This is a genomic window from uncultured Ruthenibacterium sp. (assembly GCF_963558415.1).
Taxonomy (GTDB): Bacteria; Bacillota; Clostridia; order Oscillospirales; family Ruminococcaceae; genus Ruthenibacterium.
On record NZ_CAUWGY010000002.1, the window covers coordinates 1 to 57,671 of the forward strand.

54 protein-coding genes (1 of these 54 running past the window's edge) are annotated in these 57,671 nt (G+C 48.3%); 17 read left to right on the top strand and 37 right to left on the bottom strand.

From position 1 onward, the window contains the following. From AB5H98_RS00470 to AB5H98_RS00490, 5 genes are all read right to left on the bottom strand, one after another. Window positions 1-684, bottom strand: a 684-nt coding sequence (locus AB5H98_RS00470; RefSeq protein ID WP_367923942.1) for a 2-hydroxyacyl-CoA dehydratase family protein, incomplete at its 3' end; no start/stop codon positions are given. 24 nt (window positions 685-708) lie between these two features. Continuing rightward, window positions 709-1,470: an AAA family ATPase gene (locus tag AB5H98_RS00475; protein ID WP_367923943.1), complete on the bottom strand. Its 762-nt coding sequence runs from the start codon at window positions 1,468-1,470 to the stop codon at window positions 709-711. Window positions 1,471-1,555: 85 nt separating this feature from the next. After that, window positions 1,556-2,203, bottom strand: a complete 648-nt coding sequence (locus AB5H98_RS00480; protein ID WP_367923944.1) for a TetR/AcrR family transcriptional regulator — start codon at window positions 2,201-2,203, stop codon at window positions 1,556-1,558. A gap of 237 nt (window positions 2,204-2,440) precedes the next feature. Continuing rightward, window positions 2,441-3,319 carry a carbon-nitrogen hydrolase family protein gene (locus AB5H98_RS00485; protein ID WP_367923945.1) on the bottom strand — a complete coding sequence of 293 codons (879 nt, stop codon included), beginning with the start codon at window positions 3,317-3,319 and terminating at the stop codon, window positions 2,441-2,443. 59 nt (window positions 3,320-3,378) lie between these two features. Beyond that, window positions 3,379-4,011, bottom strand: a complete 633-nt coding sequence (locus tag AB5H98_RS00490; protein WP_367923946.1) for a YitT family protein — start codon at window positions 4,009-4,011, stop codon at window positions 3,379-3,381. 86 nt (window positions 4,012-4,097) lie between these two features. On the opposite strand from AB5H98_RS00490, the gene AB5H98_RS00495 reads away from it, so the two are divergent. Both AB5H98_RS00495 and AB5H98_RS00500 read left to right on the top strand, forming a co-directional pair. Continuing rightward, window positions 4,098-4,556 (top strand): GNAT family N-acetyltransferase, encoded by a 459-nt coding sequence (locus AB5H98_RS00495; protein WP_367923947.1) that lies wholly within the window; start codon window positions 4,098-4,100, stop codon window positions 4,554-4,556. Window positions 4,557-4,619: 63 nt separating this feature from the next. Beyond that, a complete protein-coding gene (locus AB5H98_RS00500) occupies window positions 4,620-5,417 on the top strand; it encodes a ZIP family metal transporter (RefSeq protein WP_367923948.1) in 798 nt (265 codons plus the stop codon). 108 nt (window positions 5,418-5,525) lie between these two features. On the opposite strand, the gene AB5H98_RS00505 is transcribed toward AB5H98_RS00500, so the two are convergent. From AB5H98_RS00505 to AB5H98_RS00585, 17 genes are read right to left on the bottom strand one after another with little or no spacing between them, the layout of a single operon-like run. After that, window positions 5,526-5,972 (bottom strand): threonine/serine exporter family protein, encoded by a 447-nt coding sequence (locus AB5H98_RS00505; protein ID WP_367923949.1) that lies wholly within the window; start codon window positions 5,970-5,972, stop codon window positions 5,526-5,528. Beyond that, window positions 5,969-6,754, bottom strand: a complete 786-nt coding sequence (locus AB5H98_RS00510) for a threonine/serine exporter family protein (protein WP_367923950.1) — start codon at window positions 6,752-6,754, stop codon at window positions 5,969-5,971. The genes AB5H98_RS00505 and AB5H98_RS00510 overlap by 4 nt, the downstream gene beginning before the upstream one ends. Before the next feature lie 12 nt (window positions 6,755-6,766). After that, a complete protein-coding gene (locus tag AB5H98_RS00515; protein ID WP_367923951.1) occupies window positions 6,767-7,372 on the bottom strand; it encodes a hypothetical protein in 606 nt (201 codons plus the stop codon). Continuing rightward, the gene (locus tag AB5H98_RS00520; protein ID WP_367923952.1) at window positions 7,373-8,131 is read right to left on the bottom strand and encodes a GNAT family N-acetyltransferase; all 759 of its coding nucleotides are present in this window, start codon (window positions 8,129-8,131) and stop codon (window positions 7,373-7,375) included. Beyond that, the gene (locus AB5H98_RS00525) at window positions 8,128-8,898 is read right to left on the bottom strand and encodes an acylneuraminate cytidylyltransferase family protein (protein ID WP_367923953.1); all 771 of its coding nucleotides are present in this window, start codon (window positions 8,896-8,898) and stop codon (window positions 8,128-8,130) included. Before AB5H98_RS00525 ends, AB5H98_RS00520 begins: the two co-directional genes overlap by 4 nt. Before the next feature lies 1 nt (window position 8,899). Beyond that, a complete protein-coding gene (locus AB5H98_RS00530) occupies window positions 8,900-9,826 on the bottom strand; it encodes a Gfo/Idh/MocA family protein (protein ID WP_367923954.1) in 927 nt (308 codons plus the stop codon). Window positions 9,827-9,838: 12 nt separating this feature from the next. Further along, window positions 9,839-10,816, bottom strand: a complete 978-nt coding sequence (locus tag AB5H98_RS00535; protein ID WP_367923955.1) for a Gfo/Idh/MocA family protein — start codon at window positions 10,814-10,816, stop codon at window positions 9,839-9,841. 25 nt (window positions 10,817-10,841) lie between these two features. Then, entirely contained in the window at window positions 10,842-11,468 is a 627-nt protein-coding gene (locus tag AB5H98_RS00540) for a hypothetical protein (protein ID WP_367923956.1), read from the bottom strand. 3 nt (window positions 11,469-11,471) lie between these two features. Next, the gene (gene neuC, locus AB5H98_RS00545) at window positions 11,472-12,638 is read right to left on the bottom strand and encodes a UDP-N-acetylglucosamine 2-epimerase (RefSeq protein ID WP_367923957.1); all 1,167 of its coding nucleotides are present in this window, start codon (window positions 12,636-12,638) and stop codon (window positions 11,472-11,474) included. A 10-nt stretch (window positions 12,639-12,648) separates the two neighbouring features. Continuing rightward, entirely contained in the window at window positions 12,649-13,644 is a 996-nt protein-coding gene (neuB, locus tag AB5H98_RS00550; RefSeq protein ID WP_367923958.1) for an N-acetylneuraminate synthase, read from the bottom strand. Between the two features lie 13 nt (window positions 13,645-13,657). Further along, on the bottom strand, window positions 13,658-16,186 hold the full coding sequence (locus tag AB5H98_RS00555; protein WP_367923959.1) for a YfhO family protein: 2,529 nt from the start codon (window positions 16,184-16,186) through the stop codon (window positions 13,658-13,660). A gap of 45 nt (window positions 16,187-16,231) precedes the next feature. After that, the gene (locus AB5H98_RS00560) at window positions 16,232-17,275 is read right to left on the bottom strand and encodes a sugar phosphate nucleotidyltransferase (RefSeq protein WP_367923960.1); all 1,044 of its coding nucleotides are present in this window, start codon (window positions 17,273-17,275) and stop codon (window positions 16,232-16,234) included. Window positions 17,276-17,298: 23 nt separating this feature from the next. Further along, complete coding sequence (locus AB5H98_RS00565; protein ID WP_367923961.1) at window positions 17,299-18,471, bottom strand: LegC family aminotransferase; 1,173 nt, start codon at window positions 18,469-18,471, stop codon at window positions 17,299-17,301. Between the two features lie 2 nt (window positions 18,472-18,473). Next, on the bottom strand, window positions 18,474-19,133 hold the full coding sequence (locus AB5H98_RS00570; protein ID WP_367923962.1) for a hypothetical protein: 660 nt from the start codon (window positions 19,131-19,133) through the stop codon (window positions 18,474-18,476). Further along, window positions 19,130-21,178, bottom strand: coding sequence for a hypothetical protein (locus AB5H98_RS00575; protein WP_367923963.1), 2,049 nt, complete (start codon window positions 21,176-21,178; stop codon window positions 19,130-19,132). Before AB5H98_RS00575 ends, AB5H98_RS00570 begins: the two co-directional genes overlap by 4 nt. Window positions 21,179-21,208: 30 nt before the next feature. Continuing rightward, window positions 21,209-22,870, bottom strand: coding sequence for a DUF2142 domain-containing protein (locus tag AB5H98_RS00580; protein ID WP_367923964.1), 1,662 nt, complete (start codon window positions 22,868-22,870; stop codon window positions 21,209-21,211). A 34-nt stretch (window positions 22,871-22,904) separates the two neighbouring features. Further along, complete coding sequence (locus AB5H98_RS00585) at window positions 22,905-23,888, bottom strand: NAD-dependent 4,6-dehydratase LegB (protein WP_367923965.1); 984 nt, start codon at window positions 23,886-23,888, stop codon at window positions 22,905-22,907. 190 nt (window positions 23,889-24,078) lie between these two features. Here AB5H98_RS00585 and AB5H98_RS00590 point away from each other — a divergent pair, with 190 nt between their 5' ends. From AB5H98_RS00590 to AB5H98_RS00615, 6 genes are all read left to right on the top strand, one after another. Further along, window positions 24,079-25,644: an MBOAT family protein gene (locus AB5H98_RS00590; protein ID WP_367923966.1), complete on the top strand. Its 1,566-nt coding sequence runs from the start codon at window positions 24,079-24,081 to the stop codon at window positions 25,642-25,644. A gap of 12 nt (window positions 25,645-25,656) precedes the next feature. After that, complete coding sequence (locus tag AB5H98_RS00595) at window positions 25,657-26,703, top strand: hypothetical protein (RefSeq protein WP_367923967.1); 1,047 nt, start codon at window positions 25,657-25,659, stop codon at window positions 26,701-26,703. Window positions 26,704-26,724: 21 nt separating this feature from the next. After that, a complete protein-coding gene (locus AB5H98_RS00600) occupies window positions 26,725-28,053 on the top strand; it encodes a surface carbohydrate biosynthesis protein (RefSeq protein ID WP_367923968.1) in 1,329 nt (442 codons plus the stop codon). A 90-nt stretch (window positions 28,054-28,143) separates the two neighbouring features. Further along, window positions 28,144-29,259 (top strand): N-acetyl sugar amidotransferase, encoded by a 1,116-nt coding sequence (locus AB5H98_RS00605; protein ID WP_367923969.1) that lies wholly within the window; start codon window positions 28,144-28,146, stop codon window positions 29,257-29,259. A gap of 89 nt (window positions 29,260-29,348) precedes the next feature. Then, window positions 29,349-29,696 (top strand): DUF4234 domain-containing protein, encoded by a 348-nt coding sequence (locus tag AB5H98_RS00610; protein ID WP_367923970.1) that lies wholly within the window; start codon window positions 29,349-29,351, stop codon window positions 29,694-29,696. Continuing rightward, window positions 29,693-30,094, top strand: coding sequence for a DUF2752 domain-containing protein (locus AB5H98_RS00615; protein WP_367923971.1), 402 nt, complete (start codon window positions 29,693-29,695; stop codon window positions 30,092-30,094). The genes AB5H98_RS00610 and AB5H98_RS00615 overlap by 4 nt, the downstream gene beginning before the upstream one ends. Before the next feature lie 35 nt (window positions 30,095-30,129). On the opposite strand, the gene AB5H98_RS00620 is transcribed toward AB5H98_RS00615, so the two are convergent. The 3 genes from AB5H98_RS00620 to AB5H98_RS00630 are packed head-to-tail and all read right to left on the bottom strand — an operon-like array spanning window position 30,130 to window position 33,369. Further along, window positions 30,130-30,702, bottom strand: a complete 573-nt coding sequence (locus tag AB5H98_RS00620; protein ID WP_367923972.1) for a hypothetical protein — start codon at window positions 30,700-30,702, stop codon at window positions 30,130-30,132. Window positions 30,703-30,715: 13 nt separating this feature from the next. Continuing rightward, window positions 30,716-33,130, bottom strand: coding sequence for a transglycosylase domain-containing protein (locus AB5H98_RS00625; protein WP_367923973.1), 2,415 nt, complete (start codon window positions 33,128-33,130; stop codon window positions 30,716-30,718). A 35-nt stretch (window positions 33,131-33,165) separates the two neighbouring features. Continuing rightward, window positions 33,166-33,369, bottom strand: a complete 204-nt coding sequence (locus AB5H98_RS00630) for a DUF896 domain-containing protein (RefSeq protein ID WP_367923974.1) — start codon at window positions 33,367-33,369, stop codon at window positions 33,166-33,168. 522 nt (window positions 33,370-33,891) lie between these two features. On the opposite strand from AB5H98_RS00630, the gene AB5H98_RS00635 reads away from it, so the two are divergent. From AB5H98_RS00635 to AB5H98_RS00645, 3 genes are all read left to right on the top strand, one after another. Next, a complete protein-coding gene (locus AB5H98_RS00635) occupies window positions 33,892-34,527 on the top strand; it encodes an epoxyqueuosine reductase QueH (protein ID WP_367923975.1) in 636 nt (211 codons plus the stop codon). Continuing rightward, complete coding sequence (locus tag AB5H98_RS00640; protein WP_367923976.1) at window positions 34,524-35,471, top strand: 2-hydroxyacid dehydrogenase; 948 nt, start codon at window positions 34,524-34,526, stop codon at window positions 35,469-35,471. Before AB5H98_RS00635 ends, AB5H98_RS00640 begins: the two co-directional genes overlap by 4 nt. Window positions 35,472-35,606: 135 nt before the next feature. Next, the gene (locus AB5H98_RS00645; protein ID WP_367923977.1) at window positions 35,607-37,142 is read left to right on the top strand and encodes a nitrite/sulfite reductase; all 1,536 of its coding nucleotides are present in this window, start codon (window positions 35,607-35,609) and stop codon (window positions 37,140-37,142) included. A gap of 43 nt (window positions 37,143-37,185) precedes the next feature. Here AB5H98_RS00645 and fucO read toward each other — a convergent pair whose 3' ends face one another. Beyond that, the gene (fucO, locus tag AB5H98_RS00650; RefSeq protein WP_367923978.1) at window positions 37,186-38,334 is read right to left on the bottom strand and encodes a lactaldehyde reductase; all 1,149 of its coding nucleotides are present in this window, start codon (window positions 38,332-38,334) and stop codon (window positions 37,186-37,188) included. 151 nt (window positions 38,335-38,485) lie between these two features. Here fucO and AB5H98_RS00655 point away from each other — a divergent pair, with 151 nt between their 5' ends. Next, window positions 38,486-39,307 carry a TrmH family RNA methyltransferase gene (locus AB5H98_RS00655; protein ID WP_367923979.1) on the top strand — a complete coding sequence of 274 codons (822 nt, stop codon included), beginning with the start codon at window positions 38,486-38,488 and terminating at the stop codon, window positions 39,305-39,307. A 33-nt stretch (window positions 39,308-39,340) separates the two neighbouring features. On the opposite strand, the gene bilS is transcribed toward AB5H98_RS00655, so the two are convergent. The 4 genes from bilS to bsh all read right to left on the bottom strand — a co-directional run bounded on the left by bilS (window position 39,341) and on the right by bsh (window position 42,498). Further along, entirely contained in the window at window positions 39,341-39,835 is a 495-nt protein-coding gene (gene bilS / locus AB5H98_RS00660; RefSeq protein WP_367923980.1) for a flavodoxin family protein BilS, read from the bottom strand. Next, window positions 39,832-40,950 carry a bilirubin reductase gene (bilR, locus tag AB5H98_RS00665; protein WP_367923981.1) on the bottom strand — a complete coding sequence of 373 codons (1,119 nt, stop codon included), beginning with the start codon at window positions 40,948-40,950 and terminating at the stop codon, window positions 39,832-39,834. Before bilR ends, bilS begins: the two co-directional genes overlap by 4 nt. Then, complete coding sequence (bilQ, locus tag AB5H98_RS00670) at window positions 40,947-41,360, bottom strand: bilirubin utilization transcriptional regulator BilQ (RefSeq protein WP_367923982.1); 414 nt, start codon at window positions 41,358-41,360, stop codon at window positions 40,947-40,949. The genes bilR and bilQ overlap by 4 nt, the downstream gene beginning before the upstream one ends. 142 nt (window positions 41,361-41,502) lie before the next feature. Continuing rightward, window positions 41,503-42,498, bottom strand: coding sequence for a choloylglycine hydrolase (bsh, locus tag AB5H98_RS00675; protein WP_367923983.1), 996 nt, complete (start codon window positions 42,496-42,498; stop codon window positions 41,503-41,505). A 138-nt stretch (window positions 42,499-42,636) separates the two neighbouring features. Here bsh and AB5H98_RS00680 point away from each other — a divergent pair, with 138 nt between their 5' ends. Next, window positions 42,637-43,488: a tocopherol cyclase family protein gene (locus AB5H98_RS00680; RefSeq protein WP_367923984.1), complete on the top strand. Its 852-nt coding sequence runs from the start codon at window positions 42,637-42,639 to the stop codon at window positions 43,486-43,488. 27 nt (window positions 43,489-43,515) lie between these two features. Here the strand turns inward: AB5H98_RS00680 and AB5H98_RS00685 are convergent, their stop codons facing one another. Both AB5H98_RS00685 and AB5H98_RS00690 read right to left on the bottom strand, forming a co-directional pair. Then, window positions 43,516-44,199: a Crp/Fnr family transcriptional regulator gene (locus tag AB5H98_RS00685; RefSeq protein ID WP_367923985.1), complete on the bottom strand. Its 684-nt coding sequence runs from the start codon at window positions 44,197-44,199 to the stop codon at window positions 43,516-43,518. Between the two features lie 70 nt (window positions 44,200-44,269). Further along, window positions 44,270-44,743 carry a TspO/MBR family protein gene (locus AB5H98_RS00690; RefSeq protein ID WP_367923986.1) on the bottom strand — a complete coding sequence of 158 codons (474 nt, stop codon included), beginning with the start codon at window positions 44,741-44,743 and terminating at the stop codon, window positions 44,270-44,272. Window positions 44,744-44,945: 202 nt separating this feature from the next. Here AB5H98_RS00690 and AB5H98_RS00695 point away from each other — a divergent pair, with 202 nt between their 5' ends. From AB5H98_RS00695 to AB5H98_RS00710, 4 genes are read left to right on the top strand one after another with little or no spacing between them, the layout of a single operon-like run. Continuing rightward, the gene (locus AB5H98_RS00695) at window positions 44,946-45,524 is read left to right on the top strand and encodes a TetR/AcrR family transcriptional regulator (RefSeq protein ID WP_367923987.1); all 579 of its coding nucleotides are present in this window, start codon (window positions 44,946-44,948) and stop codon (window positions 45,522-45,524) included. After that, a complete protein-coding gene (locus AB5H98_RS00700) occupies window positions 45,521-47,899 on the top strand; it encodes a glycoside hydrolase family 2 TIM barrel-domain containing protein (RefSeq protein ID WP_367923988.1) in 2,379 nt (792 codons plus the stop codon). The genes AB5H98_RS00695 and AB5H98_RS00700 overlap by 4 nt, the downstream gene beginning before the upstream one ends. After that, entirely contained in the window at window positions 47,896-49,248 is a 1,353-nt protein-coding gene (locus tag AB5H98_RS00705) for a glycoside-pentoside-hexuronide (GPH):cation symporter (RefSeq protein ID WP_367923989.1), read from the top strand. The genes AB5H98_RS00700 and AB5H98_RS00705 overlap by 4 nt, the downstream gene beginning before the upstream one ends. Then, window positions 49,245-51,578 (top strand): alpha-galactosidase, encoded by a 2,334-nt coding sequence (locus AB5H98_RS00710; RefSeq protein WP_367923990.1) that lies wholly within the window; start codon window positions 49,245-49,247, stop codon window positions 51,576-51,578. Before AB5H98_RS00705 ends, AB5H98_RS00710 begins: the two co-directional genes overlap by 4 nt. Window positions 51,579-51,635: 57 nt before the next feature. Here the strand turns inward: AB5H98_RS00710 and AB5H98_RS00715 are convergent, their stop codons facing one another. The 5 genes in view from AB5H98_RS00715 to AB5H98_RS00735 are tightly spaced (at most 58 nt apart) and all read right to left on the bottom strand, a layout consistent with a single transcriptional unit that may run on beyond the window. After that, a complete protein-coding gene (locus tag AB5H98_RS00715; RefSeq protein WP_367923991.1) occupies window positions 51,636-52,556 on the bottom strand; it encodes a sugar phosphate isomerase/epimerase family protein in 921 nt (306 codons plus the stop codon). A 27-nt stretch (window positions 52,557-52,583) separates the two neighbouring features. After that, window positions 52,584-53,420, bottom strand: coding sequence for a carbohydrate ABC transporter permease (locus tag AB5H98_RS00720; protein ID WP_367923992.1), 837 nt, complete (start codon window positions 53,418-53,420; stop codon window positions 52,584-52,586). 12 nt (window positions 53,421-53,432) lie between these two features. Then, a complete protein-coding gene (locus tag AB5H98_RS00725) occupies window positions 53,433-54,356 on the bottom strand; it encodes a carbohydrate ABC transporter permease (RefSeq protein WP_367923993.1) in 924 nt (307 codons plus the stop codon). A 58-nt stretch (window positions 54,357-54,414) separates the two neighbouring features. Beyond that, the gene (locus AB5H98_RS00730; protein WP_367923994.1) at window positions 54,415-55,725 is read right to left on the bottom strand and encodes an ABC transporter substrate-binding protein; all 1,311 of its coding nucleotides are present in this window, start codon (window positions 55,723-55,725) and stop codon (window positions 54,415-54,417) included. Between the two features lie 14 nt (window positions 55,726-55,739). Next, window positions 55,740-57,671, bottom strand: the 3' portion of a protein-coding gene (locus AB5H98_RS00735) for an alpha/beta hydrolase family protein (protein WP_367923995.1). The gene runs 102 nt beyond the window's last position; the window shows 1,932 of its 2,034 coding nt (coding positions 103-2,034); its start codon lies beyond the right edge, outside the window — the gene reads right to left on this strand; the stop codon is at window positions 55,740-55,742.

Here is a 57,671-nt window from a genome sequence, read left to right on the forward strand (position 1 = left end):
CAATTCCTCCAATGTTTCACGCAGCTTCTCTACCACCAAATCTTTCGGACAAACATAAGTGGCCAACGTCAAGATATGAAATTCATATCCGGTGATGGTGGGATTGTCCAGTTTGCGGAAATTTCCGATTTCAGTAATTAAGCGGCAGATCTCATTGTGCCTTTCCACCGCTTTCCGGATGGCTGCATCCGACACATCAATGCCGTAATTTTCGTGCAGCGGTTTTAAAATCTTACGTGACAACTGCTCGCGAAGATGCGCTACACAGTCCTCGTCGTCGGAACAGGGAGAGTCCAGATTGCACCAGAAAAAGCCTTTCTTGGCGGGATCACTCACCCCTAAAAGTTCCATGTTTTCCATGCCTCGGTTCATGCATTCGCATACGTCCACACCCGCCATGGCATCCAAAAACTTGTAGCCACCTTCAAGGCCACGCTCTAGCAGCGCTCTGGCATATTCGCAGGTAGCATTGGACATGTAATATGTAGCAATTTCCATGGAACCGGTTCTCGGTGCACGCAGCCGCACGGAAAAGCAACCATCCAGGTTCAAAAGAACCTCCGGCATATGGTAACAGGTATAACCCAACGCCAGACGTCCTTCGGACTTGGCCTGACGCACCAAATCGTTGTTTGCATCTTCCAATAATTTTTCAAAATAATACAGATGTTTCAGGTCCTTCATATCGCACCTTCTTTCCTGTTCCGCTTATTGGATTCCCATCGCGTTCAGCGCCTGCTGTACGCCACGTACCAGATTGGAATCATCGGGTAGTTCCATCACACTTTGGCCTTGCACATCGCACATGGCCAGGCTTGAATCGTCCCCAATGCGTGCCAGCACTGGAACCTCACCTGTGTCCACAAATTGTTCCAATGCCGGGTCATTCAATCGATTGATGATAACACCAATCTCTTTGTACATCACCAGTTCATCGGCCACTTGCTTAATTGTACGAATGACTTGCGTACCCTTTCGACTGGGATCTGTAACCAGAATCAGATGTGTTACATTTTCCATCACCCGGCGGTTCACCTGCTCGATGCCTGCCTCTCCATCAATCACCACATAGTCAAACTCACCCGACACCATACTGATGACTGCCTTTAAATAGGAGTTGATACTGCAATAACAGCCGGCTGCCTCCGGGCGTCCTACGGCAAGAAATACAAACCCGTCTTTTTCCACCATTGCATCAAAAATGCGGAATTTGGATTCGCCCAAAAGCTCAATGGCCTTTTTCTTTGTCTTATCCTCTTCTCCGGACGCAGTGATCGCTTTGCGGATGTCGTCGATGGTCTGGTTCACCTGTACGTCCAATGCTGTGGCCAAACCAACTGCCGGATCCGCGTCAATGGCCAGAATACGAGCCTGCGGATGATCACGGACAAGCTGGCGCACAATGGCTGCAGAAATGGATGTTTTTCCAACACCGCCCTTCCCCGCGACCGTAATAATCACATTCTCCATAAGCTTCCTCCTTTATGCCGGATTGTTCCGGTTCTCTAAATGTCAGTCTCTATGACATTTAAGATTACAAAAAAAACACGGCGGATTATTTCCTACCGTTTTCCTGGAAATTGCCTCGAAATGCAGCGACGAAAATTTCGCACAACTGATTCATTCGAGCGCATGCATCTTGTGGCAGACTGCGCCGCTCGTAGCTCATTTTCTGCATCACACCCAGAATCGAATCGTAAGCGTTATAATACAAAGACGCCACGTCTACCTCTTGGCTCACGCTCCCGTCCGCCAAGCCTTTGCGAATGGCACGCACTAAAGGACTGTTGGAAATTTCGAACTGCTCAGGAGGCCAATTCACATCTTCTTTATCCCGGCCCGCCGTGCTCAACGCCATCTCTGCATCGGCACAAAATCGAATCTGTGCCGGGTACTCCAAATACATATGCGAATAGAAGGTTAAAATTTGCCGGATCTGTTCAATCCCAGGCAAATCGCTGACACACACCTCTTGTGCGCGACGATTCGCCTCTTCGGTCATACGATCATAATACAAATATGCAGCAGCCTGCACCAAGTCCAGCTTTGTTTTATAATAGCGATAGACGGACCGCTCGGTCAGCCCGGCCGCTCGTGCAATGTCCGCCACCGTGGTGTTCGCGATTCCTTGGCGCACAAATACATCCAGTGCTGCCTGCACCACTCGCTGTTTGTTTTGTTCCCGAATTTCTTCCAATGACATACAGTCTCTTCCCCTCTCCTTCATTGAAGCACAGTTTCCAGAGAAAGGCAATTTGTTTTTTCGAAAAAGTTATTTTTTTGTCAAAGTGCATCTGAAAATTCTTTATTTTTTGTATATCTTTTCGCCTAAAAGAACTCTTGCCCTAAAAAAAAGAGAATCGAAGAGGCTTACCTTTCATGCTATACGGCAAGGAATAGTCAAAATAAAAAAGCGGCACGGCATATGCCGTGCTGCTTTTTAAGGACGCCGATCCTGCCGTACAAAGGGAGGATCGATGCGCAAATCCACCAAAGCAGAATATCGTTCCGGACGGCGGTAAGCGTTTCCATGCACCTCGCATGCCCGATAACGCCGCATACATTCCAAATCAAAATCCGCGAAAAAAATCCCCTCTTCTTCTCCGGCTTCCAAAAGGCAGGTGTCGCGGGATGTTTCTTCTTCGGCAAGCCAAGCTACCCCGTCAAATGCACTGGAATGGCCATTACAATCCGGATGACCTGCCGGATAATTGCAGGTTGCGATTCCCAACATGTTTTCGAATGCACGAGCCCGCAATTGAGTCAGACGATTGATCTCCATCGGACAGGCATTGGGTACCAAAATCAGTTCCGCTCCCTGCAACATCAAGATACGCGCACTCTCAGGAAACTCTCGATCGTAGCAAATCATGGCCCCCACTTTTACTTTTCCGACGGCTGTGTCCAATTCCACAGTTGAAAAATCTTTTCCCGCCTCAAGGCAGCGTTCTTCTCCAAAATCGCAAGTGTGCACCTTCGCGTATCTCAACACTCGATTCCCATAACGGTCAAACAAAACCAAAGTATTGTACGCGGCTTCGCCCCGGCGTTCCAAGAGTGTAAGACCGATCGCCATATTCAACTCTGCGGCTTTTTTTGCAAAACAGGAACAGAACGCACCATCCAATGGTACAGCAAGCTCCAAACGTTCTGATTTTTTTTGCGGGATATGATATCCGCTGCTCCACATCTCCGGAAACAGCGCGATATCTGCACCGCCCTCTTTTGCCTTCTGGCAGGCCGCTATTCCTTTTTCCATATTTTGCGAGAGGTTGTCTGTCGGTCGAATCTGAAGCAGTGCTACACGAAGTGTTTTCACCTTTCTTCACTCCTTTGACAAATTTTGGAAACCATGCTATCCTCAAAATCGGGTGGCCATCACATAACTGGAATAGGAAGCACACGCCGATAAAATTTTACGATCATGCCCACCAAAACAGCGGACACAACAGTCCCGATACCAATACCCCTTAAGCCTTGAAAAAACGAAAAGGAAAGCAGGCCTGCCAAAGCCACCGTGGTTACGTCAAAACACACTTTGACTGTTCCAAAATCCCGTTGTAGCACCTGTGCAATGGCCTTGACCACTCCTTCGCCGGGTACCAAAAGTACGTTTGCAGCTACTTCCAATGTGATACCCAGTGCCAAAATTGCACATCCTGTCACTAAGGACACTGTTTTTTGTACCATTGTTTCAGGCTGCATGAACTGCAAAAGCAGCATACTTACATCAATGGCTCCACTAAATACAATGTTCACCAAAATTTGCAAATACTGAATTTTAGGAAACGCTTTGCCAAGCAAAATTGCTTGTGCCAAGATAAAAAGGCAATTCATCAAAAAGGTAAACTGTCCTAAAGTCGGCGAAAATTTTAAACTTGCCACATAAGGCAAGCTGGAGATGGGCGATGTCCCCAGCGCCGCTTTTGTGATAAAACTGATGCCAAAGGAGTTGATAATCAGCCCTAAAACAAATAGGCTGTACTGTTTGGCTAACCGCGTTTTCTTCATGAAAAAATCGATCTCTTTTCTTTTCTAAATTACACAACATTCTCATTTTATCGCTTTTTTTGTTACAACACAAGGAGGAGTTCCCCATGCAGCTTTCACTACAAGCGGTCACATCAAAAAACCGAGACGAGCTTACCGCATTGCGCACAGCCCCTGGACAGGAAGGATATATTGAATCTGTTGAACAATGTCTCGCGGAGGCAGACTGCCGTTCGGAGTGGCGTCCGGTAGGTATCTATGATTCCGGCCTTCTGGTCGGATTTGCAATGTATGGTTATTTTCAAGAATACAAGCCTTCCGGAAGATTGTGGTTGGATCGGCTTTTGATCGATGCTCACTTCCAAGGAAAAGGATATGGAAGCGCAGCTTTGGCATTGTTGGTACAAACATTGCGCCAAGAATATCCCGGGCGTGATATCTATTTAAGTGTTTATCCGGAAAATGTCGTTGCAAGAGGAATGTACCAGCGTTTTGGATTTTTGCCTACGTCCGAAAAGGACACCAAGGGCGAAGACGTATTTGTTTTTCCAATCCCGCAGGCTTGACAAAATACAACTAAAATAGTATAGTTTAAGCAATCTCTGTTATCAGTAAAGGAGTTTGTTTATATGCAGACTGCACTTCTCTATGCGGCTGCCGGAACAGGTTTTACTTTTTTAATGACCAGTTTAGGCTCTTCGCTTGTTTTCTTCTTTCGCAAGGCTGCCAGCCAAAGCATTCAGCGTATCTTTTTAGGATTTGCGGCTGGCGTAATGATTGCCGCCAGTGTATGGAGTCTGCTGATGCCCGCCATTGAGCAGGCTGAAGAGGCCGGAATGCCCGGCTGGTTGCCTGCGGCCGGTGGCCTGGCATTGGGCGTTGCCTTTTTGATGCTGATGGACACGCTTTTACCGCATCTTCATCCTGGCTCTGCAGAACCGGAGGGTGCTCCTTCTTCTTGGAAGCGCACTACGCTGATGGTTCTTGCAGTTACATTGCACAACATTCCCGAAGGCATGGCGGTAGGTCTTTCCTTTGCCTTAGCTGCTCAACATCCGGATGGCGGCACTGCTGCCTTATCTGCCGCCGCAGCTCTGGCGCTTGGCATTGGCATTCAAAATTTCCCTGAAGGTGCTGCCATTTCTCTTCCTCTTCGCCAGGAAGGAGTCGGTGCATGGCGCGCTTTTACATACGGAAGCCTCTCCGGAATCGTGGAACCTATTTTTGGTATTCTCATTGTTCTAATTGCTGGGTCGGTGCAGCCTCTGATGCCTTGGATGCTAAGCTTTGCTGCTGGCGCTATGTTGTATGTGGTAGTAGAAGAGCTGATTCCCGAAGCACATTTGGGCGAGCATTCCAACACTGGCACATTGGGTGTAATGGCTGGTTTTCTGATTATGATGATTCTGGATGTAGCTTTGGGCTGATACACAGTTTGAAAAAACGGCATGACCTTATGGTCATGCCGTTTTTATTTTCATCTTCCCTTGCTTATCAACGGAAAACATCGCATATCAAATCCGTTTATGAGATTCTTAAGCTTTCTTAGCCAAAACTCGAAACAATGTACCAGGAAGCGCCAAAACCAATACAATTCCAATGGCAATCGCCGCTGCGATCTTCAGTGTTTCTATCCCTTTCGCGAGACATAGAAGTTCTTGTCCCATAATAAAATAATACACAGTGTAATAAATTCCTGCCCCAGGCACCAAAGGGAAAATACCACCAGTTATAAATATTGTCATTGGACAACAACGAACCACCGCCAACACGCGAGACAAAAGGGCCAAAACGACGGCCGCTACAAGAGAGGCAGTAGCCAGACTCTGATCCATCTGAACCAGAATCCAGTAGGCAGCCCAACCAGCCATCCCTGTCAGTCCGCACCACACCCATTCCTGCCGCGGCGCATGGAACAAAATTGCAAAGGCAACAACGGATACAAAAGAAACGATACACTGCATCAAAAAAGCACCGATCATAAGGTCACCCCCGGAATCAATGCACAAAGTTTTAACACAAGACCAACGCCCAAAGCGATGGATGCAGCAATGAGGAGAGCTTCTGCCGCACGTATGGTGCCCGAAACATAGTCACTGTTGGCCACATCCCGAATCGCGTTGGTAAGCGCAATTCCGGGGACAAGCGGAATAATGCCGCCAATGATAATTTTATCCAGACTGCACTCGATGCCTAACACAGACAGAGCTTGTACCGCTAGCACACTGGCCACGGCCACCAAAACGGCACATAATGTATTGGAAATAAATTGGTCTGCCTTATGCCGACCAAGGAAAAGGACCAGAGGCTGAAGCAGGATTCCTACCCAGAAGGCCGCAAAGGCGTCCCATCCATTGCCACCAAACAAATATGCAAAGCATGCGGTGCCGGCACCGCATGCCAAAATCTGAAGCCAAGGTGCACTGGGGGGCAACATGCGCACTCTTTCCAATTCACATCTGGCCTGCTCCAAGGACACTTTGCCTTTAGCGATTCGCCGAGACAAATCGTTGACCGCGCTGACACGGGTCAAGTGCATACTTCGCGAACGAACATAACGCACTTCGCTCACATTGCCGCCTTCCGAACCATCCAAAGATACAAATACTGCATTGGTCAGCACGTAAGCGTTGATTTGCGGCGCCCCATAGGCTGCTCCAATATGTTCAATGGTCTGTTGAGCACGATAAATTTCTCCGCCATTTGCCAACAAAAGTTGTGCCGCATCCGCAGCCAAACGGGCTACTTGTTCCTGTTGTGTCAACCCCATCTCTCCTTAAAAGAGGGAAAAGCCAAATGGCTTGTCCCGTTTGCCTTCTCTGCTGACAAAGACCCGCCGCAAACCAGGTGTGATGGTCAGCACTTTTAAGTTCGGGAACAACCGGTGGTAGTCCAAAGGATTCCCGTCTTTTACCTTGCGGCACCCCAAATCCAACGTGCGCAATTCAGACAAAGCGCACAGAGGTAAAAGACTCTTCAATTGCACATTGTCCCATGTACGATTTTCCAGCAGTAAATGTTCCAGTTTTCTGGCCCCTGCCAAAGCGGAAAGATCCGTCACTTGTTTACAGCCGGTGAATGCAATGCCACGTACCAGTGGCGTAGCGGTAGTCTGCCAAAGTGTGGATAGATTCGGGCATCGCCACACACCCACCCATTGCAATTCTTTCAACATGGCCAGAGGAACCAATGTTTGAAGTTGTGGGCAATCCCGCACCACTATGCACACCGTATCCATGTGCTCACGCACCAGATCCTCCAGCATCTGATCGTCCGCTTTTTCTACCACCAAAACCGGACTTACCGGCGCGATTCCGTCCATCGCAAAAGGATAGAACTCCGGAAACCGCTGCATCAATGCCGGTTCTACATACAATCCCATTTACTTTTTCTCCTTTCCCGCAGGAAGGTAAGCCTTCCAAAGCTTTCGTTTTCCACCGCGAAAACCGGCCTTTTCCAAAAGGCGCAGAGCTTGTTCCTCCTGCACATAGAGAAAAATGTCCTCATATCCCCGATCCGGTTTAGCCGCAAACTCCACTGCCGCCAACAAAGCCGCTGCCCCGTATCCTTTTTTGCGTTGATTAGGCGCTGTATAAAGCCCCCAAAGGCGAAATGCACTTCCGTATCCCATTCCAAAACAACAACTGACCGGAATCTCCGCGCGATTCAACGCAAAAAAGGCACGCGCTCCTGCCTTGATTTGGCGATTGGCCAACGCCAGGCCATCCGAGCCTGCATACTCCTTCACAAGTACTGCCAAATTGCCATCCAACGCCGAAGTGACCGTCCGGACCTGACATTTGCGCTGTACAAAAAACGGGCTGGGCTCGAGACACTGCGTCAAACGCCAACACTCTTGTTGTTCTATAACATAACCACGCCGCTGCAAAAGTGCTTGGCACTCCTCCAGAGGAATACTGTCCGGCGCGCTGTAAATACGACATACAGCACCAGCCTGCTTCAGCCGTGCCTCAATGGAATCAAGACTTTTATCCATGCCATTCGCTTGTTTTAAAACGCCCCAATTCGCCTTGCCGCAACCACAGGCATCTTCGGCCCAAAACACACGGTATTCATCTTTTTCCTCGTAGGAAAGATATTTTTTGGGGCAATGGATCTCATACCGTTCTCCGTCTGTCATGGTTTATCCTCTCTGATATTGGTCTGTACCGTTCCAAAAGATGGATAGGCTCCATACAGATAGTGAGCAATGGCCTCCATCAGACGGTAATCCTCCTCGGAATCAATATCAATGATACCCGTATCAAACATCTCATACATGCCGATTTTTCCATCCCACAAAAAACCGGTCTCGTTTTCTAGTAAAAACTTACGCCCAAACACATAAATGGATGCGTTTAAATCAAACACCGGCGGTGTTTGCTGACGGGCCGTAAAATGATGATCGATCACACGTTTGGCATAGCCATTTTCCAATTTTGCCATATTAAAATACGGAGTGCGGCGAGACGGACAAACACTGAACACAAGGTCCAATTCCGGGCGGCTTTTCTTTAACGCATAAGCTCCCGACACATCCTGCTCCTGACGCAATGGACTTGTAATATCCAAATCAATCAGATTTTCATACTGCTTACCTTTGAGCGCCTCCATCTGCCGCAAACTGTGCTGATAGACCATCATCTTCGGCACCAAATCTCCGCACAACTCTTCCGGGCGATGCAAAACAGTCACTTCCGGATAGCATTTAGTGACCACATCAATCAACAAATCGCTGTCCGTATTCAGGCACAAATCCACATTCAGCTCCGGATGCTGTTTCATAAATATCTGTGCCGCAGAAAGGCTGTAATAGCTCAGAGGATGTCCATCAAAAATTTTCAAATTTTTGTTTTTAAAGCCCTTGCTTCCAGCCCGACCACAAATGGTGATGAGTACATTTTCCATGTCAAATCTCCCCCAACGTCAATTTCAAAACGTCCAGCGCCGTGTCTGGTGTGTTCACGCTTTCGCCAATACCGCTCTGGGCGTAATCCAGAAAATAGTCCATCTCTCGCAGATAACGTTGGTTTACCGGTTCATCCCAATGTTCCACAGTGCCATCTGCCAGTGTCAGCGTTCCCTTTCCGAAATCGGCGGTCACCGTACCATCTTTGCAGAAAAGCTCCAAACTGCGACGGTATTCTCGTCCAAAATAATCCAAATGGACCTCTACCAGCATAGAAGGATAGCGAGCAATATAAACCGATAAATCGTCCGAATCAATTTCAAGATCACTGTATGTGCCTTTGAAATTGTACATTTCCAGCGGTTTTCCGAACAACTCCACCAGATAGTCCCATTCATGGATCAAATCAATGGTCACGCCGCCCCCCATATCGCGATGAGCAGAATATACAGTCCGATAATCTACCCCGGGGCGCCAATCCGGCAAGTAAGACGAACAAATGACCCGAGCCGAATAGGGTTTTAAGGACGCGAGCCGACGTTTCAGTGCCAGCATCACGCCACACCAGCGCATAGGCGCCGCCACGTAAGCTTTTTGACCCGGTGCAATGCATTCTGATAGAGTGACATCTGTCCGGTCAAAAATAGGTTTTTCAATAAAGAGACTTTCCACCTTTCCACGCAACATACCCAGCGTAGAAAAGTGCAAACTGGTGGGATTGGTGATAAACGCTGCATCAAAACGATCTTCCTCTTTCAGCGTGCGTACTTCCCCTGCCAGCAAGGATCGAACATCCTCGGGCAAAGGCCGGTCAGAAGATCGCAGCGCCCAGGACTCCACCTGCAAACCTTTTTCCTGAGCGATTGTATTCAAATTTTTTAAATGCCTTGTTCCAATAGAACCAAGACCTACAAACAAAACTTTCATCCTTTGCCTCTTTTACGCGTTTTCGATCCGCTCAATCAACTCCAGAACCGCTTTATCCTTTTCAAAGCTCCAGCGAGGTTGCTGCGTGCCGTTCAATACACCGAAAAAGTTTACGATTTCATCGCCATAAGCATTCTCCACAATGTTGTCCGAATAACGTGCATCATGCTCAAAGCTTTCATATGTTTGCACGGATACTTTATCTTTGGTCGCAACGTCATACTTTGCCAATGTTTTGGGATTTCCTTCCCAGAACAAATGCAGTCCCTCGCCAAATACTTCAAAATTGCGCACCGCTTTGGGGCTGACCACGTCCACTGCCAAAATCCCCTTGACACCGCTCTCATGCCGCAATGTCACAAAATACGTATCCGGGTAATCGATTTCCAGATTGCTGAGCTTATCCTTTTCCACGTACACATGTTTGACTGGTCCAAATGCGTCCAGCAGCCAAGGCAAATCAATCGCAAAGATTTCTCGAACACCGCCAGTGCGCTTATCGCCTACAAAAAAGTTTTTGTAGTTTTCCCAAGGATGCCAATCCGGCAAGTATTGGCCAATGTGATAAATATAGTTCACTGGTTTTCCAAAGTCCTGCACTTGCTTTTTAATATACTGCGTTTCCGCACGATACAACATAGTAGAAGACAAAAACAGAGGAACACCTTTTTCAGCCGCTTTGGCAATAAGAGCATCGTACCCGTCGTCTACCAAGTTCAATTCGGTAAAAATAGGCAATCCTGCATCCAGAAGCTCATCAATGATTCTCGCATGGGTAATGGGCGCAGTACATACAAATGCACAGTCTGGCTTTCCAGCATTCAGCGCCGCACCAATGCTCTCATAAGCCTGTATTCCCAATTCACCGGCCTCTTTGCGGCGAGATTCCGCCAAGTCCACACCCCAAACTTCCACGTCCGGTTGAACGCTCCGCAGAATCCGCGCTCTGCGTTTTCCCATGCTTCCCAGTCCAACGATCAAAACTTTCATCTTTGCTCCCTGCTTTCCCGTGATATCAAAGGGCGCTCAGCGCCTCATAAAAGCTTCCATACCCTGCAATGCTATAAATCAATCCCTCATCCGTCTGCGTATAGACACATCCAGTATCAGGTGCAGCCAGAATACGCACTACACCGGATTCCGTAGTCAATGTGATTCGGAAAGTTTGCCCGTACCCCGCATAGGGAAGTTCTCTGCGCCAACTTGGAATACAGACAGTGTTTTGCAAAAGTTCTACAAGTTTTTGAGTCTGGTCGGTGGTCAATGTCACCGGCTTCTCCTTTTTTCCGGGGACACGACTGGACAAAGTGATACTTTCCACCTGGTCGGATTCTGCCAACGGAGTAGGCCAATAAGCCCACACACATAACCCCAACACCACTGCCAAGGCACAGGCCAGGCTCACACTTCTGCGAAAAAACACCTTTTTTTTCTTTGGGTCTTTGTTACATTTGCGTCGAATCAGTTCCAAAATCAGAGTGACCATTAAAACCACTGCTAAGCCTACCAAGGCAATGAGGCAAAGACGCAGTGCAATTGTGATCATACCGTCAAAAAACTCCGGTGCCTCCAACTCCTGGCGCCGCAAAATCTTCCAGACCATGTTCCATATTTCTTCACATTTTGCAAAAAACGCACCCATGGGTCATTCTCCGTCGTAAAAAATTTTGGGTTTCCCACAGCGCGGGCCGGTCAAAAAGCGCTCCATTCCGCGCACCATTCGCCCACTTGTATCTCCGCCGTTGTACGGGCTGACCGTAGCTTTTGCCTGCTGTACAAAAGCGGGCGTCAAAGCTTTTTCAACAGCAGTCTGAATGGAAGCTGCATCTGCATCACAACAAATCACGTTTTGACATAAAATACGCCCCTCCTGCCTACGACCAATGTTCACAGCAGGTATTCCCAGCGTCGGTGTCTCCACCACACCTGAAGAAGAGTTTCCAACGACAGCCGCACAATATTTCATGGCAGACAAATAACGCAATACGCCCAAACTGGTAAACGCAATATATTTATCCGGATGAATCGCACAAATCTCATCGATGCACCGATTGATTTCTGCGCCGCCTGCGTCGGCATTTGATTTTGTAAAAATGACATGTACAGAGAGTTTCTCCAATGCGGTCAAAAGTTGCTGGAACTGCCCTACCGCAGATGCACCACCCGCGGTCTCTGGATGATAGGTAACAAGAACATACGGTTTTTCCAAAGAAAAACCAATGCTCTTCTCCAATTCAGCCTTACTCATTAAGTGCATATTCCGCAGATTTTGATCGCCCAAACCACCCACATTTTCTACCGTGGCGGGATCCTCTCCCATGCGGATGACTCGCTTTGCATACTCTTCACAAGCCGGAAAATGCAGACTGGCCATTTTGGTCAGGCAATGGCGGAAATAATCATCCGCCGCTCCATGTGTCACATCGCCTCCGCTGATGTGAATCAGCGGAATCTCCAAAAGTGCAGCCGCCTGGCCTACTGCAAAAATCTCGTACCGATCGCCCAACAAAAGAACTGCATCGGGCCGATGTGTGGAAAAGTAGTCCACAAACTGATCCAGGGTATAGGCCACCGTCTTGGCAGTGGCCAGTGCGCTTCCTGTGCCAAATTTTAAGATATCAATGCGCGCTTTTATCGGCGCCCCATCCGCTTCAACCTCGGATACTGTAGAACCGAACTCCGAGCTTAAATGTGCGCCGGTCACTACTACCTGCGGGCACAGGATGTCGCTTTTTTCCATTGCTTTTACAACGCCTCGCAGAAGTCCCCACTCGGCGCGGGTTCCTGTCACCACACAGACTGTTTTCTTCATGGTGCTCTCCTCACAGTTCAATTTTCTCATCCTCGGCAAAATCGCGTTTGGCTGTCATGCCCAATACTTGATGCCACCGCATAGGACTGATGCCGTCACCTGGACGTTTGGTGGTGATATTCTGCTCGGTAAACACCTCGCCCTTGCGAATCGGCTTCGCAGCTACGATGCTTTTGCGGGCAATGGCTTTGTTCTTTGCCTCGCTCAGGCTAACATGTTTTTTTCCGTCTCCCAATGCCTTTTCCACATTGCGCACAGCACGGATCATAGCAGCCAGCTCATCCGGTTCCAAGCTGGCTTTATGGTCTGGACCTTCCATGTTGCGATCCAGCGTAAAATGTTTTTCAATCACACAGGCACCCAACGCAGCCGCTGCAATATCCGCCTCATATCCGGTGGTGTGATCCGAGTAACCCACGGGAAGACCGAACTGCTCGCGCAGATCGTCCATCGCCGTCAGATTTGCATCCTCAAAAGGTGTAGGATATTCGGTATTGCAATGCAACAGCGTAATTTGTTCTACCCCACCGTCTTCTAACACACTCAGCGCATCTTCAATTTCGCTCAGAGTGCTCATGCCCGTAGAAAGAATCACCGGCTTTTTGGTGGCCGCAATCCTTTCTAGGTACGGAAGATTTGTGATTTCACCCGACGGAATCTTCCATACGGACAGGTTCAGCGTATTCAAAAAGTCAATGCTCGGCAAATCAAACGGCGTGGAAAGGTATTCGATGCCAATTTCATCGCAATAATTTTTCAATTCTGCATGGCCGTCAAATCCAAAGTGAATGCGCCGACACATATCAAGCTGGCTCTCACCTGCACCCGTCTGCTCCTTCTGATACTCTGCCTTCTCCGCAAACTTGCTGATAACAAGCTCCGGAATGGCTGTCTGGAACTTTACAATATCTGCACCGGCCTGCTTAGCCGCCAATGCCATTTTCTTTGCCAGTTCCAAATTTCCGTTATGGTTTACACCCGCTTCTGCGATGATGCAGATGGACATAATCTTCTCCTCCTTACAATGGATCACGCTTTGTTTTTTTCCATAAAACTTGAGCCGTTAACAGCATCGCCGCTCCCAACAAGGAAACGACTATGCCCGCCGCCATTCCTGGGACCGCATAACGAAGTTCCACGCTATGAGTTCCTTGTTCCAATTGGACTGCACACAATCCGTCTGCCAAAGGCGTTATGGACGTGTTTTTTCCATCCACCGTACAACGAAGCGAGGAAGACCAAGGAATACTCATAAGATACAGATGCTCCCCATCGGCTTCCACCTGCGCACGAAAACGCCCGTTTTCAAGACTTGTCCATTCAATTCCATCCGACGCCGAAGAGGAGAACTGAGCCAACATTTCCGTATTGAATACACACATACGAACATCGGTGAGCTCCATCTGATCGTACACCGGACAAACCTCTGCTGTCACTTGGTCGCCTGCTTCATAAGCGCCCAAGCACAAAACGCCCCAAGAATACCACTGTTCTGGGTTTTTATCCGTTACACTCTCTATCTGAACAGGCTTTGTTTTTTCTCCTGCCCATACAGCGTATACAATCCCATCCTTGGGTACCTGCGCGGTAAAAGTTTGCTGTCCCTGCAAAGTTCCCAATGGTCCGGCTACATCCAACTCTTCAAAAAGCGAAACATCCGTTTGACCGCTGATCGCAGCAAACAGGGCGTTTTGAACATCAAAGAGATCGATGGGCTCCTCATAAGCAGGAATGTGAGCTTCCGCTGCGTATGAATCTGCAAAAAACCCTACAGGCAACGCATATGGATTCTCCCAAACCAAAAGATCGGATTCACCTGCCTGTCCGACCAATTGGTAATGCGTTTGCACCCCATCCGCTTGTCCTGCAATCAAATAACGTATTCCACACAGAGATTCTCCAAAGGCCGTACCACCGAAACGATACCCATTTACGTCGGAAAATCCCATCGCTCTCAGCCAATCGGTATTGGCGGAATCCTGTGTAGAACCGAAATGAGAAACACCATGATAACCCAAAAGCATCGGATCATTGTAACTGCGCTGAAATGTTTTTTCCATGCGCGCCCCTTTATCCAAAGCAGTCACATACGAAACCGCAGCAGATGTTTCATCGTAATAATCCAGATAATCCTGCCGGGGATACTGTTCAAATCGGCTCAGTACATCCGCTGCGTTTGCTGTCAATTCCAAAACGCATAGCGCTGCACAAACAACCAACGCACCCGCTCGCAAAATGCGCCGACGAGCGCCCAAACACAGCACACAACCAAACCCTACGGCGCATAGGAGTGCCCCAACAAAAAACAATGTAGCCGTATACCACTCATTTCTTACAAAGAAACATACGGCCAGAAACGCAAGTCCTATCCCGCCTGCGCACAAAACGCGCCAAACGGTGAGCAACGGCGCCGCCAAAGCGCGAGCCGCCAAAAGACACATCCAAAAGGAAAATAAAAAGGAATTCCGATATGGGAACCACACCGGTGGTTTCAGGCCATGAAACACGAGCATCAAATCCCGGCTGTACATGGAAAGGAATAAAACCACCAAAACAATGCCGGACCCCAACTTTTCCCGAAAAGGAATCCCCTTGGCCAAAAAATAAATGACTACCAAAACCACTACAAATGTTCCGCAGTACACATTTGGCAGGCCGGCCTCCACATTGCTCCAGTCAAAGTTGCCTGGCATCAGCCGATAAAAAAATTCACTCGCTTTAAAACTGGCCTCTCCCGTCAAGCCAAAATGTTCGGCCAATCCTTTATTTTGTCCAATGTCCAGCAAAGCGGGAATCAGCAAAAATGACGGCAAAGCCCCTGCGCACAAGGCTCCAAATCCAAATTGAAGACAACGGACAAATTTTTGTCCCGCATGGATACTGCGTGCAGCACACATCTCCCAAAAGAAGTACAGCACACAAAAAATGCATACCATATAGGCAATGTAAAAATTAGAAAAAATGGCCAAAGCCAAACTAAGTGCAAACACAAAAGGACGGCCTGTACAGCACAACTTCCAGATTCCATAACAAACCAAGGGCAATAAGAAAACCACGTCATGCCACATGATGTTCTGAGAATACACAAACACGTAAGCGCAAAAAGCGTAACACAACGCCGGAACAATCGCTCGATGCCGCAGGGACGAAAAACGACGCTCCAGAAAAAAGGCCATCGCGGTACCGCCCGCAGTTACCTTACAGAGCAACACCAGTGCGGCAAGCTCTGTATAATAACGGGGATCAAACAAAAGATACAGTACATTGAATAAACTAGAACAGTAATAGGCCAGAATGCCCATCAGATTTCCGCCCAGGCCTTTTTCAAAACTGTATCCCCAACCAGAAAATCCTTCCAGCAAAGACCGGCGCATATGCGCAAAATAATTCAAGTACTGGCCGCCCAAATCTCCAGTCACCACTGTATTAGGGCCAAAAGGCCAAACGCCAAGAGCAATATATATAACCACCATCATAGCCGCACACAACAGTGCGGTTACAACAAGGATCTTTCTTTCGCTCAAAGCCTTTTTACCAATTGCATGCATTGCAAAAATCTTCTCCTTACGCCGGCCCCATGTACACAACCGATGTTACTGCTGTTCCAGACGGCGGCGCATATTATCCAGCTCTTCCAACTGGCCCATATCCATCCAACTCTGTTCGCTCACCGGATATACTCCAACGCGCCCGCCATCTTCACGCACCCGATCAATCAAATCGGTGAAAGGCGTAGGTGTATCCGGCTCAATCATGTCAATGACCTGAGGCTCCACCACATATACACCGGTGTTGGTCAAAAAATTCATCTCCGGCTTTTCGCGAATATTTTCAATCGCGCCATCTGCGCCTAGCTCTACCACACCATAAGGAATGGTGAAATGTTTGACCGCACATACCATTGTGATGGCATTGCCGCCCTCTTTATGGAACTTATAAATGTCTCCGAAATCGGCATCCACCAAAATGTCGCAGTTGGTCAGGAAAAATGTAGAATCAATATGCCCGCGCAAAAGGCTCAGCCCGCCGCCTGTTCCCAAGGGCTTATCCTCATCGACGTACTCCACTTCGTAGTCTTTTTCCAAATCGTTGAAGTAGGATTTGATCATATTTTTCTTATAATTGACCACCAGATAAAAATGGCTGCACCCCACATCCGTGAAGCGATGGATAATATGCTCTGCAATGGGCAATTCTCCCACGGGAATCAGCGGTTTTGGCAAAATCTTCGTATAAGGATACAGGCGGGTACCCAATCCGCCGGCCATCATCACCACTGGTACATCGGTGCGCTCCGGCGTTTCGATGTCCAATCCATCGGCAAACATTACGTCCTGGATGCGGCCAGCCCGGTCCAAAAGAGGAAGTGCGCCAATGGATTCCTCTTTCAAAATCTGACGCGCCCGACTCCGCTGTTCCATGGGCAACGCTTTGGGGTGGTAATTCGCCATTCCACTCACTGGCGCCTCCAGCTTTCCGCTGGCCAAAATATATCGGCGCACATCGCCATCGGTCAAAGACGCTTGCAACACTCCATTTTCGGCTACAAACAAAACACGCAGACCGGTTTCATCCAATCTCCGCATAGCATCCAACACACTAATGGAACCGTCGATGAGAATGTCATCCAGTTTCATAAAAAATCCCCCGTGTAATTAACTCAGGCCTCAGACAAATTCAAAAGCACATCCACCACTCGCTGAGCTTGCTCTTTCGTCAGGTTCGTAGAACATGGCAGATTCACAATGCGATCCAGATAGTGACGCGCCAAATCATCCCCATAGTGCTCATTGCGCGGATAATCCGCCTGATCCTGGATCAGACCCCAGATGGGACGAGTCTGAATCTTCTCTTGTGCCAAACGGCGAATGATTTCATCCCGGCGCAGCGGATGCTCATCGTACACATACAAGCTATAAAACCACTTATTGGAACGCACGCCATCCCGGAAAGGCATGATTCCGTAATGTCCTTTTCCGTTCAACGCTTCAAAATAGAAATCATACATTTCGTTTTTATGTTGGATAAAATCTTCCAACTGCTCCATCTGCGCCAAGCCCAATGCCGCCTGCAGATTGGTCAGACGATAATTGTATCCCACCTCATCGTGTTTATAATTCAGTTCGTCTGACTTTGCCTGTGTAGACAAATGTTTTGCATGTGCAAGCCACTCCGGATGATTGGACACAACCATTCTACCAGATCCAGTGGTAATGATTTTATTGCCATTGAAGCTGTAAACACCAACATCTCCCATCGTGCCGGCGTACTTGCCTTTAAAAGGACCATCGGTGTAATAGGTTCCCAACGCCTCGGTAGCATCCTCAATCACAATCAAATTGTGATCGTGAGCTACTTTTAACAAGCCCGGCATATTGGCCATATTACCGAACACATGTACTACTACCATGGCTTTGATGTGAGCACCTGTACGTTTGTTGATGCAACGGCCATCCCGCATCTCTGAATTGGCTTCCAGATACTGCTCGACCAAGGTGGGACAAATGCACAAGCTGTCACCGCATCCGATAAAAATCGGCTGTGCGCCTGCGTATCGAATCGGATTTACGGCTGCAATAAAAGTCAAGGTTGGAGCAATGACTTCATCGCCAGGACCAACGCCTGCCATCATCATAGCCAGATGGAGTCCCGACGTTCCTGAGTTGCATGCACAAGCGCCGGGCATTCCTACATAATCTGCCACAACCTGTTCGAACTGCGGCACCTTACTTCCGCCAGTAGACACCCACTCGCTGACGACTGCATCGTTCACGTATTCCTTTTCGCGCCCACCAAAATTTGGAACGGACAAGGGAATAAAATTCGGTTCCATTTTCATTTTCCTCCCTTTTGCCGGACGGCGCACTGCAAACGCAGGACCAGGGCGGCTGCATATTTCAAAATAACGGCACTCAATGCGGGTACTATCAAAAGGCTCAACATCCATACACGAGTCGGGGCAAACCAGCTCCAAAAACTACGCGGTTCGTTGAATGTGATGCTTTCCACGTCAAACCGAAGCCCATAATAGATGCCCGGATCAATGCGCAAGCCATAAATATCTCCATAAGGAAGCGTAAAAGTATAACTGCCATCCTCTTCCTCATGGGCCCAAACTCGGCAACGAGCATCGAAATCTTCCATGCCCGGCCGCGGTTTATAAAACAGACAAAACTCACCTGGTTCCATATTGGTAAAGTCAAATTTTACGGTCACTGTACGCACCGTCTTGGGTGAGTCTTTCATAACCATGCGCGGGTCCACACTGATGCTCACATAACTGTCCGGCCCGGTTTGCTCCAAATCCGTCAATTCAAAATCACTCATGGACACTTCCATGGGTTCCAGATTTCCCATCGCACGCTGCACTCGATCTTCAGCGTAACCCAAAAGCGGCAACACCAAGCTGCCGGCCAAGAATACTGCGTAGCAAAAAGCCAACAGTTTTCGGTCATTTAGGAACAGGGCCGTTATCCATTGTCTTAATTTTTTCAATCGCGGTATCCTCCTCCCTCAACTGGCTCAAAACGCATATCCGCACCTGTACCGACAATTCGGTACAACCTTGCTTCGCTTTCAAGCCCATCGGTAAACAGATCCGCATACGTCTCTATAAATACCTCGTCGATGTCATCCAAATACAATGCCGTGCAGCCAGTGGCCTCAAGATACTGGCACAGCACATCGGGCGTCAGCGTCTTACCTATAAATGGCTGTCGGTCCTCAACAGGATAATCGGAGGAAAACGCCCCTTCCCGAATTTCAAAATTCGATGACAATTGACCGCCGCCAAAACTGTAATCCAACTGCACGTCCGGATAAAACTCATAATAATGAACGAACCAATTCTTTCCGTCGTCACTCTGACTGACGTAAAATACTCGATCCTCCGATGTCAAAAATGTTTTGGCTTGCTCGACCATGGAAATATCTCTCTTGCGTCCGGCAAAATACCCGTCCGAATAATCCACCACCGACAACTGCGGCTGCACAAAGCTGGTAACTCTCCAGCCGCAGCCCAACGTCAGCGCCAGCAAAAAGCCCACGCCCACACTGGCTGGTTTCGCACGCTTGAGACTGCGCAATAAGAATGCAAGCGCAGCAATAAACCAACCGATGTAATAGGGATAAATATACCGGTTGTAGCTGCTCAACGCAGCGGCCTCGGCCTCTTTGAACACATACACATAGGTAAAGCCCGTAAAAATGTAAAACGCAGCAAAGCCCAGCACACTCCACAGTGTAAACCAGCCTACCGCCTTACGGCCCCGCTTATCTTCGTAAACAAAAGCAACTGCCAGAATCACCAGAATGACCAAGGTAACGATCAAGCCGGAACCATTCAGGTAACGACCCACTGTCCCTTCTTGGGAGCCCACGCTGAACATGGTGAGTTTTGTGGAATAAAAGGCCTGGAACATGTTGCCCATTACTTGCACAAACTTCTCGCTTTTGTTCGGGCTGACAAGCTCTACTGCGCCAGTGACCACCATTTGCACCATACCCATGTTCTGCTCGCCGCCGATTTCAAATCGGTTGGCGCCGGTGACCGCTCCCATATGAGCAGCCCATCCGAAAAAGGCCGCCACCGGTGCAGCTACCATGGATACGATCCAACACCATTTGGCACGAACACCCCGCAGCCGGGCAAACCGCACCTCGCCTTTTTCCAAAAACAGGAGATCAAAACAGATCAAAGCCGCCGCAATCAGGCACAAAGCAAACCCCATGTCCTTGGAAATACACTCTACCGTTACACCCATTACCGCACACAGCAACACCATGGGCGACTTCTCTTTTGCCAGGAAATACACCACCAATGGCGCGCCGAACAACAATCCCATGGGAATATCCGCATAGCTGCACATATAAATGGGCGATACATTGATATCCCTCTGGTACATCGTCATCAGATAAGGCACCATACACAGCAAAAGTGCTGTTGGGACCGCCAAATTCCAGCGCCGGCGTTCCAGTGTATAAATTCCTGCCGCAAAAATAGCAAACATGAGAATGTCATAAGCTGCGAATACTTTCCAAGGTGCAAAAGAAGCGCCCAAAAACTGGAAGGCCTCATCTAGCATCACAAGGCCCGGCACATAGCTGGTAACCCGCAAACCTTGAGGATTATAAGTGTATAACTGTCCAGTGGACTTGACTACTTTGGGCGCAATTCCCCAAAAACTAAACTCATCCCACTCCATGAACAGCGGCTGACGAATAGCAAATACGACAATGACCGCAACGCTTGCCACCACAAAAAAAACAGTAGAGGGTGTAACAAGTTCTTTCCAGTGGATTTCACGACGTTTGCGTATCAGCCACACCAACGCCAGCGCCGCTGAGGCAAACCACAAAATACCTGCCCAAAACAACAGATTTACACTGGCTAAAACACTGTACCAAAGAATGGTTGCATACAGCACGAACAGCGGGCTGATGCCCGCCGGAACGTTCCATTTTTTCGTGCAAAAAACACATAGACAAATCAACGCCAAAAAGGTGACCATACACCCGGCACCCTGCAAAAAAGCCTCCAAAAAAGCAACTCTCCTTCTCTTCAATGCCCATCAAGGCACAATGCACACCGGGCCGATGAAATAATGCTGCGCCAAAAGCACCGCGCTGAAAACAGCAAAAAAAGCGCACACTCCAAGCCCCAGGTGAAAAGCCTTTTTCCCACCGGCACGGGTCGTTTCGAACACATGACTCAAAAGCGCTGCTAGCAATATAAACAACATCAGGAATGCAGGCAACAAATAGCGGGCCTGTACCCCCAACACGCGCACCATAGCCACAGGCGTATAAGTGATATACTGTGCAGCCAGCACGCCGCCGGTGTACAATACCGCCAAACCAAACAGTCCCAGAGACGGACACAACGTCAAACTACTTTTTTCGTGAACGGAAAGAGCCGATGCAAAAGCCAACACCACAGGTGACAACATAGAAATAATTCCAATGTTGAGATCCATTGCGCCAAAACTGCCCAAAAGTCCCAAAAACAAGTTGTTTTCATACAGCGTTCCCAAAAAGACCATAGCCGTACGAGGCAGATTGTGCAGCACAAAGCGCAATTGTTCACCCATATTTACGCTTTCGCCCAACATACGTACTTCTTCATAATTCACACGGAATGCCTGCCCGTACCATTCCACACCGATGGTCACCAGCACAGCACATACAAGCACCGCTGCGGCCACCTGCCATTTTTTCCATCGTGCTTTCCACACGTGCGCGGGCAAAATCAGCGGAATGACCACCCACAAAAGATTGATCCACGGCTTCACCGCATTCATCAAAACAAAAGCCGTCAAAAATACCGCCAAATCTTTGTTTCGAATCTCGTCCACACAAAAATAACTGGCCGTCAAATAATAGCATCCCAGCATCAATGCATCGTAGTTACAGGATGCACCAATGTACAGGCTCAACGGCAATAACATTACCGCCAAGAACACCGGTTTATACCTTCTGCAGTTTCGCAGTGCCAACCAACACAAAAATGCATAAATCGCCAAATTGGCCAAACGACCTGCATAAAAACAGCCCAGCGCCCCAAAACCGATCATTCGTGCCAGCAGCATTGCCAACGCCTGGGGCAAATACGGCAACACTTGCTTGATCTGCGACTCTTTGACCACCGGAGCTCCGCCTTCGGTCTTCATTTGCTCATATCGCGCAAAATGATCCGCCAGGCTCACGGTTTGCCCATTTTGCTGCTTGATCGCATAGTTCTCACTGGACCCGCCACCGTTCACGTTACCCGAAGCGTCGTACTCCAGCCAATAAGTGGTGTTTCCGTTGGTCCACGCACCAGGGAAGGCCGCCAAAAGCGCATCCACATCGGAACTGAACGTTCTCTCGCCGTCGAAATTCAAACGGCCCAAACTTACAGCATAAGCCCTCAGAAAATGCTCGCTCTCATCCGGTGCCTGCATAGGCGGATTGGCAAAGCAAAAACACAATCCGCACAAAAACACCGCCAACGCAGCCCGTGCGTCAAAATTTTTAACAAATCGGATTACCAGCCACGCCGCCAGCACCACCGCCAGCGCCCCGGCGCACACGACCAAAGTCATGGGGAGGGGCGCCACCGCGTTGAACCCATAAAAAACTCGCCAATAATACACCACGCCAATGCCGCAAAGGACAGCAGCCAGCGCTGCCAAACACCATCCCAATGCTCCATTCAGGCGCAGTTTATTCGGTTTCGCACCGTTTTGTCTCATCTAAATCTCCAAATAGTATTTATTTTGTTAATAATTACAAACTGTAAACACCGGTGCGGAAGGCATCCATATGCTCGCGAATCCAAGCGATTGTTTCGGCCAGACCCTCTTCAAAGGTGTAAGCCGGTTTCCAACCGGTCATCTGACGCAGCTTGGTGGAATCGCCCAAAAGGCGGTTGACTTCGCTCTTCTCCGGACGCAGACGCTCAGATTCGCACACAATCTTTGCCTCGGGATTGATTTGGCGAATCAACTCATTGGCCAGATCTCCAATGGAAATTTCCTTACCTGTTGCAATGTTGATCTCCTGGCCAACAGCAGCCTCACAGTCGGCAATCGCCATAAACCCTGCGGCCGTATCCTTCACATAGTTAAAGTCACGAGTGGGAGTCAGACTTCCCAACTTCAGCTCTTTCGCTCCGGACAAAAGCTGGGTAATGATGGTGGGAATGACCGCACGACCAGACTGACGAGGGCCATAGGTATTGAAGGGACGCACAATGGTGACCGGTAGTTCAAAAGAGCGGTAGAAGCTCTCGGCCAACCGGTCCGCACCAATCTTGGTGGCAGAGTACGGACTCTGTCCCTGGAAGGGATGATGCTCATCAATGGGCACGTACTGAGCGGTTCCATACACCTCACTGGTAGAAGTGACCAGCAAACGGCTTGTCCCCACGTCCCGAGCAGCATTCAGTACGTTCAATGTACCTTTGATGTTGGTATCTACATAGCTGTCCGGAGAATGATAGCTGAAGGGAATGGCAATCAATGCCGCCAGATGATAGACGATCTCCTGCCCTTTCATTGCCGTGCGAACCCCGTTGGGATCGCGAATATCGCCCATAAACACTTCGATCTCATTTTTGATTTCCGGTGCCAGCGTGTCCAGCCAACCCCAAGTGCCGAAGGAATTATAATAACAAAAGGCTTTTACCTTTTCGCCTTTACGAACCAGTTCTTCCGTCAGATGGCTGCCGATGAATCCGTCGGCGCCCGTCACCATTACGGTATGTGCCATACTACCTCTCCTTATCGTGCATGGTTCAACATGCAATACTCGGTTATTAGTATACTATAAATGAGGCGGCAATTCAATAAAAGTTCACCTGTCCACCCCAACTCAACGTCCTTTGCTTTACAAACAAGCTCTTTACATCTATAATAATAAATTGGCCTTGTGTGGCCAAACCAGACAAAGGAGAGCTTTCATGACCTTGACAAGCGTGGGCTACGCGCTGTTTTTCGCGTTGGTAGCCATTCTCTATTTTGCCCTGCCCAAACGGTTTCAAAACAGCGTTCTGCTGGTGGCCAGTGTAGTATTTTATTGCTTTAATTTGCCTGGCGCTCAGCAGGCGGACGGAACTGTACGTCCGCTTTGGATGCGCCTGTTGCCACTGGCAGTGCTTTTCTTCAACACAGTGTTTACCTTTTTCATGGCCCGCTCCATCGCGGCGGCCGAAAACTCCCGCCGCAAACGGCTTTTGGCCCTAGGTGTGTGCGTAAGCGTGGCGGTACTTTGTTTCTTCAAATACTGCAATTTCTTTCTGCCTACGATTTTCGGATGGACGGCGGTTTCTTTCCCCTTGCCTCTTGGCATCAGCTTTTATACCTTTGCCATTATCAGCTATCTGGTGGACGTATATTATAAGGCCGCGGAGCCCGAAACCAACTTTCTCAACTGGGCCTTGTTCGTGTCCTTTTTTGCCACCATTACCTCCGGCCCCATCTGCCGGGCGCAAAAAGTGCTTCCTCAGTTGCGTGCCCCTCGCCGTTTTGACGCACAGCGCACCTGCGATGCTTTTCGGCTGATTCTGGCCGGACTGTTCAAACAAATCGCTGTGGCCAATGTGCTGGGGCTGTTTGTGAATCAGGTGTTTGAAAACAGCGCGGATTACTCCGGTTTGATCTTGCCTTTGGCCGCCGGACTGTATGTGATTCAGCTCTACTTCGAATTCTCCGGTTATTCGGACATTGCGCGAGGCTGTGCTCTGCTGCTGGGAATCGATATTCCTGTAAACTTCAAAACACCTTTGTTCTCTACCAACTTTTCCACCCTGTGGAAACGCTGGCATATCAGCCTTTCCAGTTGGCTTCAAGACTACCTGTTCACGCCCATCGTATGGAGCCGCTGGGGCGATCACCTGCCTCGCGTTACCCAGAAAAACGGTAAAAAAGAGGCCAAGCCTTTTGTAGCCACTGTGGGAATCGTGTTCTTTATCAGTGGATTCTGGCACGGAAATACATGGCCCTTTGTCATTTGGGGTCTTTTACAGGGAATGTACCGTGTGGGTGAGGATTTGCTTCACAGTTGGTACCGAAAGCCTCCCAAGCATCCCTCGCTTCCTGTTCGCGCAGGTAAAACCGGAGTGGTATTTATTTTGTGGGCATTCAGTCATGTGTTCTTCCGCATTGGACTTGTCTCCGGCGGCACTGTGGGCGACTGTCTTGCCTATTTTGCCAACAGCTTCACGAATCTGTCCCTTTCGCATTTTGTGGAGAGCTTTGTCACGGCCGTGGAAAACGGTTTTTACACGCGCCCAATCATGGTGGCGGGCTGGTGCGCATACATGGTTATGGTTTTGGCGATTGGAATCTATGCAGACTGGCGGCAGTGCTTTAAAATGAAGGACGCGCACTGGTCTACTGGCCTTGCCAAACTTCCCACGGTGGCGCGCTGGCTGTGCTACTACGTGCTCATTGGATGTATTTTGGTGGGCTTCATTATGCAGAGCGGCGGATTTGGAACGGTCAGTTTTGCCTATGCAAACTTTTAAGGAGGAGCGCCTGTGAAAAAAATCATTTTCAAACTGGCGCTGGCACTGGCGCCTATTGTCCTATACCTTGCAGTGTTTGTAGCTTTTGAACCCAACAATTATTTTGGCTTGCGGGAAACTGGCAGTGACAACAGCCCTATCTCTCGCATTCGTGCCTTTGAGAAGGAACCTCACGAAAACATTCTTCTTGGAGATTCCCGCATGGCCCACTTTGACATGGATCTGGTGGACCAGGTCTCCGGCGTTCAATGGTCAAATTTGGCTTATGGCGGAGCCAGTCTTGAGGAGAGCATCGACGAATTTTATTACGTCTATGAACAGCATCCGGAGATTGAGCGTGTACTGATGAGCATTTCCTTCTACACTCTAAACGCCAACTACCGCACAGCAAACCGAATGGCAACAGTGGAAACACAACTGGCCAACCCGGTTGCGTATATCTCCAATCTTGAATACAACATCAACACTCTGACTGTCATCGGAGATAAGATACGCGGTTTGCCCGACGCAGAAGAAACCGCGGAACATACCCCGGACGACTATTTGCCCAACGGACAGCGCAAGGATCTGGTGGCCTATGCGGCTATTCTGTATCAAAACTGCGCCAAAGCTGGCACTCTTCCCATGGCCGAGGGTTATTCCAGTACTCAGAGCATGGTGGATGCCATGGATTCGGGCGAATTGGACGGCGAAGCGCTGGCTGCGGCAATGGAAAGCTGTACCGAAGCGGATTCCAAATACGCCATTAACGAACCAGCACTTGAGCGACTTTTGGAACTGGTGGAATTTTGCAAAGACAACGGCGTAGAATTAACGCTATTGGTGCCGCCCATGGACGACAGTCTTTATCGCTATGTGTGTGAGCCCTTGGGCATCGATGACGCTATGCGCGGCGCTTTGGACACCATTCGTTCCAGTGGTGCCCGCGTACTAGACTACGAATGGACCGAAATGCCCCACTGGGACGACACGGCCTATTTTGACGGATTCCATTTGGACACCCGTCACGGACTTCCCCAATTTACCCAAGAGTTGTTCACCCGGGTGATGGAAGATTGATCTTTAAAAAGGAGTTTTTCCATGTCTTTGGATTTTCTGATTTTGTATGAGCATGTGGTTCGAGAATACGAAAGCTTGCTTTTGCTGAAGCTGGAACTGGAGCGCCGGGGTTATTCGGTGGCGATTCATCAGCTCTTGGACCGCAAAAAACTGAAGTATTTCACCTGGAAAAAGCCCAAGGTGCTGGTGTCCAGTTGCATGTATGATGACGAGGCCATCAACAGTCATGTGTACAACAACGTGGGCGTGTGCCGTAAGGTAGTAAATTTGCACTGGGAACAAATGCTGTCCGATACCCAAGAAGCGGCTCCCTGGTTTAATTTCAATGGAAATGCCAAAAAATGCGTGCAGACCTGCTGGGGAGAATTGACACGCCAGCGCCTGCTGGCCCACGACGTGCCCTCGCAGAACTGCCCGGTGACCGGGGCTGTGATGATGGATTTTCTGCGGCCGGAATTTGAGGGTTACTTCAAAAACAAAGAGCAGCTCTGCAAAGAGTTCGGCTTGGACCCTGACAAGAAGCTGATGCTGTATATCTCCTCCTTCGGCTACGGCAGCATGAGCGAGCAGGAAGTGCAGGAGCTGAGCAAAATGGCTGGCGAAGATTTCACTCAATTTGCTCGTACCAACCGAGAAAGCATGGCCGAGACCCTGCGCTGGTTTGACCTTTATCTTGCCGACCATCCGGAAGTGGAACTGGTGTACCGCAGACATCCTTCCGAGTGGAACAGCCCTGCACTGGACGCTTTGCAGAAAAAACGCCCCAACTTTCACGTGATTTTTGCGGACAGTGTCAAGCAATGGATCGTGGCCGCAGATCAAATTTTCATTTGGATGAGCACCGCCATTGCAGAGGTGTATTTCGCGGGCAAAAGTTGCCATATTTTGCGGCCTCAGCCCATTGAGCACGAATACGATCCTGTCATTTATAAAGGTGGTCGCTATGTGGAGACATACGAAGAATTCTGCCAAGCGGCAGGACAGGAAGATGCTCCTTTCCCCATCGACAAAGCCATGATCGAAGGTTATTTTGACAAGAGTGAAACCCCTAGTTATATTCGAATGGCAAACCTTTTGGAAGATGTTTATAAAAACCCACCGCGGGACGATCCCTTTGCGCCGCCTTTCAAGCCGCATTTCAATCTTTTGAAGTTCTGTGCGCTGGTGGGCATTCATATGATGTATGCCGTGCATCTGAATCCGAAGGTATTCCGTCGTATCTGCCCGCCTTTTGCAGATTTTGCAGGGCGCATTTACGGTTATGTAGACAAGGCCCATATTTCTCGACAGGAAGTGGCTCGCATGGAAGCCAAAATTCGCCCGTTTGTGGAAGGTTCACATAAAATGTGAATGCGGACTTGTTTTTCCGACCATAAGAAAGGTATAATAAAGCAGGAGTTGCCGATTGGGGCAGCTCACGGGAAAGCGAGGTTTTCAACAATGAAGTATTGTAAACGATGCACCATGCCTGACACCCGTCCCGGCATCACCTTCGATGAAGAAGGCGTATGCAGCGCGTGCCGGCATTATGAACACCGCAAAGAAGTGGACTGGGACGCACGCTGGAAAGAATTTGAGGCTATGTGCGATAAGTATCGCGGCATGAACGGCCCTGGCGGCTACGACTGTGCCGTGGCAGTATCCGGCGGAAAGGATAGCCATTTCCAGGTGTATATCCTAAAAGAAGTAATGCACATGAACCCCATCCTGTTCAGTGTAGAAGACAATTTCCCCATGACAGAGGCAGGACAGCACAATCTGAAAAATATTTCCGAAGAATTTGGCTGCACCATCATCAGTTGCAAACCCAACATCAAGGCACAGAAAAAACTGATGCGCGCTTTCTTTGAAAAATACGGCAAGCCCACTTGGTATGTAGACCGGCTTATTTACACGTTCCCGCTGCATATGGCTGCTAAGTTCAACACTCCGTTTTTGTGCTACGGTGAAAATGTAAGTTTTGAGTATGGCGGCAATGCGGACGAAGAGACTTACTCGGCCAAAGGGCAGATTGAAAACGGCGTAGCTGTGGGATTCCCCAAAGAAGAGCTGCTCAGCTACGGCGTGACCGAGAACGACCTGATTCTAACCGAGGCGCCCAGCGCCGAGGAACTGGCCAAGTTGGATCCGTTCTATATGAGTTATTTCTTGCCCTGGAACAGTTATAAAAACTATCAGATTGCCAAAGCTCACGGATTCCACGACTTGACCCATGAGTGGAAGCGCACTCACCACGCTGAGGACTTTGACCAGGTGGATTCCCGCGCTTATCTGGTACACTCCTGGCTGAAATATCCGAAATTTGGCCACGCCACTGCTACGGACTACACCGCCCGCTACATCCGTTATGGCATGATGACCCGGGACGAGGCCATCAAAATCGTAAAAGAGAGGGACGGAAACCTGGATCCTCTGTGTGTGCGGGATTTCTGTCAGTTCTGCGGCTACAGCGAAAGTGAATTCTGGGCCATTATGGACAAATTCTACAACCGGGATTTGTTCCGTAAGGATGAATTCGACCGCTGGGTTCTGAAACATCCCATCTGGGAAGAATAATTTCAAAAGCCATGGCATTCATCGCCATGGCTTTTTTATTGACAAATTTCGTGCCCCTTGTTATTGTAATGACGAAGGGGGATGAAAAAATGATTCAAAGAAAAAGTATTGCACTCTGTATTGTTTTAACTCTGGTTACTTGCGGGTTGTACGGTATCTACTGGATCATTACGTTGGTCAATGATTTGAACACATTGACGGAGGATGCGCAAGCGGCATCTGGCGGCGTAGTATTTCTTCTGTCCCTAATCACCTGTGACATCTATTGGCTCTACTGGGTTTATAAGGCCGGCGGAAAGGTAGACGTGATGCGCCAGCGCCGTGGAATTATCAGTTCCAACACCGGCATTTTGTATCTGATTCTCTCGTTTATCGGACTGGGAATCATTGCGCTTGCTCTGTTGCAAAACGAGATCAACGAATCTGTGCAACCGTGAATGACCGGCAAATCATGCGCCGGCGGCGCGTTCTCTTTGGGTTCGTAGCAGTCTGTATCCTCTACGGTGGCTGGGTGCTGTACACCGGCAAAGGGATTCCTTGTATTTTTCACTCAATTACGGGACTTTTTTGCCCTGGTTGCGGCATTACTCGCAGTCTGACGGCATTGGTATGTCTTGACTTAAAGACTGCATTGCATTCGAACGCTGCCGTTGTGCTTTTGCTGCCTTTTTGGGTGTGGCTTGTTTGGAAAATGGCGACCGGCTATTTGAGAGGAACTGGATTTTCGCTTTCTCGGGCACAAAACCGGCTGGTGTGGGGCGTTTTGCTCTTTGTGTTGGCATTTGGCATTGCGCGGAACATTCCCTGCCTATGGTTTCTTCGTCCAATTGAATAAAAATGCGGTCCGGCTGAAAACCGGACCGCATTTTTTTATTTGTCAGGATCCTCGCACCAAAGACGTACCCAACGAGTGTATCTTGCTGTTCCCAAAAGCTCCGTATAAATGGCTTTGAGCTTATCGATCAGTCGTTCACCCTCCAATTCACGAGGCAAATGAAAGGCGATGATTCGATACTCCACTTCATACAGACAACACTTTACACAGGTCTGAACAAAGCGATTGCGTTCATAAAACGCAAGCCGACGCCGACGTATCTCGTCTTCCGGGCCTTTGTCTGGCGCTTCCACTTCTCCCAAAATGACCGCTTGGGCAAAAGGACCGTCTAAAAGCTCTTTCAAAAAACGGCTTCCCCATCCACCGCCACGGCTTTGCGGAACCGTCATGAGATAGTCCATTAAATAAACTCCGCCTGCTCGGATAAAAAACGCGCAGCATTGTACAGAACCGTCGTCTGTATAGCCGCCATAACACACATAGCGGCCCTGCCGTATCATGGCCAGAATATTTCTCCAGGGCCGTAGTTCGGCCGGCGGAAACGCCTCGGGGAAATTTTTGCGATACACTTCATACGCCTGTTCGGCCGTCATCTCTCGAATTTGCAAATGCTCTCTCCTTTTATGCTGCGTGTTCTGTACACATACCTGGAATTTGGTCTGCCTTGTAATAGCCTGTGGCCGTGCGTGGACAATTTGCAGTCGCAATTCCACCACTGGATAGACAATAGGTTTCTTCGACTACAGTGGAATCGACCGGGAACTCCTTTGTTTCCAACGAGCTCTGTGCTTTTCGCATCACATAGCGCCATGCACTGGTCGGCGCATGAGTACCCGCCGAGGTATTCAATGCAAACCCGGAATCATAACCATACCAAGTGGCAGTAACATAATAGGGCGTTAGGCCCACGAACCAATAGTCACGGTTGTCTGAACTGGTACCGGTTTTGCCTACACTGTCCATGGAACCGCCCACGCTATATCCCGCTGCAGTGCCATTTCCCTCCATTACACCTCGCAAAAGCCGATTCATCACGTAGGCCGTGTCGCTGTCCAGAACTTGCTTTGTCTCTAGTTCCGGAGTAAGGATCTCCCGTCCATACCCGGTTTGCACGCTTTCATAACTATGAAGCGTGGTAAAGCTGCCTCCGTTGCCAAACATCATATATGCGCCCGCAAGTTCATAAGGTGTCACACCGTAAGTGGAGGACCCCAGAATCATCGGTCCGGAATCCTTATCCTCTTGCGTAAAGCTGGTGATTTCCAATTGTTCGGTCACAAACTTGTAAATATTGTCTACGCCCGCCAGTTCGCCTACACGCACTGCTACGGTGTTGATGCTTTGGGCAAGTGCATCCGCAACCAGCATATTCTTCTCGCTGTAAGTTTTGGAGAAGTTTGCCGGCCAATCCTTCATTTCGCCGGTGTTCTCATCTTCGATTTGACGCACCGGAGCGTCCAGAAAAGGTGTGGACCATGTGATCTGATCCTGCTCAAGTGCCAAAGCATAGGCACCGATAGGCTTCATCGTACTGCCAACTTGCCGCAGTGCATCCGTGCCTCTGTTGAATCCGCGGCTGACTTCTTTCTCGCCCAAGCCGCCCACTACTGCGCACAACCGACCCTCATAATCCACGCTGACCATCGCTGCCTGCGGATATTCGATAATTTCTTGTGTAACGGGGTTTCCGTTTTCATCCAAAACACGATTTCCAGCATCGTCGTATACATACGCAGTGGTCTTGACTCCCAAACCGCTCTGCGGGAAGAAATTTCCATACAACATGGCATTCTCCATTTGCTCCTGTAATTGGGGGTCCACCGTGGTATAAATTCTCAAACCGCCATTGTAAAGCAAATTGGTCGTTTCGGTACCATTGAGTCCGTACTCCTCCCGCAATGCAGCAGAAATATCACTGAGCACCTTATCTGTAAAATAACTTGTGACAGGGGTCTCATTCACCGGAAGATTTCCCGGGGAAAGCCCAATTGGCTCTGCTGACGCAGAATTGTATTCCTCTTCGGAAATATACCCTTGCTGCCACATTTCATACAAAATATAATTGCGCCGTGATAAATGCGTATCCGGATTTGTCACCGGATCATAGCGCGTAGGATTTTTTGTAATGGCTGCGATCGAAGCACACTGAGCCAAATCCAGCTCACTGGCCGATTTTCCAAAAAGCTTAATGCTCTCAGCCTCTACTCCTGCCGTGTTTCCAGTAAAACTGATTACATTCAGATATGCTTCTAAAATCTGGTCTTTGTCATACGTTGCATCCAGCCAAAGGGCACGCCAAATCTCACGGACCTTACGGAAATAGCCATCCAGTCCGCCACTCTCTTCGTCCCTGGTCAGATTTTTTACAAGCTGCTGTGTGATGGTAGAAGCCCCTTGTTTGATTCCATCCTCACCGCCAAAGTAGGTCCCGGTGAGCATTTTTTTCATTTCGTTCAACACTGCAAAGGCCGTTCGTTTCCAGCTCACGCCATGATGCTTGTAGAAATCTCGGTCCTCAATTGCAACAAATGCATTTTGCATATCTTCCGGTATCTCACTGAGCGATATCCATTTTTTCTGTTGCGTCGCTTCCAGGCGGGCGTATTCTTCCCATTCCCCTGTGGTCCGGTTCTGCGCATACAGAATCGTAGCGTCTTTGTGAGGAAGCTGATCCAGATCCAGCCACAAAAAATCATTCCGGGTCGCATTGTAAAGATATATTCCCAGCACCGTACTGCAAATGACCAAAAGACAGCACAAAGAAGCCACCAATGGCCAAATCCAACGATGTTTTTTTCGGCTTGTGGCTTTTTTCTCTGGTTTATGAACTCTTTTTTCTCTCTTTTTGCGGCTGGAGCGATTTTCAAAAGTCTCTTGCTGCTCATTTGCCGTCAAATCCTCCAGCAAATGTTCGCCATCTTCTTCCGGCATCCCGATGGGAGTCTCAAAAAGGTCAGGCTCCTCCTGCCTTTTTACTCCTTCTGATTCGTTCCGGTATTGCTTAGGAAGCCGGATATTTCGCTTTTCAGGCAGCATACACCTCACCCCTCTCTATAAAAAAGAACTACTTTTCAGTTTTTCTTCAAATATTTAGGCTTTCCATGTTCATCAATGATGATGGTATTATCCAATTGTGCCCGCAAAGAAGCCTTCATGCTGTCAATATATTCTCTGCGCAGAGCAGCCTGCTCCTCTTTCTCCTGCTGTGTCAGCCCCTGCGGGGTTCGGCTCTTCTGGCTCAACTCATTGATCCGTTTGATTTTTTCATCCGTCATACTTCCTGCTCCTTTTTCACATATTAGTATAGTATACCACAAAACCATTGTTTTTGCACGAGGCGGAAAGCAGCAGCGGCGCCCGGTATGCAATCGGGCGCCGCTGCTGCTTTTGTGAAAGAGGAATCAAGGTAAAGAAATCAAATCTATTGAAAACCCCGTTTCCAGGGATTATCGTTTGCCGCCGGGCGGCGCAGACAAACCAGCGTTATGCCAATCCGTCAGCACGACCCGGCTTTTTTTAAAGCCCGGCCTCAGCACCACATTCCGTGTGCACGAAGCTCCGCACGCCTTTGGCAAAAGGCTTCTTTTGCCGCGTACCATCAAAGAGCAGCCTTTCTTCCACGGGCTCTTTCAGCAGAAGAGGTGGCTCGCAAAACACTCTTTGTGCCAACAATTACATTGTAATGGAAGTTTATGAACAAACTTTGATACTCCGGTTAATGATTTGCGAAAAAAGGTATCAGAGCAGTAGTTTTTGTGCTACAATCAATACGAATCCACGCAGAAAGGAAACGCACAATGCCTAAAAATTATCAGCGAGAACTGGAGTCGTGTCTGCGTACTTTGAACGGCCGCCCGCGCCTTCTCCTTCATAGTTGCTGTGCTCCTTGTTCGAGCTATGTATTAGAATATCTATCCCCTTATTTTGAAATTACGGTGGATTATTACAATCCCAATTTGGACAGCGCCGAAGAACACGCTTTGCGCAGTGCTGAGCAGGCACGGTTGATCCAACAGGCTCCCTTTTGCAGGGATGTGAGCCTTGAGACGGTCGCTTATGATCCAGACGCCTTTTACAAAGCGGTCAAGGGCCTGGAGCAGATTCCAGAGGGTGGCGAACGCTGTTTTGCCTGCTATCGACTTCGCTTGGAACAGGCCGCAAAACGGTGCCGAGACGGAGGATTCGACTTTTTCACTACCACCCTCTCCATCAGCCCGCACAAAAATGCTGCCAAATTAAATGAGATTGGCGAAGAATTGGCCACACGTTACAATGTCCGCTGGCTTGCGTCCGATTTCAAAAAGAAAAATGGGTTTAAACGCAGCACCGAACTGGCCGCTGAGTACGATTTGTATCGTCAGGATTACTGTGGCTGCGTTTTTTCAAAACAGGAGGCAAAAAAACGCCTTCAAAAGGAGGAATCGACCCAATGAAAATCGTTTTGCTGGAGTCTCTGGGTATCTCCGAAGAGTCTTTGCAACGTCGGATTGCGCCGCTTGTACGGGCAGGTCATGTGTTTGAAGTCTACTCGCGCACTACGGATCCGGAACGCCTTGTGCAGGAATGCGACGGGGCACAGGCCGTACTCTTAGCCAACATGCCTTTTCCAGACGGCGTGATTGACCGATGCCAGGATCTTCGTTTTATCGATATTGCATTTACCGGTGTGGACCATGTGGGTCTGGATGCTGCGCGAAAAAAAGGGATCACCGTCAGCAATGCGTCGGGCTATTCCACCACGGCAGTAGCTGAACTAACAGTGTGCATGATGCTTTCTCTTTTGCGAAACGTCAGCGCTGTACAAACGCGTTGTCGGACCGGACAGACGAAGGACGGACTTGTAGGAAGCGAGCTGGCCGGAAAGACTGTGGGCATCGTAGGGACCGGAGCCATTGGTCTTCGGGTGGCAGAGCTTTGTCATGCATTCGGATGCGAAATCATCGCCTTTAGCCGCACGCAACGCCCCGAGGCACCGGATTACGTCCGGTATGTTCCGCTGGATGCACTGATGGCTTTATCCGATGTAGTGACATTGCATTGTCCTCTGACCGAGCAGACCCGCGGACTGATCAATGAGCAGCGCCTGTCCCTGATGAAGCCCGGTGCACTTTTGATCAATGCTGCCCGCGGCGGTGTAGTAGATACGCAGGCACTTGCGGACGCTTTAATAAGCGGAAGACTGGGCGGTGCTGGTGTGGATGTATTTGACGTTGAACCCCCGCTTCCGGAGGATCACCCGCTGCTTCATACTCCAAACACTCTTGTGACACCGCATGTAGCCTTTGCCACTGTACAATCGATGGAACTTCGAGCGGATATCGTATTTGACAATCTGATGCAATGGATGAACGGACATCCGGTTCGTCAGATACTTTGACTCTTTATATGCTCATGCGGCTTGCCTTACAAAATGCAAGGCAAGCCGCATATTTTTTTGCAGCACGTCCCAAACTTCTCCTGAACGGAGTGCTGCGCGAAAAGCGCATCCAATACACTTCATAAGGAGTATAGCATGGAAGAATCATTGGAACTACGCATGCAAGAAACCATCCACGATTTTGCGGACAAACCCGTTGCATTCAGCTCCGGCGAATTGGACCGAAAGATGTACAAAGGAATGTCCGGCAATATGGGCAGCTACGCGCAGAGAGATCCAAAGCGTCATATGCTTCGTCTGCGTACTGTTGGCGGCCAAATTGACCAAACAAAATTGCAATTTGTCGCCGACGCGGTAGAGCGCTTTCAAATAGGACGTTTAAAAATTACCACCTGTCAAACACTTCAGCTTCATGATCTCCCCCCTGAGTCCTTGGCCCCTCTAATGGAGCAAGCACTAACATATGGCATCGTTACGTTAGGAGGCGGCGGAGACAACCCCCGCAGCGTGATGGCAAGTCCTCTGTCCGGTGTGGAACCAAAGGAAGCTTTCGATGTCCTCCCATACGCACAAGCCGTATCGGACGATTTGGTGGCCCATCTGTTGGATCTGCATCTGCCACGAAAGTTAAAAATTGGTTTTTCCAACGGACCGCGAAACGAGACCCATGCCACCTTTCGAGATTTGGGATTTGTAGCGCAACCGGACGGTACGTTTCGTGTGTATTGTGCCGGCGGACTTGGTCCCAATCCCAAGCTTGGAATTTGCGTAGTCGAAAAGCTCCCCGCTTCGGACATTTTATATTGTGTGGATGCAATGCTTGACGTATTTACTACCTTTGGAAATTATGAAAACCGCGCCCGGGCTCGCACCCGATACCTTCAGGAGACGCTTGGCCCTGAACGGCTGCAAGCCGAATTTCAAAAAGCACTGAAAAAGGCTCGTTCTTTCTCACGCACCTTTATCCCCAGCACTTTCCCCATTGCGAAAGAACCGGATGGTCAGATACGCGCACAACGCGTTCTTCCTCAAAAGCAAAAAGGATTGTATACCGTTTGCTATCATCCCACCGGCGGTTATCTGCCTGTGACACTTCCACGCCGTCTTCACAAAGCCCTCAGCCAAATGGAGCAAACACAAGTTCGTTTGGGTCCAGATGGCACACTGTACGTCATCAACCTGACCGGGCGGGAAGTTCCAGAAATTCTGCAACTCACGCAAGGCGGTGCGAATACTTGCTTTGAGTCCAGCGTCAGTTGTGTAGGTGCATCCGTTTGTCAGCAGGGCATACGCGATTCGCAGGGATTGCTGGCCGCCATGTTGGAGGCCGTACGTCCGTACCACTTTCAGGATGGTGTCCTGCCTCAAGTGCGCATTTCCGGATGCCCGTCCAGTTGCGGCTGTCATTCAATTGCCGGCCTTGGTTTTGCAGGCAGTGTAAAACTGGTCGATAAAGTAGCGCATCCTGCCTTTTCCGTCTTTGCCGGCGGCAATGAGTTGCAGTTGCAGGAGTGTCTGGGCGAAAAACTGGGAGTAATGCTGGAGAGAGATATTCCCGCGTTTATGATTCGCCTCGGACAGCTCATTCAGGCAGAAAACACCACTTTTGAGCGATGGTTTCCTTCTCACAGAAAGCAACTGATTGATTTGGCCTCCGAATTCTTTGTATAAGTCAATCAAAAAGGCCCTGCCATCCGGCAGGGCCTTTAAAGATTTACAATAGTTTTCGATACAACGCAGCAATTTCTTCCACGGATGTATCACGAGGATTTCCCGGACGGCATGCGTCCGCATAAGCGGATTCTGCCAAGAAGGTCACATCCTCCTCTTTTACAATTTGCTTCAGATCCGCAGGGATTCCCACGTCTGCGCTCAACTTTTGGACCGCTTCGCACGCAGCTTTGCGATATTCGTCCTGCGTCATAGCGTCTACACCTTCCACACCCATGGCACGGGCGATCTCGCGGTATTTCTCACCTGTGCAAGGTGCGTTATACTCCATCACCGTAGGCAATAAGATGGCATTTGCCACACCGTGCGGAGTATCGTATACAGCGCCCAAAGAGTGCGCCATGGAATGTACAATTCCGAGTCCCACATTGGAGAAACCTTGTCCTGCAATGTACTGCGCCAAAGCCATGCCTTCACGGCCTTCAGCCTCTCCGGCCACAGAGGAGCGCAGATATTTAGAAATCAGACGGATGGCCTCCAAATGGAACATATCGGTCATCTCCCAAGCGCCCTTGGTGATGTATCCCTCAATTGCATGGGTCAAAGCATCCATACCGGTAGCAGCCGTCAATCCTTTGGGCATCGTAGCCATCATGTCCGGATCGATTACAGCCACTTCCGGAATGTCATGCGTGTCAACACAGACAAATTTGCGTTTCTTCTCCACATCGGTGATTACATAATTGATGGTCACTTCCGCAGCGGTTCCGGCCGTTGTGGGTACGGCAATGGTAAACACCGCATGCTTTTTGGTAGGCGCCACACCTTCCAAACTACGCACATCCGCAAATTCGGGATTTTCTGCGATAATTCCCACCGCTTTGGCCGTATCCATAGAGGAACCACCGCCAATAGCAATGATGCAATCTGCACCACTGGCCTTGAATGCAGCTACACCGTGCTGTACATTTTCGATGGTGGGATTGGCCTTTATGTCACTGTAAATTTCATATGCAAAATTCGCCGCGTCCAAAAGACGGGTGACCTTGTCCGTCACTCCAAATTTCAAAAGATCCGGATCTGAGCAGACAAAAGCCTTCTGATAACCACGGCCCGTCAATTCTGGAACAATATTTTCCAGTGCCCCTTTCCCGTGATAGGAAATGGTATTTAATACGATACGATTTGCCATGTGAAAACAACTCCTTTCAAATCCTGGGCTTGTGATTTTATCATACCGTTTCGGTGAAAGAAAATCCAGAGCATTCACGATTTTTTTACATTTGTTTTCAAAGGTGCAGATATGGTACAATAAAATGACCAATTTTTCAAAGGAGACCCCTATGCCGAACTGGATTGAAATCGATGATTTATCCCGGCCAGAACTTGATATGTTCACTCGCCTGACAGAGCCGCAGTTGCGCAACCGAAAAGAACCAGAGATGGGAATTTTTATTGCGGAGAGCCCGAAAGTGATTGAACTTGCACTAAATGCAGGCTGTGAACCCCTGGCCTTTTTAATGGAAAGGAAAAAGGCAGAGGGTACGGCCCGAGAGCTTTTGTGCCGTTGTCCCAACGTCCCGGTCTATACGGCAGAGCGCGAACAATTGGCTACCCTGACCGGTTTTGCCCTGACCCGCGGCGTATTATGCGCAATGCGCCGTCCGCCCCTTCGCTCAATGGCAGAAATCTGTCGCGGCGCCCGGCGCATTGCCGTATTGGAAGGTATTGTAGATGCCACCAACTTAGGTGCAATTTTTCGTTCGGCCGCTGCCTTAAACATGGATGGCGTACTCCTTACCACTACGTGTTGCGACCCGCTTCGCCGGCGAGCTGCAAGGGTCAGTATGGGAACGGTCTTTCAAATTCCCTGGGCACGCATCACTCTGCCTTGGCCGGAACAAGGTCTAACAATTCTGCGTGACAACGGATTCAAGACGGCTGCTCTTGCCCTTAGCGAGCGCTCCATAAGCATCCGCGACCCACGTCTGGCCAGTGCGGAAAAACTCGCATTGGTGCTGGGAACAGAAGGCGACGGTCTGTGTCAGGAAACCATCGCCAAGTGCGATTATACCGTGCGCATTCCCATGGCCAACGGAGTAGACTCACTAAATGTAGCGGCTGCAGCCGCTTTGGCCTTTTGGCAAACACAACCGCAGAATTAAAAACAGCGCTGCCCAGTCGGGCAGCGCTGTTTTTTACTTTTTCACGGCTTGCTCCAAGGCCGCCAAATCTTCTTGGTCCGGATGGCTGAGCGCACGGTCAAAATTCTCAATCATCATGGGAAGATTCGGTGCGTGTTCCGGGCTCTCCATCATTTTCTCGTATCTGGCACGCACAGACATAGGCATTTTGCCCTGGCACATGAAAGTTCCAACCAGCTTTGCCTCATTCGGCAAATAATCCCTCACCCGATTCAGAATACTTTCAAAATACGACGGGGTTCCGCCAAATCCTGCCGTTCCAAACAGGAACACCTGTTGATTGGAAACGCTTTTTAAAAACTCAGCAATCTGCGAGTCGCAATTTCCTTTGTCTGTCCAAAATCCCACATAGATTCGATCTGCTTCCAGCGCACGAGCGCTCGGTTCACCGAAGTAAATACAGTCTTGTGACCCAAGGACCGACTGGATCTTTTCGGCCAAACATTTTGTATTTCCGGTTTTGCTGCTGTAAACAATTGCATACTTCATTGTTCTATCTCCTTTTCATAAATACAGTGGACCCCTTTGTGTGCCATCATTCCGCCTAGACATGCCCGGTTGCACCGGACACAGCGCCGAATCTCATTGACTTTTCCGCTCATCGCTTTGTTCGGCCATTGAGGATCTGCAATCAGTGCCCGACTCATGGCCGCACAATCCATTCGGCCAACCTTTATCTGCTGTTCCACAAAATCCGGGTCTGTCAATCCGCCTACACCACATACAGGAAGAGTTGTCAGAGCACGCACCTGATCACAAAACGGCAGAAAACATCCTTCCTGGCCAAAATACGGATGCTTTGCCGATGGTATGGTGTCCTCCAGTTCCCCGTGATTCGCCAAAGTCACATGAAAACTGGTCACACCGGCCTGTTCCAACAGCGGTATAAACACCGGAAGTTCGCTTTCCAGCACTCCCGCATTTCCATAGTGAGGATTTTCTCGGCGCACGGCCAACTTATAATCAATGGGAATATCGGGCAGTTGTTCGCGTACGGAACGCACTGCCTCGCATGCAAATCTTGCCCGATTTTCTGCACTTTGGCCATACATATCCGTGCGATGATTGTAAATGCTGGAGCTAAAACTTCCGCACATCCGGTCTCCATGCACTTGAATCATATCAAACCCCGCCTGCTTGGCCAACACCGCCGCCCTGCCGAATGCGCGGATAATTTTTGTGATTTGGGCTGTGGACATTCCTGTAATATAAGGTCCGACTTCTTTGTTCAACAGAGGACGAAGTTCTGCTTTTGAAATCTTTTTTGTAAGAACGCCGGGAACGTATTTGAACATCGCGCGCAAATTGGAGTCCGACTGATGAAGTTGGGCGCACAAAAGACAGTTTTCACTGTGTACTGCCTGTGCCAATCTCTTGTAAAAGTCCATTCCCTTTTTGCTGTAAAGCGATGGTCCAAAGCCGTGCGGCAACACCGAAACATCCCCAATTACGATCATCGCGCAGCCACCTGCCGCGATTTGCCGCATACGCTCGATCATCTCGTCCGGCGCCACTCCCATGGATGTGGGAGCAAAGATGATTCGATTTTTCAATTTCAGTCCGCCATAAAGAACCGGACTTCCAATGGTTTGATAACTGCTCATTTCTTTTCTTCCAAGCCTCTTTTAATCTTTCCTAACAGCATCTTCATTTGTGTCTGCTCTTCCAAAGTTAAAACGCTCAGCGCCTGCTGGTCCCAGTCAAAAAACACCTGATGGCTCACATCAAATGCCTGTTTTCCTTTTTCGCACAAATCCAAATGATACGCTCGCCCCTCTTTCCGGCGGCTGATAAATCCACCGTCCACGAGCTTTTGAATGCTTCTTTGACCATATCCCCAATCCATTCGCAGGGCGTGTACAAGCTCAGATGGAGTGCACCCCGGATGCTTCCCCACATAAATCAATGGAAATAGTAAACCAAAGTTGAGCTCAACCGCCTGTAGCGCACGAGCGGTGTAACCTGAGAACTTACGATAAAAAACCGTGGTATAAAAAGCCAATGTTCCAAACATGTTTTCACTCCTTTTGTTCAGCGTCAGTATACTCCGTTTACTTGACTAAGTCAAGTAAACAAAAAAAGATTTTCTTTTTGTTCACAAATAGCAAAAAGGCGGCAGATACACCATCTGCCGCCTTTTATTTGTATTCAAAGATTTATTGACCTACTTGTCCACCCTTGTTGACAAAATGAATCTGAGGACCGCGTGTCAGAGGATAGGCGATCAGTGCGCTTGTATCCAAATTTTCTTCAAACATTGAAACCGCGCTGATCTGGCTGTTGTCATAGGTTTTGTAATAATAAATTCCACTGCCTGCATCAATACAGCAGGAATAAGTGGTCTCATCGTATTTGCCTTCGGGTGTAATGACCGTTCCGCGGACCATAGAGACCCCTTCCAAAATGTGAAAGAACTGATTTACCTTTTCTTCCGGCTCACCCGTCATCACCGCATTTTCTTTCAAAAATGCAGCCCGCACAAAACGTGACATCGGAGATGTATCTCCGGGCAGGCCCAAGGCTCCCATGCCCTGGCCATAAATCTGCAAATCCAGTGCCTGAGAAAAACGGTTTTCCGGTGGGCGGGCGGACAGCGACTGATAATTATTCAAATTCATCAGTTGGAAAGGGAACGGCGGATTGTTGGTCATAACTCCCACCGGATCCTCGTAAATACGAAGGCCGTCTTCCCGCGGTTCCGCCACCAAGGAACCCGTTGCATCCGCAATGTGCCAGTGCAGAGGTGCCAGAGGATATCCCTCGGCAAAAGGCTTTGAGATCAAGCGAATATTTTCCAAAAGGCGGCGCGCCTGTACCAACGTAGCACAGGTGCCCAAAACCAGAGGAATCAACTCATAGGGTGCCACATTTTCACGATCATCATCTACATCAGGAAAATACCACGCATTGGACGGAAAATTGAGTCCTGCCATATAAAGGCCTTTTTCATTGGCAGCCTCTGCGTATAGAGGAACATTTTTGGCGACACTCGCCATACCGATCATGGCAAAATGGCGTATCATGTCCGGACGATAGTGGAACGAAAAGGGGTACTCCCGAGGCGTAACGACCACCTGTTCTCCAAAGGAATATTCAAGATCCAGATTTCGACCAAACAGCGCTGGCTCAAAAAAAGAAATACTCGTACACATAAAAAGTCCTCCCTGGTGAACGTTTCTGCTTACAGTATAACCCATTTGCCATTGAAAATCACTCTTTATTCCTCCGAAACGCATAAAAAGTCATGCGTTCTGTAAAACTAATTCCAAAAGAAAAGGCGGGATCATTTTATGAGAGATTCTTTCTGCGGGTGGTATTTTAAATGTCAGTCCAACAATCAAACATTGGCTTTTATCCCTGCGCTCCATGCGTCGGGTGGAACTGTCCACTGCTCACTCCAGGTGATTTGCCCGGATGGAAGCTGGACCATTCCTTTCCCACACAATGCTTTTCAAAAAGAAAAAGGACGATTTGCATGGAAAATCGGTGACTGCCGCTTTGGAAGAGAGGGCATCACTCTCCATTTGAACAGCGAGGGCTGTCATGCGACTGGCGAAGTGCGCTTTGGACCTTTTGAGCCGGTGTCCTATGATGTAATGGGACCACTTGGAAAACTCCCCCTTTTGGAATGCCGACACACCGTTGTGAGTATGCGTCATCGGGTGGATGGACAAATCATTATCAATGGAAAAGTGTACCGTTTTGAAAACGCTTTGGGATACATTGAAGGAGATCGTGGCTCCTCCTTTCCCAAAGAATACGCGTGGACACATTGTTTTTTCGAAGATGGAAGTCTGATGTTGAGCGTTGCAGATGTGCCGCTGGGCCCAGTCCACTTTACGGGCACCATTGCCATCGTCCACTGGCATGGGCAGGAATATCGATTGGCCAGTTATCTTGGAGCAAGAGTTCTAAAAAAGCAGAATGGCGAACTTCTGATTCGTCAAGGCACCGCGCTCCTTTGTGCCAAAATGATGGACAAGCATGCACTCCCGTTGGCTGCCCCCATCAAGGGGCAGATGGAACGCACGATCCGAGAAAATGTCTCCTGCCGTTCTTATTATCATTTTCAAAAGAACAGAAAAACACTTTTTTGTTTTCTTTCTCCCGACGCATCGTTTGAATTTGAATATCCCATTTAAAAAACGAGGGCCTTTGAGGCCCTCGTTTCAAATTTTCTCATGTGAAAAATCGCTTTCGTCCAAAAGGCAAAATTGATTTCGGCTGGTTTTGAGCAGCCCATCTCGCTGCATCTTGGCCAGTTCGTGCGACAATGCACTCCGGTCCACACCCAAATATGCAGCCAATTGCTGACGATCAAACGGAATGGAAAAAGTATTCGAGCCATTCCTCATGGCCTGATAAGAAAGGTAGGACAAAATCCGCCCGCGAATGGTTTTTGCGCATGTATGAAAAATTTTACGGGACAAGCTCAGATTTTTCTGAGCACACAGCGTTACCAAATTGCGAATCAATTGACCGTGGTCATCACAGTTCTGCGGGCACTGCTGAAGAATGCGTTCCACATCCAAAAAAAGCACCTGTGCCAGCTCTCGTGCCACTACATCTACCATGAGGGGTTCGCCGGCCACACAAGCATAGGCTTCTGCAAAAATGCCACCCGGTCCCAACCGATCCAACACGGTTTCGTTGCCCCAAAAATCCTGATTCTCCACTAGAACACTTCCGGACAGCACGATTCCCAACGACCGGACCACCTCGCCTGCCCGATAAATGCTCTGCCCTTTTTCAAACTGCTTGCGCCGTGCCCCTAAACATTTCAGCACCGCATCCATATGCTCCGGTGCAACGCCCTGAAACAAGGCCGTTGTTTTTAAAATCTCTTTGCACATCCCGGTTCTTCCTTCCGCCTTGATCGCTGGATGCGTTCACTGTATTACACCGTGCTGAAAAAGTCAAGTCTTAGTTCAGCCGCCATACGCCCCAATTGAGATAGCCCGCAAAGGCAACCCAAAGCAAATAAGGAATTTGCAGCCATGCGGCCACGGCATCTACCTTCCGAAATACCAAAATCATCCCGACAATCCAGCCCCAGAGAGCAATCAGCCACAATAACGAAATGCCAAACCACTGAAAATTGAAAAACAAAATACTCCAAAAAAAGTTAAATGCCAGTTGAATCAAAAACAGACGCAATCCAAGTGTTCGATTCGGACCGGCCGGCGCCAGATAAACCCGTGCTGCACTTACGCCCATCAAAAGAAATAAAATCCCCCAAACAATCGGAAATACAATGGCGGGTGGCGACAACGGGGGCTGTACAATCGTTTCACTGTATATTTTTGCTCCTTCTCGAGTCAGCCAGCCGGACAAACCTCCCACTGCTTCTACACCCAATATCCATATTGCATAACTCTTCCAATTGACACCATTCATGTGAATCCCTCCTCAAAATAGCATATGCATTCGATACTCCAATATACACTTTCCTCTATCTGATGCACTTTTCACAAAAAGTTCTGCGCACCTCTATGCGAGGCGCCGAAACTTATTTTGCTTCTTGAGTTTCCATCGCAAATAAAGTATATTGAAATTGGAAACCAAAAATAAAAAATGAGTTTCCGGAAAGAGGTGCTCAATGGACGCACTGCGTGACAAATGCATCCAGGCAACCTTCCAACTGTGCAGTCAGGAAGGATTGGATTTCACAATGAGTGCGCTTGCCGCTCGGTTGGGCGTGAGCAAAAAGACGCTTTACGTATTGTTTGACAGCAAAGAATCTCTTCTGTTGGAAATGGTAGAAGTGATGTTTGCACAGGTAAAACAAAGTGAGGCGCAAGTGTTGGCGGACTCCTCTTTGAGTTTAACCGAACAGATTCGGCGCTTGGTGATTGTACTTCCAGAATCTTTTAAAACTCTGAATTGGAGTCGGCTTCAGGGAGTGGAAGAAAAATATCCAACGGTTTATCGAAGTATTTGTCAACATTTGGAATCCGGTTGGGCTCCCACACTGGAACTTTTGGAAAGAGGAATTCAAACTGGGGAACTTCGTCCGTTCTCCATAGGAATTTTTCGAAGTGTGGTTGAAGGAAGCATGGAATACTTTCTTTCTTCGGATGCGCTTGCACGAGAGGGCATCGACTATGTAAATGCACTGGAACAAATGATGGACCTTCTCATGGAAGGAATCGTACAAAAGCAGGAGGAACACACATGAAACGCTATTCTTGGAACAACGACTGGTACTTTACTCCTTCCTTCCGTCCTCAGCTCACCGAATTGAAAAAGCCCGAAGCGGACCTTGTCCCGGTTCGTTTGCCTCATACTGTAAAAGAACTGCCCTTCAACAACTTTTCAGAGCAAGACTATCAAATGGTCAGTGGATACGTCCGTTTTTTTAACGCCCCAAAACAGCATGCGTCGCAACGTGTGATTGTGCGCTTTGAAGGAGCCGCACATTTTGCCCGGATCTATTGCAATGGAGCGCCTGTGGGCGAACACGGCTGTGGCTACACCGCTTTTTCGGTAGATTTGACCGACCATCTGCGCTGGGACGGTCTCAACAATCTGACCGTGGAACTGGATAGCCGTGAGTCATTGGATGTTCCCCCCTTTGGAAATGTGATTGATTATCTCACATACGGCGGTTTATACCGAGAAGTTTGGTTAGAAGTAGGAGACAAAACTCGAATAGAAGATGTTTATGTGCAAGCGGATATCACCGGTGAAATCCGCTGTTTTCCCCACTGTCTGGAGGCGCAGGGATGCGAACTTCACTTGATTGTGACCGATGCCAGCGGAACCGAGATGGCTTGTTGGCAGGGAGATGCTCAAACAGCTCCTGCAAAGCTCCAAGTGAGAAATCCAGCCCTTTGGGATTGCGAAACTCCCGTTTTATATACCTTGACGGTTCGGCTGCTTCGAAAAGATCAGGAACTGGATATGCGGCAGGTCCGATTTGGATTTCGGCGCGTTGAGTTTCGTCCCGAAGGTTTTTTCCTGAATCAAAAAAAGGTCAAGCTTCGCGGGCTGAATCGACATCAGAGCTGGCCTTATCTGGGTTATGCGGTGCCTTCGCGTGCTCAACGCCTGGATGCCGATATTTTAAAATTCGAACTTGGCTGCAATGCGGTACGAACCAGTCACTATCCCCAAAGTCATGCATTTTTAGATCGCTGCGATGAAATAGGCCTTTTGGTATTCACCGAAATTCCAGGCTGGCAGTATATTGGCACTGAACATTGGAAGGCACAGGCTCTTCGCAATGTAGAGGAAATGGTGATACAATACCGCAACCATCCTTCTATTTTTCTTTGGGGAGTACGCATCAATGAAAGTTTGGACGATGATGCATTTTATTCTCAAACCAATCAAATCGCCCGCCGGTTGGATCCTACTCGTCCCACCGGTGGAGTACGAAACTTTCAACACAGCCATTTGCTGGAAGATGTGTATACGTACAACGATTTTTCTCATCATGGGTCCAATCCTGGCTGTGAACCGAAACACGCCGTAACAAAGGAGCAAAGCAAAGGATACCTGATCAGTGAGCACAATGGACACATGTTTCCCACAAAGGCCTTTGACAGTGAGGAACATCGCCTTTCCCAAGCCCTGCGTCATGCCCGTGTACTCAGCGATGCCGGCACTCACCAAGACATAGCTGGAAGTTTTGGCTGGTGTATGTTCGATTACAACACGCATCGTGATTTTGGAAGCGGTGACCGAATCTGTTATCACGGTGTTCTTGATATGTTCCGAAACCCAAAACTTGCCGCTTACACTTACGCCAGCCAACAGGAACTTCACCCTGTGTTAGAAATCAGCAGTTCTATGGATATTGGAGAGCATCCGGGCGGAGCCTTGGGTACCTTTGCCGTGTTTACAAATGCCGACCGAATCGAACTTTATCGCAATGAACAACGGATCGGAAGCTATGAGCCGGATCCTGGTTATCCGGGTCTAGCCCATCCTCCGATCTTGATTCGCGATACCATCGGCACACTTTTGGAACAAGAGGAAGGATTTTCTCCTCGCACTGCGGCACTGGTCAAAGACGTACTGTTTGACGTAGCCCGCTATGGCACCACTTTGCCTTTCTCCACGAAATGCAAAGCTGCATGGCTGATGCTTTTCAAAGGATTTCGGTATGAGGATGGACTGCGATTGTTTTCGCGCTATCTCACAAGCTGGGGCGGACAAGTGGTGCGCTGGCGTTTTGATGCAATAAAAGACGATGCCGTAATTTGCAGCACCGTGCGCTGTCCTGGTGAAAGTCTTGCTTTGCAAGTTTTGGCAGATACTCAGGAGCTGTGCGAAGGAGATTGTTGGGATATGGCCACCATTCGCATTCGCGCCGTAGATGAACATGGTGCAATACAACCTTACTGCTGCCGGGCCGTGACTTTGCAGACCCAAGGGGCCATTGCCCTTGTAGGACCTAGCAGTGTTCCTCTTGCCGGGGGAATGAGCGGTTGCTATGTGCGGACCGTTGGGTTGTCCGGAGAGGGGAAACTCACCATTCATATGGAGGGCGCTCCGGATGTGGAGCTTATGTTTAGCGTGAGCAAACAACAGGAGGAACAACTATGAGTACAAATGTAAAACAAAAACTGGGATTTGGTCTTGGAGCTGTCGGAAAGGATATGGTCTATGCACTTGTATCCGGCTTCATTTTGTACTATTACAACGACGTGTTGGGAATCAGTGGGACCTTTACCGGCATCATGATGATGGCGGCTCGTGTATTTGATGCATTCAATGACCCCTTAATGGGCGTCGTCGTTGAAAAAACCAACACCCGAATGGGAAAATTTCGTCCCTGGATTCTGACCGGCACACTGATCAATGCCTTAATTCTCTATGGAATGTTTGCCATGCCAGCGTCACTGAGCGGTACCCCGATGCTCATTTATGCTACCTGTGCGTATGTTCTTTGGGGCGTAAGCTATACGTTGATGGATATTCCTTTTTGGAGCATGATTCCGGCCATTACCAAAGCCGGCCGTGATCGTGAAAATCTATCTGTCATTGGCCGTACCTGTGCCGCGGTCGGATATGCGGTACCGACTGTACTCACTATGTTGCTTGTCGTACGCCTGGGTGGCAATGAGCGAGAAGGTTTTTCGATTTTTGCCGCCTATATCGCTGTCTTTTTCGTTGTAGCAGAACTTTTATGCGTCTTTTTAATTCAAGAAAAAAAGGCTGAACATTCCAAGTCCCCTTCTGTGCGGGATATGTTTTCTGCGCTTATTCACAACGATCAAGCCATGGTGGTCGTAGTTGGCATCATCGTGTTCAATGCTTCGCTTTATCTCACCACCCAACTTGCCGTATACTTTTTCAAATATGACATTGGAAACAGCGATCTGTTCAGTTTGTTTGGCACCGTAGGTGGCGTGGGCCAGATTCTGAGTATGGCCAGTTTACCCATACTGCGCCGCCGTTGGGGAAGCAAACAAATTTTAACCGGTGCACTTAGCATTACCATTTTGGGATATCTTCTTTTATTTGCACTGAGTATGGCTGGAATTCATTCTGTGCCTGCTCTGGCTGCCAGCGCCTTTATTATCTACATCGGATTCGGACTTGCCACTGTTTTGACTACAGTCTTTTTGGCGGACACTGTCGACTACGGTGAATTGAAAACCGGCCGGCGCAGCGAGAGCGTGATTTTCAGCATGCAGACCTTTGTGGTAAAGCTGGCCAGCGCTATCAGTGTTTTGATTGCGGGTGTGGGGATTGATATGATTGGGTTGAACGAAGAACTGCCCGTCCAATCCGCTCAAACACTTATGGGACTGCGACTTTTGATGGTTGCACTGCCAGTGGCGGGACTCGTTTTTTCCATTGTTTATTTCATCCGGAAATATCGTCTTACCGAGGAAGAAAATGCACGAATTGCGCAGGCGCTTCGTGAGCGGAAAGGGAACGAAATATGATTTACAAGCAAGGGGAAATCTGGTGTGTAGAGACCCGGAATACCGGATACTACATTGCACCTCGCGGCCCATTGGCCGAACAACTTCACTATGGCCGAAAAATCAGGCCCGAACTGCAACCGCTTCAACAGAAAATTTCTGTCTGCTTCGGGACCGATGTAATCTATGACAAAGCGGTCGACCCGTCTCTTTCTCTTCTTCATCTTGGCTTGGAACTTTCTCCCACAGAAAAAGGCGATTTTCGCCAAGGGGCACTGGCTCTTCGTTCCGAAAACGGTGACCCAGTATTCGATTTTCGATATCTGGAAGGAGAAATTCTTTCGCAACCGCCCATTTGTACCGACCTTCCTCAGGCGCACGGTGCAAAAGAATGTCTCGTTCTCCGTTTTTCCAGCCCTCAGGGAATGCGCGCGGAACTATACTATACTCCCTATGAAGAGTGCGACACCATTGTCCGACACATGCGCCTTATCAATGAAACACATTCCTGCGTAACGCTCCACCGAGCAATGAGTTTTCAACTGGACCTTCCCCGCCAAGACCTGACGTTGACCACACTCACGGGTGCCTGGGCCAGAGAATTCTGTCCTCAGACAACCGCTCTTCGCAGGGGAATCACCTGCTTTGGAAGTACTTGCGGTACTTCTTCGCACTTTTGCAATCCCTTCTTTCTGCTGAGCGATCCTCAAGCCTGCGAAAAAGATGGCGAAGTTTATGGATTCAATCTGATTTATTCAGGCAGCCATCGAGGGAGTGTAGAATTGGATTCCTACGGTATGACCCGTGTGATGAGTGGAATTCAACCCGATGGATTTGCATGGACTTTGGAACACGGTGAATTTTTCGACACGCCCCAGGCTGTACTCAGTTTTTCGGACCAAGGCCGAAATGGAATGCGTCAGAATATGCATCGGTTTGTACGCGCACACATTGTGCCTGACCAATGGCGCGAGCGTGAGCGTCCCATTTTGGTCAACAACTGGGAGGCGACCTATTTTGACTTTAACCAAAAGAAATTGGTGTCGCTTGCCAAAAAGGCCTCCGAACTGGGAGTAGAACTGTTCGTCCTGGATGACGGATGGTTCGGCCGTCGAACCGACGACACTCGCGGATTGGGAGATTTTGACGTCAATCTCCAGAAACTCCCCAACGGGCTGTCAGGCTTGGCAGAATACCTTGGAAAACGAAATTTAAATTTTGGGCTGTGGGTAGAACCGGAAATGGTGTGCATGGATAGCGCCCTTTACGAACAACATCCCGACTGGATCGTGGCTTCTCCTTCCTGCTCACCCAGTTTCAGCCGAAACCAATTGGTTCTGGATTTATGCCGAAGAGAGGTACAGGACTATCTGATTGAACAATTAAGTCAGATTCTCTCATCCGCACCGATTCGTTATGTCAAATGGGATATGAATCGTCATCATTCCGACCGATATAGCGCCTCACTCCTTGAACAAGGGCGTTTTTCCCATGCTTGGATTTTGGGGTTATACCGAGTTTTAAAGTCTGTAACCCAATCGCATTCCGATGTGCTGTTTGAAGGATGCGCAAGCGGCGGAAACCGCTTTGACCTGGGAATTCTATGCTACATGCCGCAGATTTGGCTCAGCGATGATACCGATGCATGGGAACGCTGCAAAATGCAGACATGGGCCTCATTGGGGTATCCTCAAAGTGTAATGGGCTGTCATGTGACGGCGGTTCCCAATCATCAAACGCTGCGTTCTTCACCTTTGGAGAGTCGTTTCGATGTGGCTGCCTTTGGATTGCTCGGCTACGAAATGGATTTGACACAAGTGACTCCAGTACAGGAAAAGGCAATCCGTGAGCAAATCGCCTTTTATAAGGAACACCGCACACTCTTTCAGCAAGGGCAGCTTTTGTGTCTCATGGCGCCGACGCCGGAGAAGGGCGGAGCGTGGATAGTCGTTTCCGAGGACAAACAACAAGCTGCCGTTTTGGAAATGAACGGACTATTGACTCCTAACAGCGCACAGCCACCCCTACGCCTCCAGGGCTTGGATCCCGATATCTGCTATCAAGTATGCGTGCGGGCTCAGGGATTGGAGTTGTCCTCTTTCCGTTCACTTTTAAACCATGTTCTTCCCGTTCGCGTCAAGGGCGACGGTCTTTTGGTCCATCTGGCCGATGGATTGTATCAAATGCCCTGTGAACAAATTTGTTATACGGCACAAGGAGACCTTCTGATGCATGCTGGCATTCGCCGGCCTCAGATGTTTTCCGGTACAGGTTACAACGAAGGCGTACGCCCCATGCCCGATTTCTCCGCACGCATTTGGCTTTTGACTGCTCTAAATTCAGAAGAATAATAAAACGACCCCCTGTGCAATAAAAACACAGAGGGTCGTTTTCATTTTCAAATGGTCTTACCATTCCAGCGGTATATTTTGTTCCTCGCAACACTTTTTAATGTACTCTTTGGACTCAAGCAGGTCCGAAATGAGCTGCTGATCGTTTTGCGCACCAATATCCAACCCAAGATACCCTTGATAATTCATTTGCTTGAGCAAACGGAAAAACTCTTTCCAATCGACATCACCATGCCCCAAAGGAAGATGCTGTGTATTCACAGGACTGTTATCCGCGATATGAATATTGGCAAATTTTCCTTCTAGCTTCATTAGCGCCAATGATACATCTTCTCTTTGTGCGGAAAAATGAGCTACGTCAAAATTTGCTTTAAAATTGGAACGATTTACATGTTCAATCAATCTTAACATCGAATCAACCGAACACACTACTTCTCCAACACGTGGCTCCATCAAAATGGTCTTTCCGAAACTTGCAACGTAATCTGCACACTTCTGACAAGAGCAAACCAGATTTTCCCAAACTTTTGGCCATGAGAAGCCATCCGGGATTGTCAGTTGTGATTCAGGTCCAAACACATATTCTCCCCCATCCAATGCATATGGAACCCGTCCATTGTAGTGTACGGGCGGGGCATAACTTGCCAAATGAAATGTCTCAGAACCCAGAAGAAGGCCAGTTTCCACCATTTGCTGAAAATTAGAAAACGCTCCATTTTGTTGTTGAGGATCCATACTAGTCAGTCCCGGATCCACGATACAAAAGTTATGAATATGAATTCCAGACTCTTCTAATGCGGATTGATACTCTTTTACATGGGTACGAACATGCTCTGCATGTTCACGCCCCAATCCTTCCATCTCCATATAGTGAAATCCCAATTTTCCCAACAATTTAAATGCTTCAAAATCATCATCCGCCTTTGGGGGATAGCCATATTTCAAAATATTCACTAAATACGTAGTCCCGATTCTCATTGTTTTCCTCCACTCTTTGTTATACACTCATCCTTTTACTGCCCCTACTGTAACACCCGCTACAATGTACTTATGAAATAGTGTATAAATAATAGCCGCTGGAATGATCATCAACATGATTCCGGCAAACAGCGCTCCATAGTCAATGGTAAATGTCATGGAGTTCTGTAAGGCATACATGCCCAAAGCCATCGTTCGATTTTCCTTGGATGAAGTAAATACCATGGCCAACAGATATTCATTCCACATCCACACGAAATTAAAGGATGCAACCGCAAACAGTCCCGGCTTTGCCAACGGAAACATAATACGCCAGAAGGTCCCTTGTTCGGAACAGCCGTCCACAATTGCGGCCTCACGCACTTCGTTTGGCAAAGATGTAAAATAACCTATCATAACATAAATTGTAAACGGTATGCACAGCGCTACATAAACCAATACCAAAGCGATTTTGGTATCTGTCATTCCCATACGTGAGACCATATTGTACAGTGGAATGATCAATAGAAGATCCGGTATTCCCATGCCAAAAATCACGCTCAGCATCAAAATTCGTTTTCCGCGAAAATGATAACGTGCCAAAACGTACGCCGCCATCGAACAAATGGCCGTTAAAATTACCAACGTGCCGCCTACAATAAAAATCGAATTAAAAAAATAACGATACATCTGGGCATTGACCAAAGCATTTCGGTAGTTCTGCCAATACAACTGTTCGGGGAATGAAAGAATGTCTGCATAGATTTCAGCGCTTGTCTTCAGTGAATTCAGCAATGCTAATCCAAGGATGAAAAAGTTCAACAACGCCCAACCGCCTAAGAGTATCCATGCAATGTATTTTCCGGTTTTTGAATACCCGTGCATTGAACCCCCTCCTTAATATTCATAGGTTTCGCGCGTAGTTAGCCGTCTAAAAATTGTAACACTCAGTGTAACCAAAACGACCAATGCAACGGCCAAGGTTGAGGCATATCCCAATCGAAACGTAACAACCTGTGGTGTTCCAAAAGCATTATAGTAAATATAGGTGCCCATAACATGCGTCTGCATAGATGGACCGCCCTTCGTCATGCCCCAAACTATTTCAAACAGTTTGAGCGAGTTTGTGATCCACAATGTAACAGAAATCATTAAAATTTCCCAAATCAGCGGCAAAGTAATTTTAAAGAAGATATATAACCTTCCTGCGCCTTCTACTACCGCAGCTTCAAATAGAGAAGTGGGAATTTTGGTAATTGCAGAGTACAAAAGAATCAAATAAAATCCCATATAAAACCAAGTGCCTGCGATAGTAATTGCCGACATTCCGGTTATCCTAGTTCCAAACCAGGCAATGGAATACTGTTCCAAACCCAATGTTTTTAAAACAGCATTCAATACACCAAATGTTCCATCAAAAATGAAAACCCACAAAATCGTCAGTGCTGCAAAAGAAATTAGATTTGGAAAATAAAATACATTTAAAAAGAATTTCTGCCGCTTAATGTAGTTTGTAATCAGATAGCTGAACAGCATCGCCACAAAAAAGACAAGTATGCCGCCTACGCACATAAAAAATATGGAATTTCCAAATGATATCCAAAACACTTCATCTTTCCACATTTTCAGATAGTTATCAATTCCGATAAACTTGGCGGATGTTCCAAAGCCTGTCCAGTCCGTTAGGCTGATGCGTATTGCATCAATAGCCGGATAAATAAAAAACACACCGTATAATAAGAACGCCGGGAGTAAAAAAGAAAGGAGGAAGTGTATTCGATCTCGCTTTCTTGTACTATACTTGGCTCGGACCTGTTTCATAATTCTCCCCCCAATGAGCGGCGGTCATACCGCAGATATGACCGCCGCTATACTTCTCTCAATAATAATTCTGCGTATCCGTATCCATTTTTTCTATGAATTCTTCTGCAGTCATATTGCCAAGCATGAGCTCATTTACATTTTTGCAATAAATATTGCTGTAATAATCTCCATACTGCATCAGATTTCCATAAATCTCACAAGTGCTTTCCGCCTGTGCCAAAATTTCTCCTTGCATTTCCAAACCGGCTGCGGGTTTTCCGTCTTTCAGCGGAGAAGGAATGATCAACTCACTTTTTGCATCGTCATATTTTTTCTGGAAAGAAAAGTTGATAAAATCAATCGCCTGTTCTACATTGCCATCCTTTAGTACGGCCCAATAGTTTCCCCATACCTCTTCAATTTTAGGAGAGGCCTCTTTTTCATAAGAGGGGAAGGAAAAGATATTCATTTCAAATCCTTCTGGAGTGGATTCTGACAATTCGGCCGGCAACCAGGTTCCGCAATGATACATAGCCGCTCCACCAGACACCCAATAAATCTGACTACTTGGCCAGTTTGCGCCCTCATAATTTTCTTGGAAATACGCATTGTCCACCAAATATTGCATCTGTTGTGCTGCCTGCAAAAATTCTGGCTTATCCGCCCATTTTACTTCTCCACGGCAGGCCGCCTCTAACGTGTCAATACCCACAAGTCTTTCGCAGGAACGAGTAAACCACCAGGCAACATACTCTTCAAAAACGCCGTCATAAGCAATGGGTGCAATTCCTAACTCCTTAAAAGTTTCACATACATCCAAAAATTCATCCCAAGTCTGCGGTACTTCGACGTTATTTTCCTCAAACATCTTCACATTGTAAAACACTGCCGCCGTATACATTTCGCGTGGAATGCAATACAGCTTTCCATCCTCTCCGCGTCCCGCATTCAAAGCAGTTGTGTCAAATTGATCGTAAAAACTTCCTTCGCCTTCCCAAGCAGGTGCTTGTTTCATCAAATCATCCAACTCACAAAACAGTCCATCCGTCTGCTGCAAATTCAAAAGCGTCGTATTCATTTGATCGACAATGTCCGGTAAATCTTCGCTCGATCCAGACGCAATTGCGCTCTGCAACTTTGCCAGCACTTCACGGCCGCACCATACAACATTTACTTTTACACCGGTTTCCTTCTCATAATCGTCTATAAATGTTTGCATCCACTGCTGGACGGGCTCTCCCTCATTCATAAAAGACCAATATGTAATCTCCTTTGCTTGTTCGCCCGTACCACTGCCTGCCGCGCTGTCACCACATCCTGTAAACACCAAAAGAACCACCAGACAACTCAAAACCAACAGCATACCTTTTTTAACGTACCTTTTCATAATTCTCCTCCTTTTTATAAAACCATTTCCTCTGCCCACTTTTTCAAATCCGAAAAATCAAACTTCATCAAACTATCTGGAAAAAGTCTGCTGAAAATATCAAAGGAATTGTAGAGTCTTGCCTGCACAATCTTTTGCCAATCCTGGGGATAATTTACAAATTCACATTTTTTCTTTTTTTGCTGTTCTAGAGCGACCGCAGCCGCCAAATATGCTCCACAAAATCCCTCTCCATGCAATACCATGTATTGATCGCTAAGTTTCAAATCTTGCCGCACCATTTCCATCATTCGATTCAATTGATATACACGCATTGCAAACAAACTATCATCAAGCCAAAACAAATCGTTATTCAAGGTATAATTCGTACCCTCAAAGCCAGTGGAACTCATACATAAAATGCGATTGGGTGCCATGGGGCCGTATCCCAATATATCCGGCACCAAGACCGCCTGTCCCTTTCGACAGGTTTCCATAATCAAGTCATAATGGCTTTGAAGATTCGTCGTTCCGCCTTCCCAAACTGCTATTGTCGTTTCCACTTCGTTGCTGGCATCAAATTCACCCGAATGAAAATATAAAGCACTTGCGCAAAGATCTTTTTCTATATGGAACACCAGACACTCTGCTACTACATCTTCTATCTGAATTCGACCAAATCTGCAAAGATGAATAGGGCAATTTTTGCGATTTTGAAAGACCTTATTCCGCAGCCACTGGATACTTTCTTGTTTGTCCTTCTCACAAAAGATGCCTCTGGTTTTGGCGTGCTCACACTGTTCCTCAAATATGAACCGCGCTTGGGGGAAATCCGTTCGAACTTGTCCGGTTTGCGTGCAATTTAATGCATCTTCATCCAATCGGGTATCTTCTGAAAGAATTCGTTGATAACCTTTTCCTAAAAGATGCTTTGTAAAAAAGGTCGCTGCCGCATGCGCTAAGGCCGGTGTATATGCATGTTCCGCATTATCCACAAACCACTCCAGATTTTGCGGTTGCCCATAAAGCTCATAAAATCGCTGTGCTGATTGTACGCACTCTTTGGTTCCTTCCAGTGGAAAATAGTCGCTTTTTACACTAAGCACCAGGACCGGGCGAGGAGCCATTGCGATAAGAAAGTCATCGTGGTCCCATCCATGGGCAATCATTCCTTTCCAAACCTGCTCGGCATCCTGTGGAATTCCACCTTTCAACATGTACTCCATGGACGTAACAAAGGTTCCTGGAGCGGCTGCGGCAATGCGATCATCCAGCAGCATCAGAAGGCCAGTCAGGGTTCCTCCGCCGGAATTACCCGTAACACCAATGCGTTTTTTGTCCACCAAAGGATGTTGCTCTAAAAAATCCAGGGCTCGCATAGCGTCATGAACAAAATAACGCGCCGCCGAATCACCATGCATAAGACATTGTGCCCCGGCAAAGTCATGTTCCGGACATCCCCACTCGATATCCTCGTTACCGGTCTTTGGATTGATGTAACTACATCTTTCTCCCTGCCCTAAGGAATCCATTGCCAATACAATCATTCCGGCTTTTACAAGCAATTGGCAAACCCTCTGATATTCCGGATAGGCTTTTCCGCTTCTGGCATGGCCACATACGAACAACACAGCACCTGTGGGATGCGTCAACCCATCCGGTATATACAAATTAGAAGTTACGTAAACGTGTGGGCGAGACTGAAAAATCACCTTTTCGATGCAATAGCCTTCCCGTTGGATTCGTCCGGTTACTGTAAACGGTACGATTTCTCCAGTTTTGGGAATTCCTCCCAGGTTGTCACACAAAAAACTTTTCATGTCTTTGCGATATTGTTCTACTTGCTCTAAATTTCGCTCTTGATACAGTCTTGTTTTTCGTGCGCTTCCCCGTTCAAGTGCCTCTAAAAACATTCGCTCAATAACTGCCGAAAGTTGACAGTGTAAATCAATAAATGTTTCACAAGG

Bases quoted from the DNA above. Each gene is read 5' to 3' on its own strand.
- bilR (WP_367923981.1), bottom strand. From the start codon at position 40,950: ATGAGCAGTTATCAAACCATTGGAAGTCCGGTTCTTTATGGCGGACTG.
- AB5H98_RS00580 (WP_367923964.1), bottom strand. From the start codon at position 22,870: ATGAGACAAAACGGTGCGAAACCGAATAAACTGCGCCTGAATGGAGCA.
- AB5H98_RS00565 (WP_367923961.1), bottom strand. From the start codon at position 18,471: ATGGAACCGAATTTTATTCCCTTGTCCGTTCCAAATTTTGGTGGGCGC.
- AB5H98_RS00480 (WP_367923944.1), bottom strand. From the start codon at position 2,203: ATGTCATTGGAAGAAATTCGGGAACAAAACAAACAGCGAGTGGTGCAG.
- AB5H98_RS00560 (WP_367923960.1), bottom strand. From the start codon at position 17,275: ATGAAACTGGATGACATTCTCATCGACGGTTCCATTAGTGTGTTGGAT.
- AB5H98_RS00475 (WP_367923943.1), bottom strand. From the start codon at position 1,470: ATGGAGAATGTGATTATTACGGTCGCGGGGAAGGGCGGTGTTGGAAAA.
- AB5H98_RS00495 (WP_367923947.1), top strand. From the start codon at position 4,098: ATGCAGCTTTCACTACAAGCGGTCACATCAAAAAACCGAGACGAGCTT.
- AB5H98_RS00700 (WP_367923988.1), top strand. From the start codon at position 45,521: ATGAAACGCTATTCTTGGAACAACGACTGGTACTTTACTCCTTCCTTC.
- AB5H98_RS00640 (WP_367923976.1), top strand. From the start codon at position 34,524: ATGAAAATCGTTTTGCTGGAGTCTCTGGGTATCTCCGAAGAGTCTTTG.
- AB5H98_RS00705 (WP_367923989.1), top strand. From the start codon at position 47,896: ATGAGTACAAATGTAAAACAAAAACTGGGATTTGGTCTTGGAGCTGTC.
- AB5H98_RS00535 (WP_367923955.1), bottom strand. From the start codon at position 10,816: ATGAAAGTTTTGATCGTTGGACTGGGAAGCATGGGAAAACGCAGAGCG.
- AB5H98_RS00645 (WP_367923977.1), top strand. From the start codon at position 35,607: ATGGAAGAATCATTGGAACTACGCATGCAAGAAACCATCCACGATTTT.
- AB5H98_RS00530 (WP_367923954.1), bottom strand. From the start codon at position 9,826: ATGAAAGTTTTGTTTGTAGGTCTTGGTTCTATTGGAACAAGGCATTTA.
- AB5H98_RS00685 (WP_367923985.1), bottom strand. From the start codon at position 44,199: ATGTGCAAAGAGATTTTAAAAACAACGGCCTTGTTTCAGGGCGTTGCA.
- AB5H98_RS00710 (WP_367923990.1), top strand. From the start codon at position 49,245: ATGATTTACAAGCAAGGGGAAATCTGGTGTGTAGAGACCCGGAATACC.
- neuB (WP_367923958.1), bottom strand. From the start codon at position 13,644: ATGTCCATCTGCATCATCGCAGAAGCGGGTGTAAACCATAACGGAAAT.
- AB5H98_RS00600 (WP_367923968.1), top strand. From the start codon at position 26,725: ATGTCTTTGGATTTTCTGATTTTGTATGAGCATGTGGTTCGAGAATAC.
- AB5H98_RS00725 (WP_367923993.1), bottom strand. From the start codon at position 54,356: ATGAAACAGGTCCGAGCCAAGTATAGTACAAGAAAGCGAGATCGAATA.
- AB5H98_RS00680 (WP_367923984.1), top strand. From the start codon at position 42,637: ATGAGAGATTCTTTCTGCGGGTGGTATTTTAAATGTCAGTCCAACAAT.
- AB5H98_RS00590 (WP_367923966.1), top strand. From the start codon at position 24,079: ATGACCTTGACAAGCGTGGGCTACGCGCTGTTTTTCGCGTTGGTAGCC.
- fucO (WP_367923978.1), bottom strand. From the start codon at position 38,334: ATGGCAAATCGTATCGTATTAAATACCATTTCCTATCACGGGAAAGGG.
- neuC (WP_367923957.1), bottom strand. From the start codon at position 12,638: ATGAAGAAAACAGTCTGTGTGGTGACAGGAACCCGCGCCGAGTGGGGA.
- AB5H98_RS00655 (WP_367923979.1), top strand. From the start codon at position 38,486: ATGCCGAACTGGATTGAAATCGATGATTTATCCCGGCCAGAACTTGAT.
- AB5H98_RS00605 (WP_367923969.1), top strand. From the start codon at position 28,144: ATGAAGTATTGTAAACGATGCACCATGCCTGACACCCGTCCCGGCATC.
- AB5H98_RS00720 (WP_367923992.1), bottom strand. From the start codon at position 53,420: ATGCACGGGTATTCAAAAACCGGAAAATACATTGCATGGATACTCTTA.
- AB5H98_RS00695 (WP_367923987.1), top strand. From the start codon at position 44,946: ATGGACGCACTGCGTGACAAATGCATCCAGGCAACCTTCCAACTGTGC.
- bsh (WP_367923983.1), bottom strand. From the start codon at position 42,498: ATGTGTACGAGTATTTCTTTTTTTGAGCCAGCGCTGTTTGGTCGAAAT.
- AB5H98_RS00525 (WP_367923953.1), bottom strand. From the start codon at position 8,898: ATGGAAAATGTACTCATCACCATTTGTGGTCGGGCTGGAAGCAAGGGC.
- AB5H98_RS00505 (WP_367923949.1), bottom strand. From the start codon at position 5,972: ATGATCGGTGCTTTTTTGATGCAGTGTATCGTTTCTTTTGTATCCGTT.
- AB5H98_RS00585 (WP_367923965.1), bottom strand. From the start codon at position 23,888: ATGGCACATACCGTAATGGTGACGGGCGCCGACGGATTCATCGGCAGC.
- bilS (WP_367923980.1), bottom strand. From the start codon at position 39,835: ATGAAGTATGCAATTGTTTACAGCAGCAAAACCGGAAATACAAAATGT.
- AB5H98_RS00690 (WP_367923986.1), bottom strand. From the start codon at position 44,743: ATGAATGGTGTCAATTGGAAGAGTTATGCAATATGGATATTGGGTGTA.
- AB5H98_RS00715 (WP_367923991.1), bottom strand. From the start codon at position 52,556: ATGAGAATCGGGACTACGTATTTAGTGAATATTTTGAAATATGGCTAT.
- AB5H98_RS00635 (WP_367923975.1), top strand. From the start codon at position 33,892: ATGCCTAAAAATTATCAGCGAGAACTGGAGTCGTGTCTGCGTACTTTG.
- AB5H98_RS00500 (WP_367923948.1), top strand. From the start codon at position 4,620: ATGCAGACTGCACTTCTCTATGCGGCTGCCGGAACAGGTTTTACTTTT.
- AB5H98_RS00490 (WP_367923946.1), bottom strand. From the start codon at position 4,011: ATGAAGAAAACGCGGTTAGCCAAACAGTACAGCCTATTTGTTTTAGGG.
- AB5H98_RS00730 (WP_367923994.1), bottom strand. From the start codon at position 55,725: ATGAAAAGGTACGTTAAAAAAGGTATGCTGTTGGTTTTGAGTTGTCTG.
- AB5H98_RS00630 (WP_367923974.1), bottom strand. From the start codon at position 33,369: ATGACGGATGAAAAAATCAAACGGATCAATGAGTTGAGCCAGAAGAGC.
- AB5H98_RS00625 (WP_367923973.1), bottom strand. From the start codon at position 33,130: ATGCTGCCTGAAAAGCGAAATATCCGGCTTCCTAAGCAATACCGGAAC.
- bilQ (WP_367923982.1), bottom strand. From the start codon at position 41,360: ATGTTTGGAACATTGGCTTTTTATACCACGGTTTTTTATCGTAAGTTC.
- AB5H98_RS00540 (WP_367923956.1), bottom strand. From the start codon at position 11,468: ATGGGTGCGTTTTTTGCAAAATGTGAAGAAATATGGAACATGGTCTGG.
- AB5H98_RS00555 (WP_367923959.1), bottom strand. From the start codon at position 16,186: ATGCATGCAATTGGTAAAAAGGCTTTGAGCGAAAGAAAGATCCTTGTT.
- AB5H98_RS00610 (WP_367923970.1), top strand. From the start codon at position 29,349: ATGATTCAAAGAAAAAGTATTGCACTCTGTATTGTTTTAACTCTGGTT.
- AB5H98_RS00515 (WP_367923951.1), bottom strand. From the start codon at position 7,372: ATGGGATTGTATGTAGAACCGGCATTGATGCAGCGGTTTCCGGAGTTC.
- AB5H98_RS00520 (WP_367923952.1), bottom strand. From the start codon at position 8,131: ATGACAGACGGAGAACGGTATGAGATCCATTGCCCCAAAAAATATCTT.